Origin of the sequence: Methylocystis echinoides (assembly GCF_040687965.1) — a bacterium.
GTDB lineage: Bacteria > Pseudomonadota > Alphaproteobacteria > Rhizobiales > Beijerinckiaceae > Methylocystis > Methylocystis echinoides_A.
Map to the genome: position 1 here is coordinate 57,672 of NZ_CP156087.1, position 55,800 is coordinate 113,471.

The window sequence follows — 55,800 nt, forward strand, 5'->3', positions numbered from 1 at the left end:
TCTTTGAAGACTGGGCCAGGCCTGATCCTGCTACCTACAAGGCGAAGATCCTTGTCGGCCTATTCTAGCGACTGTCGGAACGGGACAATTGGGCGAGCAGGTTCACTGATATGACGGCTCCTGTAAAGCGGATTGCTCTCTTGCACTTGGCTCCGGTCCCCGGCGCGTTGGAACAAAATCGGCAACTCGTCGAGGCGGGAATTGCATCCGCGGCCGATGCTGGCGCAGATTGGGTGATTACGCCCGAATTGGCGACCACTGGATATGAGTTCGCTGAGCACATAGGCACTGACTGGATCGAAAGCCAACCCGACGCGTGGGTTCAGGGCGTTGTCGACCTCGCGCGCAGACGTCGCACGACCGTCTTCCTTTCTGTCCCCGAGCGGGACGGGAACAAATTGTACAACACGATGATTGCCGTCGATCCGACAGGTCGAATCGCTGGGCGTCACAGGAAGATCAACACCCTGCGTGTCGGCGCCGAGTCATGGTCTTCGCCTGGGGACGGCGTTCACGCCATCCCTGTCGATGGATTTGGGCTTGTCGGTCTGCTCATCTGCGCGGACGCCTTCACGCCGTGGATCGCCCAAGCCCTTGCAGATCAGGGCGCGCGCGCGCTTGTATCATCCGCTGCCTGGGGGCCTGGGCTACATGGTCCCAACGGCGAATGGGAAGCCGTCAGTCAGAGGACGTCGTTGCCCATTTTCGTCTGCAATCGCACCGGGCAAGAACGTCAGATTGGCTTCGTCACGGCCCAAAGCGTCGTCGCATGTGGCGGCAAAAGGATAATCAGTTTCACGGCGCCGCGGAACGCCATTTTCTTGGTGGATTGGAATTTCGAGACAAACCAGCTTGTCGGGAATTCTCAAATAGCGCCATTTCCATAGCCGCGGAGAACAGATGCGACGGAGCGCCGACTGGAAGTCGGGCGCTCCGCGTAATGCTTTAGGCTCGGTGGGGCGCCAGTGTCGTCGACACCTTGCGCCGAGACCCGGCGCTCGCGACGACAGTCTTCAAAGCCCAGAGGCCGCCGAAGGCGCAGGCGTTGATCAGAAAAACCCGCCCAGCGGTCGCGGCCGCGATGTCCTCGGCGCTCATGCCGATGGCAAGATCTATCGCGAGCACCAACCCTTCATAAACGAGGAAAGCCGCAAGAAACGCAATGGCGCCGCCAACCACTCCCTTGAAGCGCCGAGTAGCCAGCCCCGCTGCTTCGCACGAAAGCGCGGCGATCATCCCGAGCGCCCCGCCCCAAGCGAAGGTCTCGCCATCCATGGGATAGTGCATAAAGGTGAAGCCCCATGCCTGATTGGCCAGCCACACGGCGCCGATCGACGCCAACGCCTCGCGACGGCCGAAGGACATGGCCGCGATCGCCGCGAAGGCGGCGAGCGGTACCGCGCAGGCGAAGCCTACCGTCGTCAGAACGCTTGCGATCGTGAGCGCGCCGATGCCGATCGCCGTACGCGATGGAGAAGACGCGATGTGCGAAGAAGCCAAATCAATTGTGGTCATTTCAGGTCTCCCTAGGTTGGCGATGGCTGAAACTCTTCGGCCATCGGCTCCGCTCGTCTTCGGCAGTTTCCGCTCGACGAGGAGGATGAAACCTGGCGGCCGTAGCTTGAATCGGCCGCCAGGATGCGCGAAACGGTCAGGCATGCGCGAAGCGGCCTGCCGAACGATCGATCGGGTCGGGGTCGGTCAGGCCAAACCATCGCGCCCGGAGTTTGTCCCACAAGGCGAGACGGGACCAGTCGGGTTCCTTCAGGATCTTGTCGGTCTCTGGATGCAGGAACGGGTTCGGCAGCAGGACCGTGATCTGTTGCTCGTTTGCGCCATTGAAGAGCTGAACGCCCCAGGACATGGGCACGCAGGTGCGCCCCATCCGGCGGTAGATCTCCGCCCGCGCCGTGCGCCGATGGCGGGCCAGTTCCGGCGACGTCGGCCGGTTACGCGGGCCCTTGTTTTCGCCAATGCAGACGTGGAAATGCGGAACCCCGAAAGCGACAGTCAAATAGCCGTCGAGCATGCCGATGCGCGTCGGTGGGCGATCGGTCTTCATCTCCCAGGCGGCGCCCTGAATGAGAATGCCGAAGGTGATTTCTCGCCAATGGTTCTCGAAGAGGTCCCGAAGCAGCTCTTCGAGGCTCGCCGGATCGGTCGGCAGGGAAAACACGTCCAAAGGCGTTCCGTCAGGCTCCACGACTCGTGTGGGCGACGATTCAGCAGCATCTCTACTGGTCATGCGATTTCTTGTCCCTGAAAGCAGTAAGGGGAGCGCTGGTACCGTTCCCCTGAACCTGCGCCAAAGTCGCCGCGCGGGCTCAGAACGACACCTTGATCGACCCACGAAACGTACGTGGCGCGCCGATGACGTTGAAGTTTAACTGTTGCATGTTCCACCCTACGCTTTCGGGATTAGTCAGGAACGCGCCCCCGTAAGGATGATACGGGTCGAAAGCCGTCGGCCCCAAGCCGCCCGTGACGAAGTAGGTCTTGTCCAAGAGATTGCTCACATTGAGTTGGGAAATGACTTTATATTTGTCGAAATTGTACTCATAAGCGCCAAAGAGGCCGATCAGGCCATAGCGCGGCGTAGACTGGCCAACGATATAAGTCCCATCATTCGCCGTGCGAGCGAAGGGAAGGTAGCCGGTATAATCGTAGCGCGCCCCCACTCTCAGCCCTTTCAACAAGCCGTCCTTGAATTCATAGGCTGACGATAACGCTCCGACATTTCGGGGAACGAAGGGAACCGGTTGCCCGGGGGCCGGCGCCGACAATTGATTCAGCTTGGTTTTGGCGATGATTGCATCGGTGTTGGCGTAGGCGAGGTTCACGCTCCAGCCAGGCAGAAGCTCGCCCTGAATGTCGAGCTCAGGACCCTGAGAGCGCGCTTGGCCTACAACATTCACGTATTGGAAACTCGACGTAAAGCTGAAGGGAAGGGAGACGGGAATATTGGTCTTGACCAGATGGTAGTAGGCGGCCGTGGCCTGAAGTCTCCCGTCGAACAGAGAAAGCTTGACGCCTCCCTCCTCCTGCTCGCCGGCGCTCGGGGGCGCCGGGTCGTTCGTGCCGTAAACGAGCCTGCCGTTGTAATTCGGGCTGTAGGACTGGGTGTAATTCCCGTAGAAACTGATCCACTCGAGCGGTCGCCACAGAAGCCCGGCACGCGGCGTGACTCTCTGCCCGACGAGCTGTTTCGTCGTGAGGATTGCGTCATAATTGCAGGGGAAGACAAGTCCTGCAATTGGGTTGATGGCGAAGGGCCCGCAGATGTCGGAGTTGCTGGTCCCCGTTCTGCTGTTGAGATATTGCCAGCGGGCGCCAGCGAGGACGTTAAAGCCATATGGCAACTTGATCTGATCTTGAAGATAGGCACCGACATTGTCAGAGTACTGGGTCGTGGCGCTGCCGGGATAAGCGTTATATGCGGGACTATAAGGAACCGGCGCGCCGAACAGACCGATCTGTTCCGGATAGGCAGTGTACAGATAAGAGCTTCTAAAATTCAAACGATAGTAGTCGGCTCCGGAAAGCAAAGTATGCTCGAGAAACCCGGTATCGAAATGGCCAACCAGGTTGGCCTGCGTCGAATATTCCGCCTGCCTGGTGTTAAGCGGGGAAGAAGTGTTAAACAGAACGACGCTGTTTTGAAGCGGCGGATAGTAAGGCGGGTAAGGTAAATAACAGGACGAGCTTCCAGGGGTCACGCAGTCAGTGATGAAGGAAGAACCGCCGTTGTTTAGCATATTGTTTTGAAATAACTGCACAAAGGCGGTTTGCTGGAACGACCAGTCTTTATTGAAGTCGTGATGAAACGTGACTTCGGTAAAGTCCTCCTGCTGATTGTAGGGCGATCTCGGCCCCCAGTTGAAACTGCGTCCAAGCCAAAGAGGGGAGAACATCCCGAAATACGGGGTGAAGAAATTATCTTGATTCATATTGTTTCGTTGAAATTGACTGGACGCCCTGATCCAGGTGCCGCCGTCAATATCCCATCGCAGGACGGGATTTATCATAAAATTTGTGGCGTAATCGAGCGAACGGAATGACCCGTCGTTCTCATACGACATGATGACGCGGTAGAGCAGATCCTTGTTTTGAGTGACGGGTCCTGTGGCGTCGAGGACCGTGCGGTAGGCGGCGTAACTACCGAACTGTTGCTGCAATGAAAATGCTGGCTTATCCAGCGGCTGCTTTGTGTTGATGTTAACGATGCCGCCTGGCTCCACCGCGCCATAGAGGATGGCGGCTGGCCCTTTCAGGACTTCGACGCTCTCCACATTCGCCATATTGACGCTGGCGACTCCTGCGGACGTGCCGAAGCCACCCACGCCGAAGCTGTCAATCCGGAAACCATCGCGGAAATAGTTTTGTGTCGGAAAGCCGCGAAGAATGATTTGCGTGAACGCGTTCCCAACCGCCGCGTTGCCGCCCCCCGAGAACGCGACGCCACTGACGTCTTTCAGTGCTTGATCGATTGTGATGACCTGCTGATCCCGAAGCATCTGCTGGGTGACCATCTTGGTCGTGACCGGCGCGTCCATGACCGGCGTGTTGACTTTGGTCCCTAGCGACTCGATCGGCGCGGCGTAGGACGTGGGATTATTGCAGATCCCATCGGCGCAAATTTGCCCGTTGTTCCCAGGCCCGATTTGCGTGCCGTTGCCATCAGCGGCCTGTTCGATAGCCGCTGGCGCTCCCGTCGTGGCGCCGCCGCCGCTCGCGCCGCGATTGGGGCTCGGTTTCGGCGTGCCGATCTCAATCGCCGGCAGCACCTCCTGGGCGAAAGCCGGCGCCGAAAAGATCACAGAAAGGACGCAGGGTAGGAAGGGCGAGCCACGCCGCAAGACGCCGCAATTGCGGTCTTTGTGGGCTTTCGGGAATTGGGATTTCATAAGCATGAGCTCGCAGCAGACGTGGACCGTCACTGCGAAAGGTCTGAGTCCATCATGGGCGACAACTAGCCCAAGATGGAGATCGACCGCCTCGGTGCACCCCGACCGACGCTATCGCGCGTGACCACGAATGATGGCAGGTCTCCTGGCTCGCGGGTCGTCGCCTTGAGCCGCCTTCCCAGGGAAATTTCCCCAGTGGCATATTGGCTCGAAGGCTCTCCGCTCACAGTTGCGGGGGCAGCCTCGGAATAGCGCTCTCGCGCGCACCGAATTCCCGTTTTGATCCCCGAAGGGAACCATCGAGATCATAAAAGCCTGTAGCAGGCGGACTAGTCAAGCCGTATGGATAAGAGCAGCGCAAAGATTCGATGGACCGTTGCGATTCCGCATCAACCGTGAACGCGACGGCGAATGAACCCCCGGGCCTCCATGACTTGAGCGGAAGCTTTCGTCGTGACCTAGGCACAACATGACGCTGCTTCGAGTTGCTTGCGCTTTGATCGCCCCTGGCAAAACGGGAAGAGCATTAAATCAAATGCGGTGAATCCGATCTTTGCTGCCTGCCGTTGGCCGAGAGTCATTCCCCGAAACGGTCGCCCAGTCGCGCCGCGTCCATAAGCCCCACCCCGTCGGTTCGACAGGAAAAGGCAGAAATCGATACTATACTTGTGCACGCGGAACTTCGGAGATGCCGCAACCTGCCGCCCTTACCACCGAAGGCGCTCACTCGGAGTTATGGAGCAAGACGCGCAGCAAAGTCCCTACTTTTGCAACTCAACTTGCGCAAAAGCGCTTTTTACGCCAGGCCTTATGACAAGTAAGAATGACGCTCTCGATCGCGTCGCGTATCTGTTCCTTCCGGGAAAACCTCCGTGGCAATGCAAGCCGACGGACAAGTTGGCGGACCCGCTATTCGGCTGATCCGGACGTTGTCACGACGTTGTCAAGGCGCATGAGGGTTTTGTCCCATTTGTCGATAAATCCCATAGCAAGCGCGGTCGCCACGAGCGTTGCAAGATTGCTGGGCTCATAAATTCCGGAGGTGCTGGCTAGTCGATTACAATAATCCTTATACCGTTCCGTTCGTCCGGCGACAGCAATTGCGATGTGGGCCCCGTGTCGGCAGGCGATATCGGGCCAACAGGTTTGTGGCAACAAACCCCAGGACAGCTGGTCGTGAAGATGAACAAGAGCTGCAACCGCTGCTACAGTTAATGGGTCGCGGTCCAGATCGTGGTCGTTTTGCCGGGCCAGCGCCGCTAATGCAGCCGGCAAGCGTCGACTTATCTCTTCGAACAAAGTGTCCGGCTGGCAGCCGAAGCGTTCGAGCAATCGGGCGCAGGAAGATTGACGGATTGGCGTGAGACCGTTTTGCAAGGCGAGCGTGTCTTTGACGGCGCGATGGACCGTACGGCCGATTAATTCTCCGAGCTTACTGTGATGTCCTGCTGAGGTTAGCTAGAGCGGTCCATCGGCGGGCGCCATCACGGCAATCTGATCGGTGCCAGTTCCCGTGGCGATCTGTGATGATTGCCGCGAGGGCGCCGACAACTCCTGCAACAAGGCCGTTTTGGCCTCGGTTGCGGTCATCACCGCGCGAACGAGCGCGCCATCCGACACAGGCGTGTTGATGACCAGCATAACGTTGATTGTTCCATGTTGGTCGGGCCCAATAGGGCCGAAGCGCTCGAAAACTCCGCTGAACTCATAATAGGACGACGGATCGCCAGCGCGGGCCGCATTCCCGTCGACGCCGCCGGTCGCGATCGTCGCCACGGCAAGGTCGCGAAATTGCTCTTCAGCGATGCAAAGATTATTCATATTCGCCGCGGTGCCGAGCCCTGCAGCAGTGGCGGCGGCAAGATCGTGTTCGGTCAATAGGAGGGAGTCGTATATTGCGGGGTGGCGGTGAGCCTTCATGAGTTGGTGCATCTCGTGCCCCATGGCTTCACAGCATTGATGATTGAACACGATATCGAGGTCATCGGCGAGACCTCCGTTTGAGGCGGAGGTCGAGAGCACCTTGAAGGGACGGCGAAACCGTAGGCTGACAAACTTGTAATCCCGGTGCAGCTCAACGGATTCGAAAAACGTCTTCAACAGCATCACGATCTCTTACAGCTTGTCATTGATGCACCGGTTTTCTGCAACTGCGAGGAACCGCGGTCAATTGGCGCTTCGCGCGTTTGCTCGATCGAAGGCCGCCTAGACACCGGCCTCCGAGCTTCCCCGCGGGGCGCGCAGGCGCCTTTGCCCCTGAAATAGCTCGAGATGGCCGTTTTTGTCGAAATCGAACGCCGCCTGCGTCATGCGATGCTCCGCTCGCGTTGAGGACAGGACATGGGAAGCGGCTAGCGCCGTCCTGCGACTTCACGCGTGCAGAACCCGCAAGCGGCCTCCGGGCGCCCCGCCCGTGGACGACTCTGCGTTCGCGGCAGGTCTCCTGGCTTGCGGGTCGCTGCGGGATCATCCTTCCCGGCGCTTTCGCGCCAGTGGCTTTTTGATCGCGCTCGCCGCTTACAGTTGCGGGGGCAGCCCCGGATTCGCCTTGCGGCTCACCGGATTCCCTCTTAGCTCCGGACGCGAGTCCAGAGACCGTGAACGACAATATCTAGAGGTAAATGTCGGGGGAATGTCAATACCTAGGGATGTCCGTTCTCAATTAAACGACCTTTTATACGCACGCCCGCGCCTTGATCAGCAGGATCACACCTGGTCGGGGACGAGAATGTCGCCGGGTCGAAGTGAACGCCGGCGAAGCTAACGCGCAAATTGCCGTTTCCTTGCCGCGCCGCGGTTTTGCGCGGTCGTGACGCCCAGCGCTTTCACGCCGAGCGCGGCAAGCGCGCGGGAGTCGCGCACATAACCCTCGCGCGCGACGATCTGGCGACACGCTGTCCAGCCGGATCAATCATGAAACTTAAATGTCAGAAGCTTGTCGACGAGCGAAGCGAAGAAGTGCTGCACTAGGTTGTAGATGATCACCGGAATCATCACCGCCGGATGGTCGGATAGCGCGAGTGACGCCAGGACAAGGCCCGCACCGTTATTGTTCATGCCGAGCCCGAACATTAATGACGCGGCGCCGGCGCGGTCGGCGCGAAAGCTCTGCGCAATCAGATAGCCGGCTGCAAACATGGCTGCGCAAAGTAAGCCGACGATGGCTAGAATCGCTCCGAGGAAGTCCAGGTCGGGCTCGGAGATGAGTTTCGGCAGGCTCAACGCGGCGTTCGAGTAATTGAGCAAGATCAACACGATCGAGTTCGTGAGCTTCAGATAGGGCGAGATCGAGGCAGCCGCCGTCTCTCCCAACAGCCGATGACCGGCAATGCCGAGCAGGGACGGGAGGATGACCCAGGCCCAAAGGAATGCGCCCGCGCCATTGCTCGCGAGTTCGTGCAGGTCCTCAGAATAGTCTCCTGCGGCCAGAAATGCGACTGAGTGGAGGACGATCGGTGTCAACACAGGGCTGAGCAGCGTGGTCAATAGGACGAGGCCAAGACTCAAGGCAAGATTGCCGTTTGCGTTCTGCGCCCAGGCTGTCGACGCCCCAGCGATCGGCATGGCGGCAATGAGCGCGAGGCCTGTTAATATTTGCTGAACCTCCTCGGGGTTGTGCCAGAATTTCATCGTGATGCTGACCGCAGTGATGAAGGCAAGGGGAGCGAACAGGTTTCCCGCAACGCCGGCGGCCAGGAGACGCGGATACCGTGCGACTGTCCCGAGATCCTTGCTCCTGGCGCCCAAGCCGGCGTTCAGCAGGAGGAACGCTAGCATCGCGGGCGGAAGTGAAAGCGCGATCCTCGATGGACCCAGCGCGATTGATCCGAATTCGGCGCTGCGAATTGAGAGGCCGAGCCCGGGGAAAAACGCCGCGGCGAAGTAGGACAAGAGGATCAACCAGATGAAGTAAGAATGGATCGCGTGATGGATCGACGTCATGCGCTTCGCGAGTGAAACTCCCGTAGTCATCCGCGGGTTCGAGCTCAACAAACCGCTCCTTGTCTCGGTAGCAATTGCGCCTATGCATCTCAAAATACACGAGCAACCGCCAGCAGAGCTGGAGCATAGCATTTATCTTTGAATGCGTCAGGCGGGTGATTTTCTCTGCCGGAGAGTAGCCCAGCAAGCCCAGAATCCCGCCCTAACCCTTTCTGTAGGAGATCGCGTTGACAAGCCAAGATAACTCCACGCGATCGATCCGATACGAAGTAGGCGGCGAGGCATGTGAACACTTGCCGATCAGGGAGAGCAGCAAGGCTGGAGAGTTAGAGTATGGAGGGGATTTTCATGACGGGTAAGGCGGGAGAGAGGCTCCCGCGCCCGTGGTGGAGACGAACATGAATCAGGTGGAGATTTTGGGATCAGCCCGCGGCCGTGAAAGCGGCTACAAGGTGGACGCAAGCCGCGGCGAGCGTATTGGCCGCGTGTCGTCAGAGTGGTTTTCCAGGCCTTCGGATGAGCGATACCTCTCTCTATCGGATCTGTTCGCCGCCGTGCGTGGCCGGACTGACCGCAGCCGCACCAGAACAATCGAGAGCACCGCAATCCGCGTGGAAGCCAGCCGCGACGACGCCGAACGACTTTCACTTTCGCTGCCCGGTTCCGACAGTCCGGTCGCCATGACCCACTGGAGCTTCGGCCAGCTCGCGAGCCTCATCGGCGCCCCGGCGGCTTACCTTCGACAGCTCCCCGCGCCGGTCGCCGGAATCAATCTCCAATATGGCCTCACCACACACCGCGCCGAGCAGATCAAGACGCTCGAGATCGAAAGCGGTCGCGTCGAGCTGCGCGCGGTGACCGGTCCAGACTATGGGCGGATTTACGACCATGAGCTCGTCTCCGCCGTGCAGCGCATCGCCGGCGACGGCGTGGGCGACACGCGCTGGAAAGTGCCGGGCGTGCTCGACTCGTCGACCGGAATCTACAATCCCAACGTCGACGTCACGGAGGAGACGACGACGCTTTACGCCTCGGACCGGGACGTCTTCCTGTTTCTCGTCGACGACTTGAACCCGATTGAAGCTGGCCGCCTTCCCGACGGCTCGCCCGATCTCTACTTTCGCGGCTTCTACTGCTGGAATTCAGAGGTGGGTGCTAAGACGCTCGGGATCGCCAGCTTCTATTTGCGCGCCGTATGCCAAAACCGGAATCTTTGGGGCGTCGAAGATTTCGAGGAGATTACGATCCGCCACTCCAAATACGCGGCCGCACGCTTCGCGCATGAGGCCGCGCCGGCGTTGGCGCGTTTCGCCGATTCTTCGCCCCTGCCCTTCGTCAACGGAGTCAAGGCGGCGCGGCAACGGATCGTGGCCCGCAACGACGACGACCGCACGGAATTCTTGCGCAAGCGCGGGTTTTCGAAAGCCGAAACGGCGAAGATCATCGGCACAGTCTTCGCCGAGGAAGGCCGCAAACCCGAGAGCGTCTTCGATTTCGTGCAGGGCATCACGGCTGTGGCGCGCGGAAAAAGTCACCAGGACGCACGGCTGGATTTCGAGGCGCGCGCCAAGAAGCTCTTCCATCGCGCCCAGTGATATTTGTCGTTGCGGCAGCTTGCATGCAGCCTGCAGCTGTCTCGGCGGCTCTCTACCCGATTAAGTTCTTTGCGGCGTCGCTCTCAAGAGTTCGAGGGCGGCGCTGCGCTTCGTGACGAGGTGGAGTCGAGAGAGAGGCTCTCGGTCGCCCGTCGCGGAGTTAAAGACCATGACCAAGTCGGTGCAAAAAATTCAGTTGAGCGCATCGCGGGATATTCCGTTCAGCAAGCTGGTGCTATCCCAGTCGAATGTGCGACGGATCAAGGCGGGCGTCTCGATCGAAGAACTCGCGGAAGACATCGCCCGCCGCACACTGCTGCAGAGCATCACCGTGCGGCCGGTGGTCGACGACCAGGGCGCCGAGACCGGCATGTTCGAAATCCCCGCGGGCGGGCGCCGCTACCGCGCGCTTGAGCTTCTGGTGAAGCAGAAGCGTCTCGTCCGCAACGCCCTGATCCCTTGCGTCGTGCGAACAGAGGGAATCGCCGAGGAAGACAGCCTTGCCGAGAATGTCCAGCGCGCGCCGTTGCATCCGCTCGATCAGTTCCGCGCGTTCCTGACCCTGCGGGAGAAAGGGAGTAGCGAGGAGGAGATCGCCGCCGCCTTCTTCGTCAGCGTCGCCGTCGTCAAGCAACGGCTGAGGCTGGCTTCCGTGTCGCCCAAGCTCCTCGATGTCTATGCCGACGACGGCATGACCCTCGACCAGCTGATGGCCTTTACGGTCAATCCCGACCATGAGCGCCAGGAGCAGGTCTGGGAGGCGATCCAGCGCTCCTACAACAAGGAAGCGTATCAGATCCGCCGGCTTCTCACCGAGGACGCCGTCCGGGGGTCTGACAAGCGGGCGCTGTATGCGGCCGAGGATTACAAAGCCGCTGGCGGTCCCATCATGCGCGACCTCTTCCAAAGCGACGACGGCGGCTGGCTCCAGGACGTTCCGCTGCTGGAACGGCTCGTCGCGGAGAAACTCGCGCGCGACGCCGAATCCCTTCGGTCGGAGGGCTGGAAATGGGTCGAGACGGCAATCGACTTCCCTTACGGTCACAACTATGGGCTTCGCCATCTTCAGGGCGAACGCCAGCCTTTGACCGAAGAGGAAGCGGCGACCCGCGAGGCGCTTCGGAACGAAGCCGAACACTTGGAGGCGACCTATTCGGAGGCGGAAGAAATCCCGGAGGACGTCGACGCGCGTCTCGCCGAGATTGAGGCGGCGCTCGAAGCCTTCGAGAAGCGCCCGGTAATCTATGCGCCGGACGAGATCGCCCGCGCTGGCGTCTTTGTCAGCATCGACGGCGAAGGACGTCTTCGGGTCGAGCGCGGCTACGTGCGGCCGGAGGACGAGGCGCCGATCGAAGAGCCGGAGACGCCTGAGGTCGTGACCGAGGCGGGCGAAGCCTATGCGATGTGTTCGTCGCTGGCCTCCTCATTCGCACCCGACGATGGCGAAACCGGGCAATCCGGAGCCGTTGCGGACGAGGAGGATGAGGGGTTGAGGCCCCTGCCCGACAAATTGCTCGCTGAGCTGACTGCCTATCGCACGCTGGCGCTGCGCGAGGCGGTGGGTAGAGATCCGACGATCGCGTTTCTTGCCGCCCTCCACGCCATTTGCCTGCGGCTATTCTATCGCTATGCCGTGGACACCTGTCTCGAGATCGAAGCCAAGAATGTCTCCTTCGGCGCGCAGGCTCCGGGGCTCTCCGACACGCCGCTCGCGGATAAGGTCGACGCCCGCCATCTCGACTGGTCCCGGCAGTTGCCGGCGGAGCCGCAGGACCTGTGGGACGTCTTGACGACCTTCGACGTTGATACGCGCCAGCGTCTGTTCGCGCATTGCGTCTCGTTGACCCTGAACGCCGTGCACGAGCCCTGGAGCCGCCGGCCGCGGGCGATGGCCCATGCCGACCGTCTCGCCTCGACGCTCTCTCTCGACGTCGCCGCGACGGGCTGGACGCCCACGGTCGACAATTTCCTCGGCCGGGTCACCAAGGCGCGTATCATCCAGGCAGTGCGCGAGGCGAAAGGCGCCGATTTCGCCCGACGGATCGAGACGCTCAAGAAGGGCGATATGGCGCGAGAGGCGGAAACGCTTCTGACTGGCGCGGGCTGGCTGCCCGAGCCGCTGCGCACCCCGGGCCATGGGTCGCAGGCCGCATTGGAAGGGAGTTCTCTCTCGGCGCCGGAGGAAGCCGCCGCAGTCGAAGAAGGCGCGGCGGCGGAAGGCGACCCCGCCTTCGACGAAATTGTCGCGTCTGATGAGGATGCCGAGCCGGCGCCGGTCGACGACGCTCAAAGCATCGCCGCCGAGTAGACCTCCAAAAGGTCAACTGCGCATGGGCTCGCCAGAAATGGCGGGCCCTTTTCTTGTTGGAGGCGATTCCATGTCGAGTTCAGTTGCGTCGGATTTGTCGCGCCGCCTTGCGCAGGACGCCGAGGCGGTCTGTCGATACTATTTGTCAAGCGGGCGGCGTCACGGCCGTTACTGGATCGTTGGCGACGCCCGCAATAACCCGGGCCGCAGCCTGTTCGTTAGGTTGACGGGTCCAGAGACCGGCAAGGGCGCCGCGGGGCATTGGACTGATGCGGCCTCGGGAGAATATGGCGACCTCCTCGACGTCATTCGCGAGAGCGCCGGTTTGAAGGATTTTTCCGACGTTCTAGACGAAGCGCGGCGATTCCTCAGGCTGCCGAGCGCCGAACCACGGCCGAAGCAGAGGCTCGATCGCAAACAGACAGGCTCTCCGGATTCGGCGCGCCGCCTGTTCGCCCTATCACGGCCGATCGGAGGCACATTGGCGGAGCGCTATTTGCATCATCGGGGGATCGCAACGCTACGGAATCTCGAAAGCCTCCGTTTTCATCCACGCTGCTACTACCGATCCGGGGACGGGTCGGCCCCTGAAACCTGGCCCGCGATGATTGCGGCGGTCACCGACCTCGAGGGCAAGATCACCGGCGTGCATCGCACATGGCTCGACAGGTCGGGGCGCGGCAAGGCGCCGGTCGGCTCCCCACGACGCGCCATGGGGGAACTCCTCGGCAATGGCGTCCGGTTCGGCGCGCCGCTCGACGTGATGGCGGCGGGCGAAGGCATCGAAACCGTGCTCTCGGTTCGATGTCTTCTGCCCAGCATGCCGATGATCGCGGCGCTCTCCTCCGCGCATCTCGCCGCTATCCATTTCCCTGAGACCTTGCGCCGCCTTTATGTCCTGCGCGACAACGACCCCGCCGGCGAAAGGGCTTCGGCGAGCCTTATCGACCGCGCGATCGCCGAGGGGATCGAGGCGATCACCCTCACACCCGAACAGGGCGATTTCAACGACGATTTGCCCCGCGCTGGCGAACAAGGGCTGCACGCGGCGCTCAGAGGCCAACTTGCGCCTCAGGACGTTGACAGGTTCATGAGGCTGTCGCCGTGACCGGGTTTTGCGCAGGAGCAGGCGCCCAAGACCCTGCCCTCGCGCGTCGCGCCAATCGCCTTCTTTCCTTTTGTCGGAGCCCGCCGCAGTCCCGGCCTTCTGAGAGGGCGACCCTTGCGTCGGGGCGCGCCGCCTTGGCAATGGCTGCGGCCGGCTATTTTCCGTCGCGCCCTGCGGGCGCTTTACAGCGCCAGGCAAAATAGCCGGCGCTTCGCCATCCTTCGCTACGCTGCGGCCGGTCGCTGCGCGCCCCGGTGCCAGCCGGCCCCGCCCGCCGCCTTTTGTCGCCACGAAGGCCGCGAGGGTCGCGGCCGATCCGACGAAGGAGAGCGTCAATGACGACCAATCACGACGATCAAGACATCAGGACAATTCCTGCCGCTTCCTCGACCGAGCGCGTTCTCGCCGAACTTCAACTCTATGGCTATCGCCCCTTCCACGAGGAGCCCGACCCCCGGCCGCTGCCCGACGCCTCCGCGATCACCGGCGCCGTCTCCGACATCTTCGACGCCCTCCTCGCGACGTTGACTGACACGCGCCTCGAGCCCGATCTCGAGGAACTGCTCTGGTCGACGGTCAACCTCTTCCACCGAGCGGTCCTTCGCGTCGAGCGCGACCTCGACGACAATGAGCAGGCGCAGCGGCGCAGCCAAAAGGAACAGGACGGCTCGGAAATCCGCTCGGTGGAGTTGGAGCGCCTGATCTGCGAAGGGCAAACGCTGCTCGAACGCCGCGACAGTTTGGAGCTCTTCCGCGACCAGGCCGCCGACGCCTTCGAATTGCACACCGGTTCGTCCTGGCGCCCCCGCACGGGCTCCAAGGTCAACCATCGCTCCTTGACGGCCGCCATGATCGACAGCCGCGATTTTCTCGCCGCCAAGCGCCGGCTAGAGTCCGAGCCGCTCCTTCCCGCCGGCCCACGTATCGCCTTCACCGGCGGGCTCGACTTCAACGACCATCGCGCGATCTGGGATCGCCTGGACAAGGCGCGCACGAAACATCCCGACATGGTGCTGTTGCACGGCGGTTCCCCCAAAGGGGCCGAACTCATCGCTTCATGCTGGGCGAATGCTCGCAAGGTTTCGCAGATCGCGTTCAAGCCAGACTGGGGCCGCCACGCCAAGGCGGCGCCCTTCAAGCGCAACGATCAGATCCTCGAAACGCTTCCCATCGGCGTCATCGTCTTTCCCGGCTCGGGCGTCTCGGCCAATCTTGCCGACAAGGCGCGCAAGCTCGGCATCCCGGTGTGGCAGTTCGAGGACGGCGGCGCATGAGCGCCGTCCATCGTTTGGTTGCGACCTGGCGACAACTTTTGCTCGAGTCCTGCGACGCCCGATCGCGTCTTGGACGACGGATTTGAGATGGCCTTGCTCCCAGGGAGATGGAAAGCGCCTTCCGAACGTCACGATGCTATGCTAAAATATATGATATAGCATTCAGCAGCGGACGCAAGCGCCATGACCTCTCGAAATCTCTTCGTCATTTCCGGAAACGTCTCGCAAAATCCACGTCGGTTCGGCGACAACGCGCCAAAGACCGTACTCACGGTCGCAGTCGACGATATTTGGACGGATCGCGAGACTGGAGAGAGAAAGAAGCGAACGGATTTCCTGACCGCCTATACGTTCAACAAGAAAATTGGCGACTTTGTCCTGGCGCAGGTAAAGCCAGGATATGAGGTCACGATCGACGGCCGCATCCGGTCAAACTCCTACGAGAAAGGCGGCGACCGGATCTATTCGACCGACCTGGAAATCATTCGCATCGATGCGCACCCGCCGCGAGCAGAAGCTGGCAGCGGCGTTCCCGAATGACCCATCAAAGGGTGATTTCCTTGGTTGCGGTTGGCCTTAGGTTGAGCGTCGCCTGCGCTGAGGAAGCAAGCGTCTACACGCCGCAGAGCGCGCTGCAATCAACGCCCATGCGTGTCGAAGTGATCGACGCGACGTCTTTTCGCGACATAGAGACCGGAGCAAAGTACCGGCTCTATGGCGTCGACTCCTGCCTGCCGACGCAGACCGCGAATTTGAATCGCCAATCCTGGCCTTGCGGCGCCGTTGCGATCGCCTGGCTCACGAACGCGACCCTCGGCAAATGGGTGTCCTGCAACGCTTTGCGGGAAACGGCCGGCCAGCGTCTATCCCGCTGTGCGTCGTCAGAGCATCAGGATCTCGCGGCCGACATGCTGAAAGAAGGCCTCGCGATTGTCTTGCCGATTGCTGAGGGCCAGGAGGTGCGCGCCTACAGCCAGCTGCAGGATCAAGCTCGCAAGCAATATAAGGGATTATGGTCCAGTCAGTTTATGATGCCGTGGGATTTGAGGGCTAAGCAGGCTGGAGGGTCGGCCTCAAGCCGCTGAGCAAGGACGGCTTGCAGCTTGCTCTCGAGCTCTAAATCGGGTTAGGCTCTCTATCATACTATATGGTAGAGAGATGTCCGCGCGCGCTGCCCTTCTTATCGCTCCCTTGATCTTGGGCGGCCTCGCCGGCTGCGAGGCGCCAAGGGCTCAATACGCTTCTATGGCCGAGGCGCCTGCGCGCGATCGAGTTCTCGCGCCCCGGGAGGTGGTTCCCGGCCGTCTCGCATACGCCGACGCGCCGGATGCTTTCGCGCCAGTTCTGGCAAGCCGTGTCGCCTATCCCACCCAGGCCCAGGCGAATTACGCTTTTCAACGCTCCTGGGCGTCGAACGAGCAGTCCGGCGATCCCTTGGCCCTCATCGTTAGTGATCCCAAGGGCTCCGACCGCGGGCCCGTTCGCGTCCGGCTCTTTGCCTGTCGTTCGGGCGCCTTGGACGACATCACGGGACGAGTTGTAGCGGCTCGCGGACGCGTCGTGCACTGCGCGACAGATTTCCTCGACGCGCAGGAGCGTCGCCTGTTCCGCGAAACCGTGAACTTCTTCTATGAGCGCGGCGCGTGGCGTATGGCGCAAACGGCGCCGCCCCAAGCCCAGGCGCCGTGGATTGCTCCCGAATCCTCTCCGAAGGATTATTTCTCTTGGTCGCCGTGGGGACGGCGCACGACGCCCTACTGACCCGTTGCCGGGCGACTCTTCCTGGCCCAGCGACGCGATCGACGTCATCGGCGCTGGACGGGCGCGGAAGCTTTCCGGAGCCCGGGAGCGGCGCATCAAGCGTTTGGGCTCGCAACGTTGGCCTTTCGACACCGGCATTGGTGGATCAGAAAATCGACAAGTACGGCCGCGCAGGACCCAGGCTTTTCTGCGGGGGACCCAGAAGGCGCAATGCGACGACGCTGAGGCCCGTTTCCTTGTGCGCCATCACAGTGCGACGCGCGTCAGCGTCCGTTCGGCTCGGTCGCACACCCATCTCGAGAAGCACTTTGCCAGAATTTGCGCCGGCCTTGTCAGGATCGCTTCGAGCAGCAAAGCAAGAACCAAGGTTAAACCAGCCGCAATGCTCAGAACCAGGATCGCCGGCGCCAGGGAGCCAAGCGCCTCGTTGGTCCCGGACATAATCGGGAGATGCACGAGATAGATCGAGAAAGATAGCTCGCCAAGTCTTTGGAGCACGCTTCCTTCCCGAGGCTTAGGTCTTTGTTGGATGGCCGAGGCGACGACATGTCCAAATATGATCGCGACCAAGGCGATCGCCGATCCTGAGGCCAAAGCCCCAAACACCCGCGCGAGAATTGACGCAGCTACGAGCCAAAAAGTCGCGATGGCCTTGCCAAAGCACGGCAAGGGCCATCGCCTCGCCAGGCCGATTGACAGCAGGACGCCCACAGCGAAACCGTCGAGGCGGAACGTCCACCAGAAGCCGCCCCAAGGGCGTTCGCTCACCGCGCCAGCGGCGAGAGTGGTGATGCAGACCAGGGCCGTCACTTTAGGACTCAGCGCGATGAGAAATGGCGCCGCAAAATAGAATTGCATTTCGCTCGCGAGCGACCAGAAATGCGAGGTGGCCGTCGGTGCGCCACAGCCGGCCGCGCCATCAAAACAGGGAGCCCAATAGAGATTTGCGTAAAAGCCGGCGGCCGCTTTCAAATCGTCTGCTGTTTCGCCGAACGAAATTCCGTGCGCCTGAGAGAGTGCGATCAGGACGATCACGACCCAGGCCGGCAGACCGATCCGAAGAATTCGTCGGCTCCAGAACGCAAGCGCGCCTCGCCAAAAGGCGCCATCCGCCTCCAAGCGCAACCGCCTTGCGCTTTCGGAGGCCGCAAATCCCGAAATGACAAAAAACAAGTCGACCCCCACGCCGAACGCTGGAACGCTCAAGACGCGCGCTGCGGCTAGGTCGGGCCCAAAAACGAGAGCTATGTGGGACGCGACGACCGCCAGGATCGCGAGGCCGCGCAGTTCATCGAGGGCGCGTATCCGCCCCGCAACGCGATCGAAATTTGGCCCCATGAGCGACTTGCCTTTGTGCCTTCACTATATAATATACCATAGTGCCTCAGCCGCCAAATCGTTCCGCCCTGAAACGCCGACGCGCCCTGCTGGCGGCGGCGCTTTGTGTCGCGGTGACGACGGCCCAAGCGCAGGAGCTCACGCCCCATCCGGAAAATTGGCGGCCGATCGTTTATCGCGACCTGCAAATTCCGGGGCCCCAAGATCGGATTTATGCCGACCTTTGGGCCGACGTCATCCAGAGCAACAATCGCCCCTATCTCGCTGCGGGAGATCGGCGTTTTCTGCTCGGCAATGCGCCAGTGCGCGAAGCGCATGCGCTCGTGCGCGGCGGCGATAAGGTCGCGCTCCTGAGCATTCTCGATACGGCCACCCATTGCGTCGCCGTGGCGAGAGATCCGAGCAGCGACCTTTCGGTAAAGATGTGTCCGATGCGGCTTGCTGTTTGGAATGGGACCTCGACGACGCTCAGAGAGGCCAAAGGCTGCTATCTCGAACCAGGCGCTGGGGCGCGGAAAATCATGGCGAACTTGTCTTACGCCGCCTCATACACATCCTACGATGTCGTCACGAAATCGATCAGGCTTGGCGTCATCCTTGGGCGCCGTGTCGTCGAGCAGTGTTCGCAAACCGTGCCGCTCTACCCCGATTGAGGCCTCTCACGATGCATCGGATCTACGCCGTTTCCTACGCAATCTACTACTGGTCGGAATGGCTGTTTCTTCTGGCTTTTGCCAGCTTGTTCGTCATTCCGGTCACCTCGCTCGATGCGCGTTTTGCGGCCTGGTGCGTCGCGCTTGTGGTTGCGGTTGCAAGCCTCGCCGCGGGGGTCCTGTCGGAGGCGTTATGCCGAGCCCTGTTGCGCCGACGCCGCGAGAGGCGAGGATTTTCAGAGGAGGAGGAGGCGCGGCGGATCGAGTTTCTTGAAGAGGACGGACGCCTTACGCATGTCGCACAAGAGGCAAGCCGGCTCGCGGCCGAACGCCATCAACAGAGCGTCGAAGCGTGGTGGATCAACAAGCGCCGTGGCTGAGCGCGTGTCGACGACTGTCTCTGATTCTTTCAGTCGGATACGACGGCGAGGATTTCAGCCTCTCTTCTCGGCGCGGCGCCATAGCGCCCTGCCCGGCGAGAGGCCTCGCAGCCGCCGTCAAGGCTTTCGAAGAGTTCAGAATGGCCAACGTGTGGAATCGTCGAGCAACGCTTGCAATTCTCGGCGCGTCGCTTGGCTCAGCGCATTGCGTTCGCGTCGCGCGAAGACGGAGCACCAGAACAGGGCTTCGTTCGGTTCCTTTTCGTAAACAGCTTTTCCGATCAGGATGGCGATCAGCGCCAATCGGTCGCATTCGTCTGGGCCGAAATGATTATTCAGAATACTGACTGTCTCTTCGGCGGATCGCGTCTTCTCTGCGCTTTGTTCCAACATGGGAGAAGAAGCAATCATTTTTAACCTCCATTCGCCGTTAACACCGGCCCAAAGCGATTCATCACTGCAAGCCCCGAGAGAAGCGCCTCTGCGGGCGTCTGCGCTCCCGTAGTCAAAACACCCTGTCTCGTTGCGGTCTCCTCTCCTGTTGCCGACTCGACGCAGCCTCTCTCAGCCGACAAAGCTTGGCGCCGGCGACATTCGTGCAGCGAAAGGCTCAGCAAGAGTCACTTGGCTGAAGTAGCTGGCGCGACCGGAGCCATTTTCTGCGTTACTTTGTCGGAAGTTAGGCTCTCTTGCGCGACTTGGTCTTCCGTGTCGCCTTTGCCTTTGACGCCGAAGCGGGCTTGTCGGCGGCGGACGGTTTCGTCTCAGCGGGTCGTTCGACGGGTTTCGAGGCCGGCGGGGTGATTGCGAATTGATCTGCGCCAAATTTTGAGCGCGTCTGACGTCGCGCCTCGACGCTTTGCGTCAGCCGGTCGAGATCGATGTTCTGGCCGGCGAGCCAGGCGCGCATGACCTTCTCGTCAATGCCGAGCATGTCCCAAACCGTGAGGTTCAGCGCTTTGGCGGTCCGTTCGATCGTCCAAAACGTCGGATTGCCGATGCCCTTTTCCAAATTGTAGTAGGCGGCCATCGACATGCCGATCTTGTCGAGGAAGGTTTTGAGGTTGGGATATTCCTTGGCTTTTCGCTGCAAAATAATGGCGAACAAGGCGGTTGCGACAGAATCTCTGTCTTCGCCTTCTTGTTGTTTTGGCATCGCCATAACTGTTTTACCTCCCCTCCCCGAATGACGAACCGTGACGCCTTGCGCCGAGCCCGAAACGAGCGACTCACATTACCGTCAGGCTTTCGCCTAAAATATATCATATTCTTTCCTGGCAGAAGATCATTGAGTTATCCTTTATGACAAGGCAAAGCTTGGACCGCCCTTTGTCTTCCCCACCCGCCCTTTCCCGGTAAGGCCTCACAAGCTCACGGGGCGTTGTGGGAGTCGATCGAGGGCGCGCCTCGGAGGCTGTAAGCCTCTGAATTTTAAGGCTGAAGCTTCGGTCTGTCGAACAGGTTGCTCGCAGGCGGCAAAGCCGTCAATGCTCGGGCGTGGCCTAGAACCGCTTCGCTTCCGATGCCGCCTATGCAAGCAGGGTGAGCGGCTGTCGATGCTCTACTAAAGAATATAGTATAAGAAGCTTCGGTGCGCTATGCTCCGAGCCAGGCCGTTTGCGGGCAAATTTTCAGGAGGCCGATCATGTCGCGACCTTTTCTTTCGCGCGAGGGGGCGTTAGCGCCTACTCATTTCAGCGGGGTTCATCGGGGTGTATCTCGTGGCTATCTGAGCATTTGCGCGTTTTTATGCATAATATTTTCCGCGCCCTGGAACAGAGCGCTTGCCGACGATCGCGACCGTTTGGCGCCGGGGCTTTATGTCGCCGCGACCGTTGGGTGTGACGGCCTTGGCGGCGGCGGTACGATCGATTTTGACGGCAAGAATTTCTCGCCGCACTACCAGGCATGCCTCACTCAGGCGCTTGGGCAAAACGCGCGCTATCGTCAGACCTGCATTGAGGGACAGGGAGCAAACTATCCCACGATAGCGCAAATTCAGGGCGACCCTTCCAAGACGATGAAGGAAGTGACGATCGCGGTCCTCTCGCGAAACGCCTTCTCCATGAATGGTGTTCGATACGACTATTGCGGGGCGAGATGATGCGTCGGGCCGCTCTGCTTCTCCTGCCGCTCGCCTCTACGCTCGCCTTCGCGAGCGACTGTCCCAACGGCGACAATCTTCTCAAAAACAACACGCCACTCAGCCAGTTGTGTTCAAAGGGCTTCGGCCAGTTCAACCCCGGCTCGTTACAGCAGGCGATCGGCAACCAGCCGAACAATGTCGCGATGATCACCGCAGCCGCTGAGCAGCAGGGCGTGCCCGTCGATCTCGCGCTGGCGGTTTCCTATCACGAGTCGGAAGGCTTCAACTCCTGCGCCGGATCCGACACCGGCGTCAAAGGTCCGATGCAGCTCACGCAACGAACCGGAAACAGCCTCGGCTACAACCGTGACATCAACGAACAGAACATCATGGGCGGCATGAAGCTGCTCAAACAATGCGACAACAAGTGCGGCGATACGGCCTTTTCTTGTCTCTCGGCGTGCTACAACGGCTCGCCGCGGCCTGGCGAGCAGGCCGGCTGGGCGAGAGGCGTGCAGAACGCCTACGGAAAGCTCCACAGCGATCCTTCGCTTCTGGCCTCCGCCACGAGCACTTGCTCTTCCTCGGGCTCGAATTCGAGTTGCCCCGACGCCGCAGGCGGCGTGGTGGCGTCCTCGGCCACGCCGAACGCCTCGACGACGTTGCCGAGCCTCGGCGCACCGCCCGCGTTCGCCAGCAGCGACATCGTCGTGGCGCCAACGCAAATCTGAGCGGCGCTCTGGACGGTGCGGGCATCGCATCCGCGCCGTTGACCGGGGCGGCGCTGAGCTTTTGTGAGTTTGGCCAGCAGAAGTCTCGCCGACGCCTCGCCATCGATTCGTGGCCTTTGACCTTGAACGGAATGGCGGCGTTCAACCCTGCGCCACTTAGGCGCGCCGCAGTCTCCGATTTTTTCAAGCGCTTGGGATTTTCAGGATGCGGCCAGCATCGGCGCGCGCCGTTGCCACGACGATCCCCCGCCGCCAAGGGAGCTGGCGGGTGGCCTTTCTGATTCTACTAAACTATAAACTGTAGTCGCAAGAATCGCATGGAGGGAAGCAGGCCCCAAAAAAGAAAAGCCCGGCGCGAAGGCCGGACCTCTCGAACAGCTCGCTAAAAGGGACGGCAATCCCTTCACAGCCAAACACCAACCGTGTTTGGAATTTTAGCGGGCTTTTCTCATTACGCAAGAGGTTTGCGCATTTCGCGCCACGGAAATTCTTTGCCTGCTTTCCGCTCAACGCGCGGAGAGCAAAAGGATGACCCATGCCCAATTGAACGCGACAGGCCGTCGCCGCGATTGCGCGGCGAGCTGGCGTGTCGGCAAGCTTTTTGACGCGCCTCTCTTCGCGGTCTCGCGCAAGGAGCTTTTGAAAGCCGCGCGCAATGCTGTGCGTGCGCTCGCCCTCGACCGCAGCGAACGTCAGTTGGTCGAATGCCTTGCGGTTTGCTTTGGCGAGCAGCAGCTGGCGCATGGCCTGCTATGCTGGCCGTCGAACGCGCAGATCGAGAAGAAAACCGGCATGAGCGAGCGCACGATCCGTCGGACGATCGTAAAGCTTCGCGAGCGCGGTCTGATCGTGATGCGCGACAGTGCCAATGGGAAGCGCTTCCCGATCTCGAACGCCGAAGGCGAGATCGTCGACGCTCGTGGTTTCGATCTGACGCCGCTGCACGCCCGCGCCGCGGAATTTGCGGAGCGCGCTCGCGCCCTCGATATTGAAGATCGTGTGCGCCGGCAGCTCCGCGACGACCTCACGGCCGCCCACAACGCGCTGTTCGACCTGTGCGCCGAGGATCCGTCCGGCGCCTATGCGGAGATTCTGGCGCGCTCGAAGGGCGTGGCGACACCTTTGAAGGACGCCACGCCAGAGGAATTTGCCGCGGCGATCGAAGCCTATGTTGCGTTGACCGAGCAAGCTCGCGAAATCCGCTATCGGCGCGATCATTCCACTCAAACGCCCCGCTCTGCCGGCCATCCTGGCCGTCACTCAGAGCAAAATCCCAAACCCTATATCGAAGATTGCAACGCCTCTCGCCTCAACTCCGTAACGCCATTCGACCAGTCCCGCGACTCCGGCAATGAGGCTTATCGAGAAAAGAGGGGCGGCGACGTTCGGCGAAGCGAACGGACGCTGGAGGCGGCCGACCGAGCCATCCCCAAGGACCTCCCGCTCTGGCTCGCCGCCTGCCCTGAGCTATCCGAATGGGGAACAGTCACGACGATCGAGCGCGCGGCGACCCTGGGGGCTCAATTCATTCGGGCCTGCGGCCTCGCTCGCCACGCTTTTGACGCGGCCTCGACGCGTCTCGGAGTCGTCAACGCCGGCCTACTTGCCCTCTTTGTCGTTCAGCGTCATGCCGATGGGGAACAACGCGGCGGCACGCCGATACGCTCTCCGGGAGGGCTATTCGTCATGCTCGCCCGCGAGATTGAGCGTGGCCGCCATCCGCTCGAGAGGGAGCTGGTCGCCATGCGCCGCCGGCGCGAGCGCAATGGGCGCCGATGACAGCATGAGGGGTGCCTCCTCCTAGCCCGCGGCCCTTTTGCGGGCGGTCAGGCGCTTCGGTTGCCGCGTTGCGCGGATGGCTGTGACGATCCTCTTGGGAGGCCGAATCCGAGTATCGCATCGGTCGCGCTGAGCCGTGTTTGGTCCGTGCCCGCGCGGCTAAGATCATTGGTAGATTCAATCGGAGCTCACATTCGTCACGAATTTCGAAACAACGAAAGTGAAGCGTTCCAGCAGCGTCCGACCCATGCCGAGCTTCAATCCCGGCTGCATCACGCGCAGTCATATCGAGGGTCCGTCGCCGAGGCCGCCGGGGCGAACCGATGGCGACGTCGAGCGCTTTCTCCTAAGCTCCAAGACGCCTCCCCTTTCGCTTAAGTCATTTACGCATACGTCCGGCGGGCCGTGCGTCGGCCACTGCCGCCGAACATTTTCCCCTTGCCGCTTGCAGCGGCAATTCCTCGCGCTCGGGCGCAAACGCCCTTTCAAAATCTCCGTCGCCGGGCGTGGCGCGGCGCTTCGCTGGCCCCTCGCCTTCGGCTCGGGCTCTGCCCTGCCCTGTGCCGCCCGTCTTGCGCGACATAAGCGAAGGGGATGGCTCCTTCGCGAATACCAGGAGAAAGACGATGTTCGACTTCGCCCGCTTCCACATCCTCGGCCGCGTCGGCAAGATCAAGACCTTCGAGAAGAACATCCGCGTGTCGATCGCCGCCAACGCCTCCTACAAGAAGGACGGCCAATGGGTGGACGAGACCGACTGGAACGAGATCGTGATTTTCGACAAGAACACGCGTCAATATGTGACCGAAAACGTCGAATCCGGCGACTACGTCCGCGCGCAGGGTCGCCTGCGCCAGAACAGCTTCAAGCGCGACGGCGAGACCGTCTATGTGGTCGAGCTGATCTGCGACGAGTTTAGCCGCGCCCCGAAAAAGAAGGCCGCCGAATCTGCGGCCGCGTGAAATGGAGCGCCACCCTACGGGGTGGCCCTCGCCTCTCGCATCGGCGCGCCATCTCGCTTGCAAGGCCGAAAGAATCGTCGTTCGCTCTCTTTAGCGCAGCAGGTCGGTCGCGAGACACTGCGCCATCATAACCTTGGCGTTTTGCCATTCGCTTATCCAGGCCTAAGCATTTCAGACGATCGGCGGGGAAAAAGCTTTACTTTCTTCCAGACGGAGCAAGGCGGGAAACATGTTTGGATTGCTTGCGCTCGTGACGGCTGCAACCTTCTTCGGGGCTGCCTTTTATGTAAGCTTTGCCGAGCAGCCAGCAAGGCTGGGTCTCGATGACCGGGCCGCTCTGGCGCAATGGGGTCCGGCCTACAAGCGCGGCTTTGCTATGCAAGCTTCGCTTGCGATGATTTCCGGCGTGCTCGGCGCCGCCGCGTGGTGGACAACTGGGGTCATGACTTGGGTTTTCGGCGCGATTTTTATCATCGCAAATTGGCCTTATACACTGATCGTGATCATGCCCGTTAATCATCGCCTCGAAGCATCGCTTTCGACCGGGGCGTCTAGCGACACAAGGCTGCTTCTCACGCGTTGGGGCCGCCTCCATGCGGGCAGATCCGTTCTTGGGGCCGTGGCGACGTCGCTATATCTGATTGCCGCCCTGCAAGTCGGCCATAGCACCTGCTAACGAACGCGCGGCGCGAAACTGCGGCGTCTCGGGTTCGAACCGTTCAATTTCGAGAATTACCGAAGCTAAGGGTAGGCCGCTCTCTGGACTATGCTTGGCCTGCGGTTTCCTGGGTCGAAGGGGGGAACGATAGCGCCTCTAACCGGTCCCTCACCTCTTGGAAGGATAATATGAGCCGTTGTTGATGGTCCATGATCCAGAAACGAGCAGCCTCGTAGCGGAGTCGATTCCGCGCCGCTTCAAGCGCAGCCTCAATGGTCAAATATTTGTCGTCGACCCTGAAATGCGTCCCATCGGAGATCAACCGTCCTTCCAAATAAAAGCACATGTCAGACCTCCCCGCGGCATTCGAGGCGATTTTCCCGATGGTTGCCCCGATCTTTTTGTTTGTTGGATGAAGATCTTATCGTGAAGCCAACTTCGGGGAGGCTGACAAATCGCCGCAGCTGGCTGGCCCGAGCACATGAACTTTATCACCTCCCATCTTTCATAGTTCGAGCAGCCACCGCACCGAGCGTTGTCCGCCGAATTCCAAGATCACCCTCCGTATGAGAAAACCGCCGGCGACGCCGAGCGCGACCCACACGGCCGTGGGTAGGCGGTCGATCCAGCTTAGAATTGTGACCGTGCGTCGACCGGCGCTCGCTGGCGCTCCGGGCGGCGCGTCAAGCCACAGCGGCAACGCGCAAGCCCGGGCGCCTTGAACGAGATACACGCCTTTTCCACCAGCGCTGCAGTTCTCTCGCAACGACCGGGCTAAATCAGTGTTGGCGCGTATCAAGGAAACCCAGCTCTCCGCGTCGGCGCGCAGAGCCAACGCCTCGACGCCTCGCCGAATCCCAGCCTGGTCAACACGACCGGCAGCATATCCTGAAGCTACGCCGAGAGTCGCCGCAAGACACAGGCCCAGAAAATAAAGAAAGCTTCGCCTGCCGTCGCGGCGGTTGCTAATTTCCTGCAGCGCAAGCGTTGCCGCCTGCCGAACTTCGCTCTTGGTCTCTTTGACGCTTTTTGCGATCTCGTCGGCGACGGTTTGCCGCGCGGCCGCAGCCGCCGCAGTCGCCAAGGGAACTAGAGCCTCGTTCACCGCATCTTGCATCTTTTGCGGAAAGGCCGCGAGCGCTGTCGGAATATCGCTTGCAGCTTTTTCCAACACGCCGGCAACGGCCAAAAACACGACGGTGGGGTCGTCGGGAGACAATTGCAGATCGCCTATCCGCCGCCACATCGTCTCACGGACCGTGGGATCGACGTTGAGCGCCTCCGCGGCTTTATCGAAGCGGGACTTCGCGCCCGCGTCCATCAGGGGCCTTCCAGCCCAAGCAGCGGGAGGGCCGGCGCAATCATCGCCGCGAAATCACGCTGAAACTTCGCGACATGCGCCTGTTCGGTAATCGTCAGCAAGCCGACCGCTTGCGCGTGCGAGAAGCGAATGTTTTCTGCGTCTAATTTGGCGAAGGTGCCGCTCTGCAGCGAGGGGAACTCAATTTCGAACCCGCCTTCCTGCAGCAGGCGACGCCGCGTGCCGCCGCCCTTGGTCTCGCCCTTGGCGTCGCGGAACCCGAACCAGAAGGGAAAGTCGCTTGGCGGCTTGCCGTGCTTCAGATTGACGACGGCGACATGGTCGACGCTCGCGCCGGTGAGATCAAGCCAGCGGGCGACGGATTGCGCGGAACCGATGTCGGGCGAGATCACGTGGAACACCGTCAGCCGACAGCCATGCGTCGCGAAGGCGTCGAGCAGGCCGGAGAGGCCCTCGCCGTCGTCGACGATCTTCGTTAAGTCGGCGAGCAGCCCGCCGGCGAGATCGTGGATGTAAAGCGGATCGTTGGAGGCGATCGAGTCGAGCAGAACGTTGCACTCGTTGTCGCTGCGGCCATTGTAGAAGCCGATCCCGACCGCGGGATCCTGGGTCTTGGACAGGGACCCTTCCGCCTCGCGCGTCCCAAGCACGCGGATGGTTGCGCCGATCGAGCCATCCGCGTCGAAGGCAAGGACGCGCTCTCCCTGCGTTCGCAGCCAATCCACCAAAGCGCGGGTGAACACGGACTTGCCAACGCCGCCTTTTTCGTTGGCGATCAACGCCACCCGCCGCTTGCCGTTCGACGCCATTCGCTGCCTCCAGAGCCTATATTCTCCTAAACTATAAAGAAGAATCCTCCGAGCGCCTACCCCATCCGAGGCTGACCTGCCGCTTTCCACTTACACGTCTTCGTTGAAGCGGTGGCCGAGCACCTCAGCGGCCGTCTTTCCCGTTTGTCTCGGTGGCTTTGTGACAGCCTGTGAAATCGGCGCCGGAGCGTCCTGCGCGCGCAATATCGCCGGCGGCGTCACGGGCGTATCGACGCGTTGCGCCACGGGCGCATCCGGTCTCGTCGCGTCTGCTTCGCGGCTGTTTTCTGCCTTTGTTGTCTGCGCATGGCTGAAGATATCGGGGCTATGTGCATTTGATGCGCGCGCGGCTTTGCCGCTTGCCCCCGATGCTTGCTGCGCCTTCGTGCGGCGGGCCTGCCGCACATATTGGCGAAACGTATGCAGGCTCATTTGAATTCCGTTTCGTGCGAATATCGCGATGATATCGCTGTCTGTATGTCCCCTTTCTCGGCAAGACATGACGTCGTCTATCGCGGCTTGGATCGCCTGCCTGAGGCTTTTTGAGCCACGGGGTTTTGCGGGCGCCTCGCGCAAATCGGCGATGGCTTGCGCCCAGTTCGCTTCGGTGTGTCTCTGCGTCATGCGCGCGAATCCTCTGTGACATTATACTCGGACATTCGGGAGACGCATCGACGCATTGTCGTGATGCATGCGCGATACGCCTGCGCATACATTTCGGGTACGCACCGGAGCATCTATCAATATGCTAAAGTGTAAAGTGAGACAACGCGCATAAAGAAGGGAGACGCGTTGGCGGGACAAAATTGCGATAGAATGCTGATAAAGAGAGGGGTAGCGGGCGTTTTGGTTGTTTCCTGGTTTGACAAGATACCGGTTTCGTGAGTATGGTATAAAATATACAAGAAGCAAAGGCGCCCGCCCTCGTTTCCCTGCCCCAGGATCGCCGTGCCCCGTCCGCGCAAGCCCGACATCGCGAAGCATCGTGTCCAGGCGGATTTTTCGCTGGAGGATTTCGAGCGGCTCGAACAAGCCTGCGCCATCTTCGGGCTCGGGAAGTCCGATCTGCTGCGCCGGCTTGTGCGCGCGTCCATCGACGTCGGGCCCGCGCTCAGCGTCGAGAACGGCACGGAGCTCGCGGCGACAACCCGGGAACTACGCGCCTGCGGGCGCAACATCGCGCAGATCGTCAAGGGCATTAATCTCGGCTATGCGCCGCAGCTTGCCGACGACAAGGAGCTTTTCGTCGCCATCCACCGGGCGCTCTCCGAGATCACCGCGCTCGTGCACGAGATGACCGGCGCCTATAGCGCGCGGGTTCGGCGCGCCGCGGGCTTAAAGCCGCTTCCTGGGACGGAGGCGTCGTGAGCGAGGCTCGCGCGAACCTCCGCGCCTTTCTTGTGGCGGAAATGAACCGGCTCGCTCTGGCGGCGGGCGCATCTCGGCGATCTCGCGCGGCGCGGGAGAAGCGGGGACTCGAGGAGCGGCCTGATAGGGCCGGAGGGCTGGGGCCGTCAACAGCCTCCTCATTGGAGCATTCGCGGGTCTCGGCCCTGGAGCCAGCCCCGCGCGCCCTGGCCTCGGATCGCGTTCTACGCGGAATGACCATCACGGGCGGGGAGGATGAAGAGAAGCGGCGGCGGTTGCCGGACGTCTCCGCCAAGGGCGGTAAGCCGCCGCGCCTAAGCGTCCACGGCTCGTCTTCCCCCGCCGTGATCGGTCGGGGCGCGCCGCTGATCTCACGGGCGCGGGCCTTGGCGCAAGGCTATCAACCGGCCGTCGTCAAGGTCGTCTCCTATGCGCATGGCTCGGCGCGGGCCTCGGCGACCGCGAATTATGTCGACCGCGACGATGCCCTTCTCGAAACCCAGGACGGCGTCGAGTTGAAGGGGCGCGCGGCGATCAACGCCGAGATCGCTGAGTGGGCGAAGGACTTCGAACCGCGCAAGGAAAGCCAGGACGTCGCCAGCGTGCGCTTCCAGGTGATGGGCCTCAAGGATACGCCGGCCGACCGGGGAGCTTTGGAGAAGGCGATGTCGGCCGCCTTTGCCGGGCATCGCTACGCTTATCGCATCGACGCCCTGATGGATGGCGCGATCGAAGCGCGGGCCGTCGTCGCCTTCGCCGGGACGCTCCGCGAAGGCGAAACGGACGCGCGGGGACGCTTCTACGTAACCGAACGCGACGTCGCCGAGGGTTTTGAAGCTCGCGTTTTCGCGCCCAAATCCGAGGCGCGAATGAAGGCGCGCATCGAGGCGGCGATCGGGATCGGCCAGCATCGCATCGTGCTCGAGCCGGGCGCGCCCGGTAACGGCCCCACGAGCGTCGTCGATCGCCTGACGCGGCTCCAGGAGCATGACGCGGCGGCCTCAGATAGCGGCGCCCTTCTCGACAACCCAAGCGCCATCCAGGCAGAGTCGCGGGCTTGGCGGCGGGATCTGCGCTCGTTCAAGCCGCGCGACACGATGCATCTCATCGTCTCCGCCAAGGCCGGCGTCGGCGTCAACGCCTTCAGAACCGCGGTGCGCGGCTTCGTCCATGAGCAATTCGCCGAGCATAAATTTATGTTCGGCGTGCACACCGACAAGGCTGACGCTGGGCATGTCCACGCTCATGTGATCGTCGCTGTCCGGGACGCCGAGGGCGTGAAAATTCATCCTGGGCCGCAGGATTTTCGGCATTGGCGCGAGGCCTTTGCCGAGCACGCCCAGATGCAAGGGATAAAGATCGTTGCGACCTCGGCCGCAGAGCGCGCCTCGTCGCAGAGCTATGGCCCCAAGGACAAGGCGATTGTCGACGCCGCCGATTATCCTCGGCCGGGTCGAGAGGCGCGCGATCGCGCCTACGCGAGCAACCCTGCGAACAAGACGCTCATCGACAATGCGCGCCGGCGCATCGAGATCGCGCACACCAATCCAATTCGCATGCCGACCTCGGAGCGTCAGCTCGCCGTCGCGAACGACTCGGCCTCGACGTGGCGACAGCTGGCGCGGGAGGAACCGCAGAGCGCGACGGCAAGCGCTCTTGCCCAGCGGATGCAATTCTCTCAAGCCGCCGGGCAAGCTATCGCCACGCTCGTCAATCAGGCTCTCATCACCCAGACCACGAGGAGCAGCGCCATGCCGATCACCGCCGCGCAAATGGGATCCGACCTCAAGCTGCTGAACGAAGCCGTGGACAAGGTCGGTGCCGTCCTGCCGGCGGATACGAAAGCCGCGTTTTTTGAGCGCTCGGGGCGCTATCTCGAAAAGCTTGCGGCGCGCGTCGATATGCAGCGGGTATTCGAGGCCAAATCCTCGCAGGCCGCGCTTGCTCCTGTCGTGGAACAGGCCGGGGGCATCGCTCGCGTCGAACAACGCGAAGCGATCAGCGCGCAGAGGCTCGTGGAAAGCGCCGAAGCCGTCGAGCGTTGCATCGAGGCGGCAGCCAATCCGATGCCGGCCAGCGCGCGCGATATCGACACGTCTCGCCTCATCGTCCGGGAAGCCGAGAGGACGGCTGCGGATGAACAAGCCCGCGCGCACGCGGCCCGGGAGGCCCAGCGTCTGCTGGCGGCCAATGCCGCGGCGCCTCTCGCGGCTTCGCTCGCTGTCGATGCGCGGCTCGAGGCGTTGCGCCGGGAACAAATGGAAAAGCTTCGGCAAATTTCGGCGGAAAAGGAAGCTGCCGGCGAGACATCAGGCCTTGAGATCGAACGATGAGGAAATCGCAGCCGTTGATCGGCCACTCGGCAGAAGCACACGCCGTATGCGGTGAGCCAATCGACCCTCAATCATAATTGCTCGACGGTTCGGCCACCGTCTAGATCCAGCGCACAGTTGGCTTCGGCGCTTGCGGGGGGATATGCGGGGCAAAAATCGTCCAAGAGCGATCGAGCCAAAAGCCGAACCGCAACCGGACAATGAGCAGGACCGCGAAGGAAATGGCGCTGCGTTCATCCGACACCAGCTCTGTCATGGTGGCGACATCCTCAGGGCTCGGGCGGACAGAGAAAGAGGGATGGGAGTGCCATTCACCGAGATAGTTGAATCTCGAAAAGTCCCTGCCGGTGCGCTCAAAAAAGGCATTGAGAGCCTGCTCGTGCGCATGCGGATCGCGGTGGAAATTCGTATGTGATCCGGAATAGAGGTCCACGGAAAAATCCATTACGCGAAAGCGGCTCATCGCCAGTTGTTCAGCGAAAAGCATGCCCCCGATTTCGTACCGGCCCGCGGATCGCAGGGACCTGCGCAATCCGGTTTCGACGTCAGGTGTCAGTTCGATCTGCATCGACACTGTGATCCAAAAGTGAGAGGACATACTCAACGGCGGCTTCGACTTGCGCACCGCTGATTTCGATCCGCCACTCGCCCTCAGGGGAGAAGTCGAGCGGGCGTGTGTCGAACGGCTCGGCGAAAATCCACTCCGCCGAAAGGCCGATGACATAGCCGGGATGAGGAAAAGCTGATGTGTCAGGCCGTATGAGTACATCCACAGCCATGCGGCTTGCGTGTGCGGCGATCACCGCCACTTCGGCATCGTCGGCCACGAGAGGCGGTGCGTCCTCGCGCTGAGCGTCGTACCGGTCGCCTTCACCATGCCAGGGCACGCCCTGATCGCGACACCATGCGAGATATTGGCGCCTTGCCGCGTGTGGTGGTGGTTCATTTTCCGGCCGCAGGCGACCTACAAATCCGCCAATTCCGCCGGCATAGACTTCCGCCCAGATCATCGGACGGAGAAACTGGCGCGCAACCGAAGCCACGAAGTTGAACGCCTGCGGATCGGCGGTTGCATCGACGAGAAGATCGCATGTCGCGAGTTCGTCTAGAACGGACGCCGTTGTGCCCGACGATTCCTGTCCGCCGAGGACCACGCGGCGACCGCTGACATTCACGCCCGGAGCAACGGCGCGAAGTCTTGATTCAAGACCATCGACCTTGTGCGCGCCGAGGCTTCCCGCGTCCAGTTCGTGCCGCACAAGATTGCCCGGCGTCAAGATGTCGTCATCCACCAGCACAAACGAGCCGACCCCGCTTCGTGTGAGACTAGCGGCAATCTTGGAGCCCAGGGAGCCCGCACCGACGACGCCAACCTTCTTGGACGCTAGTCCGCCGTAGGTTTCTGGCAGGCGCGCGGTCGCGTTGGTGAGGTCGATGGTGCTGTAAGGTATAAGACGCCAGACGCCTTCCTGCCGGAACGAGTAGTAAAGGCGTGCACTTTGGGCATCAGCAATGACGGTGATGCGTGTCCGCGTATTCTCGTCCGCAGGCACAAACCCATCACACGGCGTGGCGGCGATCAGAGGATCAAGATCCTGCTGATCGGAGATCGGCAGATCCATAAGCGAGGCAACGCGGATCAGTAATGCTGGCTCGCCCTTATCGCTCCGTGCAGGGATGGTGTTTTCACGCCAAGTCAGGTCGGAGGGAGTCCCGACAGCTGCTACATACGCTGCCCACGTCCTGTTCGGCCCGTGGATTTCGACAATACTACACAGATGACCTGTGCCTGCCGGGAGGGTGGCGGCATACGCCTTCAATTCGTGCGTTAGCAGGAAGCGGCAGCCGGACCCACGTAACAGTTGCCCGAGGGTCTCTTGATGGGCACTCGGCACGACGGCGCGCTCCCCCACCGTGGGATGCTCTCCGGAAAGCAGCCTGTAGGCGCTTTCAATCATAATGGCGCCGGTGATCGACGGATCCCAATTGTCCGAACGGAATTCGAGGCACAGCTCGCCGCCTGCTCCGTATTGGTGGCTTGAATGGCGGCGCCCGTCCCGGGGAATCACCGAAGGCGGTGTTTCGGGAAAGAAGGCTGGATACTCGAGCGTGAAAGGCAGGGTTTCGCCATTGACGGCCAGATCAAAATCCACGCCGAACTTTAGGCTTTTGAGCATCCTATTGGTCGTGGCACCGATCCATGCATTACCATCGCGGAGAGTTTCGATACCCTCGAGCTCGGATTTCAGGCGGTCCGGGTTGCGGATGAACCACATTAGCCGAATCCGCGCGGCTTATAGTCCACCCTCGGCACGTTCGGGAAGCTGAACGCCCCCGCAGACGGCGCGACCGAAGCGACCTTCAGGAGTCCGGCCCTCGCCTGCGAGTTAGTCCCGGCGCGGTCGCTGAAGAACGTGGTGGCAAAGACCTTGTCCCAACACTTGAGCGCCTTGGCGCGCGTGCAATCCGCATCGAACAAGGGCGCAAGGTTGTCGACAGCCTCCGTGAGGCGGTTGCGCAGAAAGCGAGCGCGGGCATCGTCTGTGCCTTTGGTGATGGTTCCATCCGGCGTCACCGGGTGCGCTACAACGAGGCTCAGATTGAGGCGGTCGCGGATGCCCTTCATCGTGTCATAGAGGGCGCGATCCTCGCGGGCGGCATTCCCGCGGAAGCATTCGCTTGCGAGCTTAGTGATGCCAAATCCGCTCAGAATCTGGCTGCTCCAGCTCTCGCGACTGCGCGCATATTTCTTAATTTGCCGGATCACACGCCGCATTTGACGGCCGTTTCCGGTATCGGGGCTCTGCCGCGTGTTTTCCGTTTCAAACCAGGCAGTCACGTCGCGGGCATCGGAACGCTTCCAATCGCCGCTGGCGAGTTCGTGGTAGTAAGCGACATTCCCCCAAAAATCCTTGGCCGCAACGCGCCGATAAACCGGCACGTCTACCCAGTAACCAGCCTTGTAGTAGACCCGCACACAATTCGTACGCACCTCAGGCGGGTTCGCGAAGGATCCATCATCCAGCGCATCGCGCACCATCTGGCGCACTTGGAGAGCGGTTAGCTCGGCGCCGCGATCCCCGACCAGTGCCTCCTTGTCGAAGTAGACACCATCGTCGATGTCGTAGTCTTTGCCGGGGTGCTGCACCATCGTCTTCATGGCGTAGCTACCCTGGCTAGCGAACTCGCGGGGTGCAGGCTTATTCTTGCCCTTCAGGCCTTTTTTTAGGCGATCGCGGTTGGCATCGCGGCGAGCGCGCATGTTTGTGCGCTCCGCCTGCGGCAGAGTCACTTGCGCATCATGGTGGGCGAGCACGTCGTCGGAACGACGGCGTCGAACAGGGAGCAGATCAGAGCTGCCTCAGCGTCGCTGTTCGCGGAGGCGCACTTGCTGTTGGTCATGTCCGCATCCGTGCGGGCCTGGTTGACGAGCGCCGCGATAGCCTCAGGACGAGTTTCATCGAGTCCGAGATACGGGATCAGGGCGGCGGGCACCTTTTCGCTCGGGAAGCGGATGATAGTGCACTTACGGTCAACATGACGTGCTAGCTTCTTAGCCACGTGATCGTAGGCGAACTGCTGCGCATCGATAGAAAGGCTCGCGGCCTCGCCGCCGAATTTCCATTCGCGCAGTCCGCGATGCACGGCGGATTTCGCAATTTGCTCGCCCGCCGGCAAAGGGCATGTCCCGAGGCAGAAGATTTGGATTTCCTGTCCTGGCGCGGTCATTTCGAGAGCGTCGACGAGGCCGACGAGAACGGGATTGTTCGCCCAAAGTCCGCCGTCGACGAAGATGTTGAAGCCAGACGCCCCGTTCTCTGGATGGTTCACCGGCGCCATCGAGCGAAAGACCGGCGCGGCCGACGTGGCGAGACATACGTCAATCAGCGCATAATTATCGTCGCGGTGGTTCGTCGTATCCTTAAGGTGCGGTGTCTTGAAGACCCAGGCGCGATGCTGGCTCATTTCAACGGCGGGAATGGCGAGAGCAATGCCGCGCGTCGCATACATTTCGCCCAGCGTCGTCGTGCCGAGACGATCCTCGAGAGCCTTGCGAAGCACATCCGTGCCCTTAGCCAAAGCGGCCGAGCGCGCAGAAATGTCGAGCGCGATGCTCAACAAGCCAGTCGGCAGAGGCCGCGAAAAGATTTGCGGGCCATGCTCCTGATAGAGCCTAACCACCTCCGAGAGAGGCACGCCCTTCGCGAGCGCACAGGCAATGATGCCCCCCGTGCTGGTGCCGACAATCAGGTCGAAAGCAGCACCAATGTCGAAAGTTTCCAGCCCGCGGCGCTTAGCGAACGTAGATCCGACCCGATCGAGGTAGGTGGCAGTGTATGTGCCGCGCATGCCGCCTCCATCGAGACTCAGCACACGAAACGGCTGCGGTTGACTGATCATGAGAGCGCGACTTCCTTCAGATCTCGTTCAGTGAATCAGTTTAACGGTCTCCAAAAAAAATCTACCCGATGCGATAGTAGACGAATTCAACGCCGCCTGTATCCGCTGCGCTTTCGCGCCGGAGGAGGAAGCCTTGCTCCCAAAGCTGCTTGAACTTCATGCTCGCATTCGCAATCGACAGGTTTTTCTGCACAGCAAATTCTGAGGCCCGTGATTGCGAACGACCCATGGCGAACTGGAACGCTTCGCGCGTTCCCTCCTTCGGCTTCATACCCACTAGCTCGGCGGACTTCCCGGCCCAGACCAGCATCGGCTGTTCCTTCTTCTCGCCCGCCGCATCGATGTTTTCGACCATATCCGGGTCGGTCAGATCGATGAGACAGAACCCCTTGGTACGGCGAAACCGCCGCGCCAGCTCGATGATGGTCTCAGAGGCAAACGAGATATCGATCCGCTTCACACCCTTCATCGAAATCTGGAATATAACCGTGCCTGGATTGTCTTCCACGAACTGAAGGAGACGCTGATACACTTGCCGCCCCTGGCTGCGGCCCCATCCTTCGGGGCGATCCATATGTGCGCGAAGAGCAAGCACCCGCGTGGTCACCTCGTTCATCCCCTTCATTTAAGCAGATTCGGAGTCGCCGTCAAGGTGTCAGCCCGAAGGCGAACGCAATGTGGGTTCCCCACAGCAGCGGCAGCCCCTCATAACAGTAAGCGCGGTTGGGCTCGTAGGTGCCGCGTGCCGGTTTGAGAAGAACGCGCTGGTTGGGCAAGCGCACGTCCAGCTGGGCATCGAACTTTATGGCCTTGGCGGCGCAACCCTTCAGACCGCATCCACGGTCGGCGCCATGCCTGGAGATGCCCCGCCGGAACACTTCGACAAGGAGATCGAGATCAGAAAGATTGTGCAGTCTGGGTGATTCGATCCTGAGCGACGGGCGCAAAGTCTCCATGATCCCGAGACCGCTGTCCGACACGGCAACGGACAGGCGGTTGCCGCCGGAATAGACCTGAAGCGCCGCATAGCCATCGAGCTGCGTCGCGCTGTGCGCAAAAATGTTGTCGATCAGCTCAGCGAAGATCGTCCAGGCTGCTCCCTTGAGTTCATCCACGTCCGCGCGGCTGTTACACGCATAGGAGATCGCGTCCGTTAAACGGGTGGGCAGGTCGTCATCGCGGGCATCCTTGTTAATGCGGGCGATCTCGACCAGCATGCTGTTGCCGCCGCGATGTAGCTTGGCACTGGAGTAAAAAGGACGCTCAGGCGATACGTCCACCGCCTTTGCAAGGTGGTCGAAGAAGCCCATCCGGTTCAGATAGCCCATCGTTCCGGCTTCACCTTCCTCGAAGGTCATGTGGACGCGGCGCGCCGAGGCCACGAGTTGGTTGGCTAGCGAAAGCAGCCGGATCGCACCATCGATCATGATCTTGCAGCCGACGGGAAAATGGAACGTGACTTCGTGCGTATTCGGGTCGTGCGGGCCGTAAGAAGCCCGCAGCGCGGTCTCAAACCGATCTGCGTTGATCCAAGTGGAGGGGAAAAGCACGGTGCAGCGCACTTGGCACCCTTCGTCCGGGGTCGGCCCTTTATTCTATCTCAAGTTGCCTGCGCCTGAGCCACTCCGGCAAGCTGAGCCCGCACACGGTCGCCAGCAGGCCGGATTCGAGAAAATGCAGCTTGGCCGTTTTGACGATCCGTTTCAGCGCTTTGGTGAACCAGGGCAGCACCACTCGAACCATTCCCGAATCCCGACAATCGGGACTATTGTGCCCGGCTATTTTGAAGTCAACGGCCCGCTGATTAGAAGCGCCAGCCCCGCTATCTGAAAGCGCAAGTGAAAGCCTTCCCTTGCGGCCGAGCCAAGGTCTCGGCGGAAGCCGCTGACACGGCACAGACCTTTAGGTCGACCAATGATAAGCTCAAGTCGCTGATTTGCGAATTGTCTGAAAGGGGCGCTGGTTAACCTTCGTCGGTTCTTGCCAGAGATGTTGGCTGGCTTCTGTGGCGATGAACCACCCGCCGATTGAAGTTCGCGCGCTTGCGATATATATTCCGATCCATCGGAAGACTTATCTTGGAGGCCGGGATGGGCTCTGCTGCGGACATGCTCAAGCCAACCGAGGCCGCCATGGTCGCTCGCGTCACGCTCCGGGACGTCAACCGGGTGATCGACGAGCGCATCCTGCCGGAGGGGTTCTTCTCGCTCGACGACGGTCGGCGTGTCGCGGCGACGGCCTGCACGCTGATCGCATTCTACTTCGATAGCGCTAAACGGCTGACGTCCGAGGAGCGTCTGTTCGCCATCCGTGAGGTCGGATCGCGCCTGCGCAGGTTTCGTGCCCGTGCCCTTTCTTCTCTTATCGACGAGGATTGGATCGTGCGAGATGAGTTTCTCACCATCGACCTTGCCCCTTTTGTTCGACGCACGAAGGAGCGCATGGATCGTCTGACCGCCGCGCGTCAACTCGTCGTGTCGGACCCGGAGATCCTCGGTGGAGCGCCAATCGTCCGCGGCACGCGCGTCCCCGTCTATGACGTCGCGGCCTGTGTGGAGGCTGGCCTTCCGACAAAGCGCATCTTGGCGGCCTATCCGTCGCTCGACGAGAACCAGGTGGAGCTCGCCGCAATTTACGCCGAAGCTAACCCCCCTCGGGGTCGCCCCCGGTCGAGCGACGAGTTGCCTGAGGGCGCAGTCATCGTGGCCGAACGGAGAGTTCCTCGTCGTGGGAAGGCTGGATGAAGTTCCTGATCGACGAGTGCCTGAGTCCGGAACTGACAAAGCTTGCCCAGGCGCGAGGATATGGGGAGTCGTCCCATATCGTTTGGTTGGGGCGCGCCGGCCTGAAGGATTGGGAGCTGAAGCCTCTCATCCTGCAGAATGACTGGACCTTCGTCACGAAAAACTCCGTGGACTTCCGTGGCTCTGCCGAAAAGCCCGGCGCCAAGGGGCAATATGCCGACGTCGCGATCCATGCCGGGCTGATTTGCCTCAATGGGCCACCGGGCATGGATCTGGACATGCAGCTCGAGCTTTTTGAGCAGGCGTTGGACGAGCTTGAGTCCGACGCTGACCTCGTCAACCAGGTTCTGGAAATCACGATGGACGAGAGCGCCATAGACATCCGGCGTTATCAGCTTCCGGCGGTGGGAGCCTGACGGCGATGTTTTAGCGCCGGCGTCAGCGTTTGTCGTCGGCTGATTGGAAGTCAGCGGTCCGCAGATTGGGACCGTAGGGCCCGTTGAAAATGCGCCTGATGCGATACCTTTGAGCGCTATTGGATCGATGCGGCGCGCCAATCTTTCTGAATTTTTTCTGCAATTGCCGTCAAATCCTTCAGAGCGGAACCAATTTCGTCGCCAGGTTCTGAGGAGGGATAGCCGCTCACCCGTTGTGCCTCGGCGATTATCCCGGCGATAGCGTCCGAAATCACTACGTCGAGGGTCGTGTGTTTATTCTGAACGCTTTCGACATCTGAGTTTCCTGTCGGCACTCCGACAACTGATCCCTCGCTTGCGGGTGCGGCGGGGATCGCGCCTGATTCGACCTGCCTTGCCTTCGTGCCGAGCTCTGACTTCAAGGTGGCCTCGAGCCACGCCGCGGGCTCCAACCAGCGCTGCAAACTAGGCCGCTCGATCGCCACGATCCCAGTTTGCTCCATGAGGTGGCGCATCCGACGATCACGAAAGAAATAAGCCTTCCCAATTTCGAATGGCCGCGCATTGGCGACGAGCAGGATCGACTTGTCCTTCGGCATCCGCGTCAGCTCTTGCGGCCGACGCAGCGGCGCCGCCATGTGCCCGAGCGAGACGCGAGACTGAGACAGGCCTGATCCCACCATCTTCGTCGTATGCGTCGCCGTGTACGTCCCGAGCGCGTCCGAGACATATTTTGCGGTCTCATTGTCGTTGATCGCGACGAAGAGCTTGAGCGCCGCTCCGGCGACGAGCGTCTCGCGCATCGCCTTGCCATAGGTCTCGTCGAGCTGGGAGATGTTTTGCAACACGATCGCCATGCGGAAGCCATAGCCAGCGCTGACAGCAATCTTCGAGGCGAGAGACGACATCCTACCGAGCGCGTAGAATTCATCGAGGAGCAGAAGGACCTGATGCGGTTCGTCGGCGCCGGGGAGATCGCGCATCAGCACGTCATGGATCTGCTGAAACAGAATCCGAATGAGCGGACGATAGCTTTCGAGATCTGCGAGCGGCGAGCCGATAAAGATCGACATGCGCTTGCGGCGCAGATTACGGATGTCGAAATCCGATGTCTCCGTCACGGCGCAGATGAGCGGCGAATCCCAAGGCGCGAAAGCGTTGTTGACGTTGAACATGACCGAGCCGCGCGTGCGATCGGGAATCGCGACAAATTGATTGAAGGCGTCGAGCACCCAGGAGGGAACGGAGCCGTCATTTTCCGTCGCGACGATGGTTTTGAGCACGTCGGCGATGTCGTGCCCAGTCGAGATGACTCGCACCGCCGAGCGAATATGCCGCGCCTTCTCGAAATGGATGCTGGTCATCACATAGCCGAGCAGCGCCGCGACGGTCTTGCGCGCGGCGAGTGTCCAATCATTCTCGACCGATCCCGTCGCGACGAGGAAGCTCGCGATATTGGCGCAGTCCGTCGCCATTTCGGGGCCGGGCCGCACATAGTCGAGTGGATTGTAGCGGTGGGAGGAGGTCGAGCCCGGCGCGAAAACAAACACAGCGTCGCCCTTGGCCGCGCGCGCCGCGCCGAAGGATTTCAGATTCTCGCTCTTGATGTCGAGCGTCACCATGGAGCCCGGCCAGGCGAGACCGTTCGGGATCACAAAACTCACACCCTTACCGGTGCGGGTCGGGCCGACGATCAGCACGTGGCCTGGATCGTCCGAGACCAGCATATGGCCGTTGAGGCGGCCAACGATAATGCCGTTCTTCGCCGCCAGCCCCCCGCGGCGCGCCTCAGAGAGCGTTCCAAAGCGCGCGTCGCCATGCAGCGTCGATTTGCGGTTCGCGTAGAGAAAAACTGCAAGGGCGACAAAGAGCGCAAGAACCACGCCGGCGGCAATGGCGCCGTTTTCCAGCGCAAGTTTGGAGACACGCTCGTCCTGCGCATAGACATAGAAATGCTTATAGGCGAGCGGAAACCCGTGATCGAAGGAGAGAGGCGGAAACTGCTCGAGGTCGAAGCGGGGATTTTCCGTCACGACGCTCTTGAGAAGCGCCCATTTCTGCGCAGGCCTGGAGAAGCCGGAGCGAAGGCCGGTCACAATCGCATAGGGCACGACCCAGAGCAGCGCCGCGGCGAGGGACAAGAATAGCCCAATGACCAGCCGCTCGAGATGTTCCCGCGTCATCAGCGGCCGACCTTTCAGCGCGCCCGCGCTGCGGCGTCCTGCTTCCAGGCCGCCATGCGCGAGAAATAAATCTCAGACGTCCCGCGCCAGCCGCCCAGCCGGCTTTGTTGGAGCACGATCGGCAGGACCGTCTTCACATAGGAAATGATCTCGTCCTTCCGCAGGCCGAGCCCGCTCTGCATGACCATCAGCGCGAGCTGCTCGAAGGCGCCCGCGGGACTGTCGGCGTGAATGGTCGTGATCGAACCCGGGTGGCCAGTGTTGACCGCCCGCAGGAAGGAATAGGCCTCGGAACCCCGGATCTCGCCGAGAAAAATCCGGTCCGGGCGCAGGCGCATGGCGGCCTGAAGCAGGCTTTCGATCGTCACCCGCGCCTGGCCCTGGTCGCCCTTGGAGGCGACGAGCGGCAGGAAGTTTTTCTGCAGCGGCTTCACCTCGCGGGTGTCTTCGATCGTGACGATCCGCTCCTCGACAGACACCTCCTTCAAAATGGCGTTGAGGAAGGTGGTTTTGCCCGACGACGTGCCGCCGGAAAGCAAGATGGAATAGCGATTACAGACAGCGAGCCGGATAAAGGTCTCGATGCGCCCCGCGTCCAAATGCTCGCAGAGCGCGCGGTCGATCTCGGACAGTTCATCGCCGGCAGAGACCTTGACCCGCTCGAAGGAGCCCATCCGCCGATAATCTTCGAGGGCCAGCTCCTTGATCACCTGCTTGCGGATTGCGAAGGCTCCGCCGTTGGTCGTCGCCGGCGGTAGCACCCCTTGAAAGCGTTCCCCGGTGGCGAGCGCGGCCGAGAGCAGCGGATGCTCGCTGTTGACGCTTTGGTGCGAAAAGCCCGCGACGCGCTCGCAGAGATGCCTTATCCAATCGCTCGTGACCGCAGGCGCCTCGATGCGCCGCATCGACGACTCGCCCATAATCTCGACGAAGAGCTCGCCGGGGCCATTGGAGACGATTTCGACGACGGTCTCGTCGTTCAGCCACTGCCGCAGCGGCCCGAGCGCGTCCTCGAGGAAGACCGTATGGGCGTCGGCGTCCCTATCGACGAGCCTTGGCTTCACGGCGTAGCTCCCTCAGTTCCTCTTTGACGGGGTCGGGATAAAATAGAGAGAAGTCCAGATCCTTCTTGATGAAGACGACGATGCGCGCGCCCTGGTCGACATAGACGGTCGGCGGGATGTTGATCGAATCCCGGAGCGCCTCTTGCGAGAGACGGGTCAAGGATTGCGAAACCTGCTGCGCGCCGATCTGCCGGGCGTTGATCAGATTTTGATTGGGCAGCGTCGTGACCGCCGTGAGCTGGCCGGTGAGGGGATCGAGCACATATTGGCTTTGTTGCTGATAGCTGTTGACGTTCTGGCCAAGCGTCGCGACGAATTGCGAGACGCCGCCGATGACGCTGAGCGCCACTGCCGCCCCGAAACGCTCGACATAGTGATTATCGAGGAAGCCGGAGTTACCCGCGCGGCCAAGGTCGTCGGTCCCCGGGGAGCCCAGCTGAACGGAGACGCCGTCGGGGCGCAACAGCCGCGTCCAGACCACGAAAACCCGCGTCTGCCCGCGGGCGAGCCCGGAGCGATATTCGCCGATCAGCGTCGATCCCGAGGGGATGAGCACGCGGCGACCGTCGAAGGACCAGACGTCTTCGCGGGTGATGGCTTTCACGGAGCCTGGGAGGTCGCTCTGGATCGCGGTCAGCAACTCGCCGCGGACCATCGTGCCTTGCGGCACGAGGGCGTCGATCCGCTCATTTTTCGTCGCGATGGATCGATCGACGCCGGCGGAACCGGCGCGGGCGAGAAAGCGCCGGTTGGGATCGTCGTCCGCGATTTCCGAGGCGCTGCCCGCTGCCTGCTCATTGTTCCCAGCCGCCGCGCCGAGTGCGCCATCCGCGACGAGCTGGGGCGCGCGCAGCCTCTCCCATCGCCGCCGCTCCTCTTCCGCGGCGAGACGCCGGGCCTCGGCGTCGTCGACTTTCGGTTCGCTCTCCGTCTCGAAGGCCGGCGGCGCGACAAGAGGCGTTGGAGGGGCGACCGGCGGCGGGGGAACCTCGGCGGCTGGGGGTGGCGGCGGAGCCGTCATCTTGCCGAGATCCAGATTCGGGCGCTGGTCGATCGCGGGCGCCGGAAAAGCGGTGGTGTGGAATTCCTCTTTCTCCGGCGCGGTCATCGGCCGCGTCTCCTTATGCTGGGAGGCGTAAACCATCCAGCCGACAAAGAGCGCCGCGACGCTGGGGACGCCGATTTTGACGAAATTCCCCATCACGTGCGACGAGCGCTGGACCGAGCTTCTCGCCGCGTCTTCGAGCTCGAGCGAACGATAATGTTCGGGCGACGGCATGTTCGCTCCTTACCAAAATTGAAGGCCGTTAAAGCCCACGCGCTCGGGCGCATAGGGCTCGAGGCCGTCAGGTTCGTGGAGATTGTTCAGCCGCCGATTGAAGACGCAGGTCGTTTCCGCGCCGTTGCGCAGCGTCCATTGGAAATTGACCTTGTCGACGATGATGTAGGGACCTTCTTTGTGGAAATTGACGACGCTCTCCTTGCGGTCGCGGTCGACAACGAAGATCGCCGGCGTCTCCTGATCGGGCGCAAAGCGGAACCAGGTCTTGACGCCATCGTCGAAGACCGCGGTCGGCTTTGAGAGCGAGGAGCCCTTATAGGCGTAATCGCTGTTGGCGTTGGCGACGTTGAAATTCTTCGTGTTGGGATAGCTTGCGCGCTCCTTGGCGAGGGCGATGAGCCTGGCGTCGGCCTCGTCGTCGGGGAAGCGAAAGCGCACCTTGAACACTTGCGCCCTGCCCTGCCGGAAATCCGCTCGGAGAAGGAATGAATAGATCCGCTTTGACGTGACGACGTTCAGATTGGAAAACGCGTTTTTATCCACCGGCTTGACGAAGATGATGTTGCCGCGCTTGTTGGGCTCGACCTTCCAGGCGACCGAATCGCCGAGCGCCAACGTCTCGATCTTCTCGTCCTCGCCCAGCACGATCATCGTGGAGACGCCATAGGAGCCGTTGATGGCGACGACCTCGTCAGGGCGGAAACTGACCTCCCGCACCCGAGCGTCGTAGCGCCCGGCCCAGGGCGACTCCTCTGCCTGCGCGAGGCTCGGAGCGCCGATCGCGAGCAAGCCGAGAAGGAGGGGGAAGCCGAGACGCCGGGTCACTTCTCGGCTCCCGTCGCGGTCGGGACCGTTTCCTGGTCGCGGCGGTATTCGGTCGTCTGGAAGCCGAGCGGATTGTCGAAACGCATCTGGTTCGACATGGGCGAGCCGGAATAGCGGAAACGAACGAGCGCCACCCAATCGCGATGGACAATGTTGGAGGCGGATTTTTCATCCGTGCCGAAACGCACGAGCGCCGTGCGTTGGTTTGGGAACGTCACCGATTTGACGGAGACCGCGACCTCCGTCGTCGAACCGAAAGTTTTGACCGGGTTCTTCGGATTGACCGGACTGAAAATCTCGGTGAGATCGCGCGCGGCGTCGCCGGTCGAGAGCAGCTGCGCGAGATCGAAATTGTCCTTGAGCGCCTTGGGATCGTAAGTCTCGCGCGCCTTCACATAGCGCACGACATTGAACATGGTGACGGCTTCGTCTTGACTGAGCGCTCCCTCGGCCATCGGCCGCTTGACCTCGACGAAGCCTGAGGATTTGTCGACGACGATCATATAAGGCTCAAAGGTCTTGAGCGGTGCGAGGCTTGTGAGCGAGACGATGGCGCCAAGCGCGATGACGGTCATCACGGCGGCGATGATCCAGGCAATCGAGAGCGACGAATTCTTCCAGAGCGTCCGGTCCTCTTCCCAAGTCCCGCCCTCCTGGTAGTAGCGCGCGCCCTCCCTTGCCGCGGAAGCTCCATGGTCCGGCGCAATGGGGGCGAACTCTTCTCGCAGGGCCCTGCGGGAGAGGTGGCGAAACGGCAATTCCCACATCATCAAATCCGGTCCATTTTCTTGGCGAGCACATCGGCCGCGCGCTGGCCGTAGATGCGCTCGTAGCGGGCCCGTGTGAGGCGATCCTGCAGCGACCGATCGACGCCGAAGCGCGCGCCGTAGCCGAAAGGCACGCGGGCGCGATAGGCGCCCGAGGCGACCAACGCGCCATTCGCCGTAACCGAGCGCCAGAGCCCGCCGATCGTCGTTGCGTAAAGCGGAATGCCGCCGGCGATCGCCGCGGCCATGCCGGGGAGTTGGCTCAAAAGGAAGAGGCCGGTGAGGCCGACGAGAAAGAAAGGCGCGAGCGCGCCCCAATCGACCTGGCCGCTGTTGATGGCGGCGCCAAGACCCGCGAAGATCGGCTGCGTGACGGTGAGGTAGAAGGCGAGAAAGGCGTAAACCAGCACCTGCAGCATCGCATACATGACGGCGGCGGAGAGCCAGCCGGAAAAGAAGCGCGAGGAGGCGTCGAAAAGCAGCAGCAGGATCGTCAAGGGCGCGATGCCGAGGATCAGCCACAGAAAGACCTTCGAGAGGATGATCGTGAAGGTGGCGACCGCCAGAAACAGCGCAATGATGATCACGCAGGCGAGCCCGACGAGGGCCGAGGCGAAGGATTGCAGGCTGAACGCGAAATGCAGCTGAAAGCCTTGCGCGACCTGGTTCCAGATCGCTTCCAACGCAGAGACCACGGCGTTTGGCGATGTGTAAGTGTTATTGTTGCCGACGCTGAGCAGCCGATTGCCGATCGCCGCCGGCCCGTCGTTGAAGAGCGTGTAGGCAAAGCTCATGAAGTCGCTCCAGGAGGTTGCGAGCGCGTAGATCACAAAGGCGCGAAACAGCCGGAAAGCGGCGTCGGTGGCAGTTCCCGTAGCGGTCCCGGACCAGACGCCAAAACCCCAAAAAATCACGTAGGAGATGAGGAGGAGCGAGGCGATCGAAGCCCCTGCCCCGCCCGCCGTCACATCTCGGGCGAGTTCCTGAAAGGCGCCCTGGACATAGGTGCAGCCAGTCTGGTCGACGCCGGAGAGGATCTGCGGAATGATTCCGGACCCGTAATTCTGCGCCGGGCAGTTCTGCAGGACGGTCACTTGAGCCGCTCCGCGTTGATCGGGCGCAAGGGACCGCAGTCGCCGGCGGCGGAGCTGAAGGGCGCGGGCGCGCGCGCCGCCTCTGGCTCCGCATAGAACAAGGCTTGCACGGCGTTCTGTTGCGGGCCCGCCGGCTCGGGCATGGGTTGTTCCGCCGTCGGTATGCCGCCTTCGGACATGGCGCAAGGCGCCTCTAAGGGCTTGTAGCCGCAGCCAGAAAGAGCGGCCGCGATCAGCGCGGCGCTCGCCATAAAGAGAAGCCGCATTGCGCTATTGTCCGTAGGGTCGAAACTGCATGGCGCGGGCCGCGGCAGAAAGCCCGGCGATGCGGTCGAGATTGGCCTGGTTGGCCGCCGCCGCTGCGGTGTTGACCGCGCCATTGAGCTGAACGATCGATTGGCCATTCTGCGCCTGGATCTGCGAATTCTGATCGATCGAGCCTTTCACGTCGGGGGAGCTTCCGATCTGCTGCCCGCCGGATGTGTAGGCGTTGCTGGCGCTCTTGACCGTCCCTTGCGTCGAGTTGATGAGGCCGAGGATGAGTTGGGCTGTGTTCGAGGAATTGAGATAGGCCTTGTCGCTCGGGAGCGCGCCTTGCAGCCCCGACAGTGTTTTGACGAGATTCAGCCCATTGATCAGCGACGAGATGATTTGCTGAGAATCGCCGCCAAGCCCTGCGAAAGACAGCGGGCCCCCTGAAATCACCGAGCCGAGCGACGGCGCGCTCCCCATCGAAAAGCCGCCGCCAAGCGCCATTTGCGCGAGCGGCCCCTGCGCCAGCGACGAGCGGTCGCCGGTCACGGCCTGCAGGGTCTTTTGCACATTGGAAAGGATGTCCTGGTCGGTCGAGAGGATTTGCTTGGTGTTCGTCGCCGTCTGCTGTGACTGGGAGAGATTGGCGGCGTCGATCACCGGAACCTGGGCATGCGCGCCGCGAACGAGCAAAAGATTCGCAAGGCAGAAAGCCAACATCGCCTGTTTCATGCAAAGCCCTTTTTCTAATGCGACGATGCGCGTTCGAGATAAACGATGACGTTTCCGAGTGAATCGGTGACGCGGCGCTCCACGCAGCCGCCGTCGAGCAGCGACTGGCAGAACTGGCTTGAGGCCAGGATGCAGGGACTATTCGCAGTGCCGCCGCCGCGGTAGCCAGCGCCGCAAATCGCATTGGTGGCGAGAAGCCCGCTTCCCGAGGAGAAGGACGTAAAACTCATGCCGCGCGCGGCCTGGCTCGCCTGCGACACGCGCATCATATTGATCGCGTGATAGGCGCTGGCGAGCAGATTGGCCGTTGCGAGCACCTGGTTCCAGCTGACGCCGTTCTGCGTCCCGCCAGAGGAATTCTGGTCATAGCCGGCCATGATCGTCGGCGACCCGCCGATGAGGCCGGAGGCGCTCTGGTAGGTCGGCCCGTTGCTGACGATCGTCGCCTGCGTCGCCGTATTGCCCGCGACGACGTCCCCCGCGGCCGACCCGAAATTTTGCGTCGCCAACGTCGCCCCCGTGGCGTTCGTCGCGGGCGCAGCCGGGCTTTGCGGGTCGTAGTTCTGGACGGCGGCGGCGCCCGCGGACGCACTGGGCGTCGCAGTGTTGTTCTGCACCGCGCCCCTTTGGCCGGTGTGGATCGCGCAATCGATCCCCTTCTGTCCATCGCGCTGCTTTTGTTGCACCGGAACCAGGGTGGTCGTCAGCGCCGAGGTCTGAATCTTCTGCGTGAGTTGCTCGGCGTCCTCAACCGGAATATCGGCGAGGGCGGCGGTCGCTGAGCCGAGAAGAAAAGCTGACGTGAGGAGAAGGCGCATCAGGCCGGCCTTCCCATGAAAACCGGCAGCCAGGCCTCGGGCGCGCTCCCGACCTTCCCCATTAACGAATAGAGCTCGGAAACCGTCTCGGTGCGCCCGGAGAGCACCTTGATGAACTCCGGCATGCCGCCGAGGTCCAATCTGGCGATGACCGAATCCTGCCCGTGTTTGATCAGAAAGGACCGCGCCTCGGGGGCCGTTTCCCTGATCCAGCGCATTTCCCGGTCGGAAAGCTGGAAGGCCCTGCGGTAGCTATCGTCATCCGCCTTGGCGTTGGCGAAGAACACATTGGTCGCGGTCTGCTCAATCAAAGTGTTTGCGGCCTTGGAGCGCACGATGTCGGCGGCGCTTTGGGTGCCAAAGCCAATGACGCCGTTCTGCTTGCGCAGGGTCTTGAGCTTGTCCTTGATAAAGTACGAGAAAATCTCGTCGTCGAGCAGCCGCCAGCCCTCGTCGAGGAAGATCATGATCGGCGTCCCGTCGATCAGCTCCTCGATGCGATGAAAAATATAGAGCAGCGCCGCCGTGCGGATTGTCGGATTGTCGAGGACGCGCGTCATGTCGAAGCCGAAAACCGCGTTAAGCGAAAAGCGGTCCTCGGGGTTATTCAACAGCCAGCCATTCTGGTCCTTGCGGATCCACGGCTCCAGTCGCGAGGCCAAATCGCCCTCGCTCGCCTGAATGCGTCCCCGCAGCAGCGATTGGAAAGCCGGAAGGTTGCGCCCCTCCCGCGGGCCGGAGACGACGGTCTTGATCGCGTTGCGGATGACCTGCTCTTCCGTGGCCGAGAGATCCGTGTCCGCGCCGCCCTTGGGCCGCAACAGGAAGGAGAAGAGACGGTAGAGAAATTCCCGCGTCTCCCCGCCGTCGGGCAACATGAGCGGGTTGAAGCCCGTGGCGGTTCCAGGCTCGAGCGCCTCATATTGGCCGCCGAGCGCCCGGATGAAAATTTCCGCGCCGCGGTCCTTGTCGACGAAGACGAGCTTGGGCCGCGGCGTTAGCCGCTGGGCTTGCGCCGCGATGAAGGAAAGCCACACGGTCTTCCCAGAGCCAGAGGGGCCGACGACCGTGAAATTCCCGAGATCCGCGACATGGAAATTGTAGAAATAGGCCGTTTGCGAGGCCGTCTGGAACACCGAGATCGCCGGACCCCAGTGGTTCCCGGCGGGCGAGCCGCTCGGGAAATTGTGCAAGGAGACGAAGCCTGCGAGATTCTTCGAGCTGATGATGGAGTTCCGGGCGATATAGGGAAAGTTTCCGGGCCACTGCGCCCAGAAGGCCGGCTCCATATTGAGGTCTTCGCGCACCCAGATCACGGAGCGGTCGGTGAGCGCGGCGCCTGCCGCCGTGACCGTCGCGTCGACCTCCTGCATGCTCTGGCCCAACGCCAGCACCGTCATATGGTGCTCGCCATAAAGGGCCTCGGAGGCGAGCAGCTCGTCCCGCGCGTCGTTCAAATGCTCGGCGACAATGGAGCCCGCCTCGTCCGACATATCGACCTGGCGCGCGACGCGGTCGATATGCGATTGGGCGACGGGCCGGTCGATGATTGCGAAGGATTGCGTGACGATCAATTCGTGCGGGATGGTGAGGAGGTTGTCGAGAAAGCCTGGCCCCGTTTGCGCCGGATATTCCCTGACCGACAGCACCGCGCCAAAACGGGTCTCGCTCGCCGATGCGCCGCGGATCTCGAGCGCGTTCTTGCCAAAGAACACGCGCTTCGTCGCCAGCGCCTGATCGAGCGACATTCTGGGAAGGTGCATCGGCCTCGGGATGGCGCCATTGCCGAGCTGCACCAGGAATTCGAGTGGCTCAGAGCACCAGACCCCTGCCCGCTTGACGACCTTGAGAAGGCGCGGACGATAGGCGGACATGGCGGAGAGGACCGCCGTCGTAACGTCCCGCAGTTCAGCTTGCGCTTCTTGCCGGTCGAAGGAGCCGCCGTCGCCGGTCTTCTTGCCCAGGACCGTCTGCATCAGCGATTCAAAGGTTCCGGCGTGGCCTTGCAGGGGCCTGCGGATGATCGTGAGGTACAGGTCGTTGACGAACATCCGTCGCGTCGAAAGCGCCCTGTGATAGCGCTCGTCGAGCTCCCGGCAGAAGGCGTTATCGAAACTCGACGGGATTGTCGGTTCGATCTCCCGCCGGATGATATGCGAATACAGCGCGAAGCGACTGTTGCCCAGCGTGCGCACGAGATCGTTGCGGCCGAGCATGCGGACGTTAATGCTGGACCAGTCCGCCGTCTGGAACGAGAAGCCTTCCAGCTTGATGAAGTTCATCAAGAGGCCGGACTTGGATTTGACGATAAAGTCGTCGACGTGGCGCAGATACGGCAGGTGTGACGAGACCGGGCGTTCCCGCCGCGACACCGCGCCAAAGCTCATCTGGTCCTGCAGCGCCCGCAGCATCAAGCCCCTCAAATCTTATAGGAGTCGCAACCCCAAAATTCTCGGGAACGCGGCGGGCACTTGGAAGATCTCACGAACAGGACCTCGAAGATCCGGTCGTCTCTCAAGGTCATGACGTAGCCGAAGAGATGGAAGGGGATGATCCAGAGGAGGTTGAGCAGGTTGTGGGTGGCGAGGAAGATCACCGAGGTCACCACCATCTCGAACATGAAATACATGTAGGGGACGCCGACGATGGTCGGGGCCCGGGTGAGCGCCTTGACGAGCGGGACGATCATCGGCTTCTCGAGATCGGCGTTGCTCATCGTCAGCCACCGACGGAGGACTGGAAGAACTGGACGATTTGCGTCGAGCCGAAGACCAGCACGATGCCGAAGATGATCGACCCTGCGATGCCCCAGGTCATGCGCCCCGCCCAAGCCAGGAAGCCCGCAGCGATGACGGCGAGAATGGCGAGTGACGTCGAGATCGGCCCCGTGAGGGTCTGCACCAGCGTTTGCAGCGTCGACTGCACGGGGGAAAGCGTGCCGCCCGTAGCAAAGGCCGGAGAGCTCATGTGGAGCAACGCCAGCGCGCCAAGCAGGTAAATTCGGCGCGGGCCAATGTTCTTAAAATGCCTCATTCCTGTTCACCATTCTGTTCGACGTTCCAAACGAAGCCCGAGCGCCAATTTTTGTCCTTGGCGCTTTCCTGCTGCCGTGCCGTGGCCGGAGGGCCGCGCTCATCACCTGTCCTTCCGCTGATCTTGGGCCAGTCGTAGAAGTCATTCACGACCGCGGCGACGAAGCTCACCGTTTCCGGATACGGCGGGACGCCGCCATGCGCGAGAAGCGCCTTCTCGCCAGCGTTGTAAGCGGCGAGGATGAACAGCGGATTCCGATAGCGGCTGTGCAAGTCGCGCAGAAACCGGACCCCGCCTCTGACGTTGTCGGCGGGGTCGCAGATATTGACACCGATATGTTTGGCTGTCTCGGGCTCGAGCTGCATGAGTCCGATCGCGCCGCGAGGCGAAACTGCGTCGCTCTGAAAGTGAGACTCGGCGCGCGCCACAGCCAGCACGAAGTCAGGGTAGAAATTCTCCTCGCGGGCGATTTTCTCGACGAGGTCGCGCGCGGCGCTGGCCGGCATTGGCCCGGGTCCCGGGCAACTCTCGGTCTTCTTCGCGCCGCCTTCAGTCGCGCGCTCGACCTCTGAGCCCGCGACGGGCGCTGGAACCACCTTTCCAGACGGCGAGACCATCGCTTCCAGGGCGTGCCCGCGCGCGATCAGCGCCGCTTCGCCCGCGAGAACTTGCGATGCAGCGCCTAAAGCGAAGATAATTCCGAGAGCGGCGCCGCGCATCTTGCCTCTGTGTTCTAGTAAAATATATACTAAACAAACTCGGGCCCGCGGCGCAAGCGCCTCGAGACGTAATTTTTCACCGACGCCGGGAGCTTCCGGCGGGATCCCGGCTATGGAATGCTGGCTGTGCCTACGGGCTCCGAGGAACCAATGGTTGAAACTGGCATTTTAGACAGTGCCTTAGAGCGCACCAGGAATTCGTGTGGCGGTTCGATCGAGATTGATCCGTTTTGGCGCCGGCGCGCAGTGCCCCTGTCTGTCAAGCGGGCGGCGGTTCTACGCTAAAATATATTCTAGAGCGTCTCTGGGGGCTCCCTCTTTAAAGCGACGAGCGTTCTTGGCTCTACGCGTCACGCCTTCCATCGCGCTTGCTTTCATTCCTCGGGGGCCAGGATAGTTGTGAGGATGCTGGTTTTGCGACATTCTTGCATGAGTACGAGTTCTGAGAGGTCGCCCATGACGAACGACGCCATTGCTCAACTCTCAATCGTCACGGAAGCGTTGACGGAGATTGTCGACTTGGCGACAGCTCGATCGAGCTCGGTCGCTCTGTCGAATGATCTGCTCGATCGAATGGGGGAAATCGCTGCGGGAGCGCTCACAGCCGCCGCAACCTACGGGCAGTTGCCGCCGTTTCCGATGGAGGTCGGTTTTCGCGGGGAGACGCTAAATTAGCGTCGCTTGATCGCTGAAGCGCGCTTCTAGCTTTCTTCGATTAGCGCAGTTGAGGAGGCGCCGAGTTGGGCGTTAACATGCACCGCTAGCCAAACCGTCGGCTCGGTCGCATCGGTCCATTCGATCCGATGCCGAAGACGCGCGGGTATTTCGACATAGTCCCCCGGACGCAAAATGCATGGAGCATCCTCCCCCTCGAACAGCAGTCCTGCTGAGCCGCTCAGCAGGATGACCCATTCGGTCTGCTCTTGGTCGTACCAATAGCCAGCCGGGCTTGCTTGGCCAGTCGAGACGATGCGTTCGATCCGCGCGCCCGGCAGCTCGGCCAAGGCGGTAAATTCCACCTCGGTCAGATGCTCGGGGATGTTGGCAAACAGATTACCGGCTGCGAGCATCGCGTCCCTCCCTGTGGCGGCATTCCTTACATCTTCATGCACCCCGTGGCCCGCTAAATGGAAGTAGTCACGCCTTCCGGTGAGCATCAGCGCAAGCCCGTCGATCGCTGCGACGACGGTCGACGATGAGTGATACAAAGGGCCGCAGATCTCCATGCGCGACTGTTCGCGCGTGATTTTCTCCCGGCACGCGCCGATCGCCGACAAGAGACGCTCGCGATCGACGAAGCGATCCGACCGGCGGTTCGGTTTTCGGGGCATGGACAGGGCCTCTGTTGTTCTGTATTTGTTCTTATACGAGCGCGGCGGCGTGGAGAAGGCCGAAAATGGGGTGGAGGGCTTGGAAACGAATTGGCGGCGGCGTGGTCCTGGCGTTTGCGGCGCTCGGTCTCCTCCCCGTGTTCGCGCCGCCAGCCAGCGGCGGGGAGGTGGAAATCCACTATGCGCCTTCCGAGAACCTCGAACACGTGGATGTCGGTCTGCTGCGCTCGGCGCATGCGAAGATTGACATGGCGGCTTATTCCCTGACCGATTGGCCGGTCATCGACGCCCTAATTGACGCCCGCAGGCGTGGCGTCGCCGTCCGCATCGTTCTCGATCCGAGCCAGCAGCATGCCTTCGACCGACTCCGCGAAATCGCAGGGGCCATCCGCATGAAGGCGCAGGGCCCTATATGCATCTCAAGTCCTATGCGATCGACGGCCGGATCCTGCGCTCGGGGTCGGCAAACTTGTCAGCCTCGGGCCTGAAACAGCAGGACAATGATATCGTTGTCGTTCGTGAGCCTTCTGCAGCCAACGCCTTCGAGGCTCGCTTCGAGCAAATATGGGCGGGCGCCAATCCGCTGCCGCCTCCCGGCAATCAATTTGCGAATCCTGCCCCCTCCCCCGCGCTAAAGTCGGAAATGGCGGGAACTGAGAGCTGCCTGATCAAGGGCAATATCAGCCGCAGCGGCGAGCGTATCTATCATGTGCCTGGGGACCACACATATGCTCGCGTGCGGATGGACAAGGGGCGTGACAAGCGCTGGTTCTGCACCGAGGAGCAGGCCGTCGCAGCGGGCTGGCGGAAAGCTTCAACCTGGTAGTCTTATCAAAATAGGGGCGCGACTCTGTACCTTGCCCCCACGCGCACAGGCGGCTTATTTCGGAGACCGCTCGTTTAGCATGCGCTCCTGGAGAAACGTTGAACGACCGCATTCTCGCCGTCGATTTTCTCAATAATGAAGCGGTTGTCAAAAACGTCAGTTAGGCTGCGGCATTGCCGACCTTGGTTTGCGGAATTTCAGGGCTTGTTGAAGAGATAGAACACCTAAGCACACCTATTCTCGACCGTCTACGACGCCGCAGAGATTGGATGTGTCTCGCGATTTCGAACGCCTCGACTACCGGCAGCAGCCCAGATCTCTGTATGGTATTGTAAAGATGGCTTATGCGAAGCGATGCAATCTTACATGAGGGCATACCTTCTGCGCGATCGCGCATAGATGCTCATGGTGGGTCAGATAAATCACCTGACCGACCTCGGCCATCTTCGCCAGGAGTCCGAATGCCTCTTCGGCGCGCTCGTCATCGAAAGTCTCCATAATGTCGTCTGCGACGAAAGGAACGCCTGACGGCGGCTGTCGGCAATTGACGTATTCCTGATAGCCGGCGACGCGAAGAGCCAGGTAAAGCTGGAACCGCGTCCCCTTGGACATCTCTCTTGCTAGGCGTGAGCCGCCGCCATTCGCGACAACCCCAACCAGCGTTTCACTCGCGCCGTCGGGCACCGTAGCCAGCTTGCTGTAGGCGCGGCGGCTTATCGTTGCAAAGGCCTCAGACGCGTTGGCGAGCATCGAGCTGCGGTGCTTCTCGCGATAGATCCGCAATGCTTGCTCAGCCGCAACTATACCGGCGCGCATGCGGAGCCACCGCTTTGCTTTATCTTCGATCTCGAGACAAACTGTGCGACGCTTCTCTTCGATCAAAGCCACGGCGTCGTCGCCGCCAATTGCAGCAAGCTGCTCCTCGTATTTTGCCTTCTCGGAAAAATGTTGCATCTGCCTGCCATCAGCGTCTTTGAATCGGTTTTCAGCAGCCGCTTTCTCAGTGGACAGCGCAGCCAGGTCGATCTTTTCCAAGACAGCCTCCGCGTCTTCGAGCGTAGCGACGCCCAGCGCTTTCAACATGTGACCTTCTTCCTCAGCCTTGCGCGCCAGAAGGTCCGCCTTGGTTTTCGCCTCATCAAGCCGAACAGCAGCCTCGGCAAGCGTCTTGACGTCCAGCTGCTCTAGGACGCCCTGACGTCCTTTTCGATGATCTTCGATAAGGTCGATATGGGTAATTTGCTTGACCTTCGAAGTTTCAAGGTCGGTTTTTTTCTCGCTTAAAATCAGATTGTGCTCCTTAGCCAGCTTGACACGCGCCTCAAGCTCTTCAAACAAGGCCAAGGTCGGGCGGTTCTTGCTATCTTCGCCCATATCGACCGCAAGCGACTGAACATCCGTTTCAAAAGCCTTCTTGTCGCGCTCCATCTTGTCGATACGTCCTTCGAGCGTCGTGCGATCGGAAAGCGCCGACTTCAGTTCGACCAATTTGGACAGGATTTCGCTCACCAACGAGGTTGTCGGATTTTTATGGGTTTCGCCAATCCAGCACGAGCCGACAGCCTGGATCCATTGTCCTTTCCAGCGATCGATCTCCCGCTGCGCCTCGTCGCGCTCCGCCACGCGTTTCGCCAGCGCGCGTTTGGCAGAATCGACTGCCTCCACGCGCATCTGCAGTGACTTAGCCTCGTCTATTGCCGCCTCTGAGAGGAGCAGCATCGCATCAAGGCCTGCGCTTCGATCCTGCGAAACGCCAGCTTTCTCCATCGTTGTCGCGAGTTTTTCGACGGCCAAAGTGAGGTCGTCTTCAGCCTCGCCAAGCGCTCGCTCGGCCTTCATGACCTCATCCCGGGCTCCCGCGGCATCCCTGAATTGCAACGCCCATCCGGCAAATTCAGCAGGCGTCATCGTCCCAAGAAAGTCAGATGAGACGGCCCTGATCGACGCTGCAACCTCGTTACGAGCGTCTTCGAGGCCGTGATTAGCTTCCTCCAGAAGCTCCT

General features: G+C 61.4%; 57 protein-coding genes and 2 riboswitches (1 of these 59 cut by a window edge). Of the genes, 22 read left to right on the forward strand and 35 right to left on the reverse strand.

Going from position 1 to position 55,800, the window contains the following annotated elements:
* Positions 1-110: 110 nt before the first annotated feature.
* Entirely contained in the window at positions 111-887 is a 777-nt protein-coding gene (locus RVU70_RS21180) for a carbon-nitrogen hydrolase family protein (RefSeq protein ID WP_363352460.1), read from the forward strand.
* A gap of 58 nt (positions 888-945) precedes the next feature.
* On the opposite strand, the gene RVU70_RS21185 is transcribed toward RVU70_RS21180, so the two are convergent.
* The 6 genes from RVU70_RS21185 to RVU70_RS21210 form a co-directional block, all read right to left on the reverse strand.
* Entirely contained in the window at positions 946-1,515 is a 570-nt protein-coding gene (locus RVU70_RS21185; RefSeq protein WP_363352462.1) for a hypothetical protein, read from the reverse strand.
* A gap of 136 nt (positions 1,516-1,651) precedes the next feature.
* Positions 1,652-2,245: a hypothetical protein gene (locus RVU70_RS21190; protein ID WP_363352464.1), complete on the reverse strand. Its 594-nt coding sequence runs from the start codon at positions 2,243-2,245 to the stop codon at positions 1,652-1,654.
* 79 nt (positions 2,246-2,324) lie between these two features.
* The gene (locus RVU70_RS21195) at positions 2,325-4,904 is read right to left on the reverse strand and encodes a TonB-dependent receptor (protein ID WP_363352466.1); all 2,580 of its coding nucleotides are present in this window, start codon (positions 4,902-4,904) and stop codon (positions 2,325-2,327) included.
* Positions 4,905-5,021: 117 nt separating this feature from the next.
* Positions 5,022-5,220, reverse strand: a riboswitch (cobalamin riboswitch).
* 593 nt (positions 5,221-5,813) lie between these two features.
* Positions 5,814-6,281 carry a hypothetical protein gene (locus tag RVU70_RS21200; RefSeq protein ID WP_363352468.1) on the reverse strand — a complete coding sequence of 156 codons (468 nt, stop codon included), beginning with the start codon at positions 6,279-6,281 and terminating at the stop codon, positions 5,814-5,816.
* A gap of 81 nt (positions 6,282-6,362) precedes the next feature.
* Positions 6,363-7,010, reverse strand: a complete 648-nt coding sequence (locus RVU70_RS21205; protein ID WP_363352470.1) for an adenosylcobinamide amidohydrolase — start codon at positions 7,008-7,010, stop codon at positions 6,363-6,365.
* Positions 7,011-7,319: 309 nt separating this feature from the next.
* Positions 7,320-7,519, reverse strand: a riboswitch (cobalamin riboswitch).
* A 292-nt stretch (positions 7,520-7,811) separates the two neighbouring features.
* A complete protein-coding gene (locus tag RVU70_RS21210; RefSeq protein ID WP_363352472.1) occupies positions 7,812-8,846 on the reverse strand; it encodes a bile acid:sodium symporter in 1,035 nt (344 codons plus the stop codon).
* Positions 8,847-9,244: 398 nt separating this feature from the next.
* On the opposite strand from RVU70_RS21210, the gene RVU70_RS21215 reads away from it, so the two are divergent.
* From RVU70_RS21215 to RVU70_RS21245, 7 genes are all read left to right on the forward strand, one after another.
* A complete protein-coding gene (locus RVU70_RS21215; protein WP_363352474.1) occupies positions 9,245-10,441 on the forward strand; it encodes a DUF932 domain-containing protein in 1,197 nt (398 codons plus the stop codon).
* Between the two features lie 169 nt (positions 10,442-10,610).
* A complete protein-coding gene (locus tag RVU70_RS21220) occupies positions 10,611-12,749 on the forward strand; it encodes a ParB/RepB/Spo0J family partition protein (RefSeq protein WP_363352476.1) in 2,139 nt (712 codons plus the stop codon).
* 70 nt (positions 12,750-12,819) lie between these two features.
* Positions 12,820-13,857 (forward strand): toprim domain-containing protein, encoded by a 1,038-nt coding sequence (locus tag RVU70_RS21225; protein WP_363352260.1) that lies wholly within the window; start codon positions 12,820-12,822, stop codon positions 13,855-13,857.
* 335 nt (positions 13,858-14,192) lie between these two features.
* Positions 14,193-15,131, forward strand: coding sequence for a DUF2493 domain-containing protein (locus RVU70_RS21230; RefSeq protein WP_363352262.1), 939 nt, complete (start codon positions 14,193-14,195; stop codon positions 15,129-15,131).
* 183 nt (positions 15,132-15,314) lie between these two features.
* Entirely contained in the window at positions 15,315-15,671 is a 357-nt protein-coding gene (locus RVU70_RS21235) for a single-stranded DNA-binding protein (protein ID WP_363352264.1), read from the forward strand.
* A gap of 119 nt (positions 15,672-15,790) precedes the next feature.
* Entirely contained in the window at positions 15,791-16,216 is a 426-nt protein-coding gene (locus RVU70_RS21240) for a thermonuclease family protein (RefSeq protein WP_363352266.1), read from the forward strand.
* A gap of 160 nt (positions 16,217-16,376) precedes the next feature.
* On the forward strand, positions 16,377-16,892 hold the full coding sequence (locus RVU70_RS21245; RefSeq protein WP_363352268.1) for a hypothetical protein: 516 nt from the start codon (positions 16,377-16,379) through the stop codon (positions 16,890-16,892).
* 246 nt (positions 16,893-17,138) lie between these two features.
* On the opposite strand, the gene RVU70_RS21250 is transcribed toward RVU70_RS21245, so the two are convergent.
* Complete coding sequence (locus tag RVU70_RS21250) at positions 17,139-18,230, reverse strand: acyltransferase (protein ID WP_363352270.1); 1,092 nt, start codon at positions 18,228-18,230, stop codon at positions 17,139-17,141.
* 113 nt (positions 18,231-18,343) lie between these two features.
* On the opposite strand from RVU70_RS21250, the gene RVU70_RS21255 reads away from it, so the two are divergent.
* The gene (locus tag RVU70_RS21255; RefSeq protein ID WP_363352272.1) at positions 18,344-18,883 is read left to right on the forward strand and encodes a hypothetical protein; all 540 of its coding nucleotides are present in this window, start codon (positions 18,344-18,346) and stop codon (positions 18,881-18,883) included.
* A gap of 11 nt (positions 18,884-18,894) precedes the next feature.
* Positions 18,895-19,263, forward strand: a complete 369-nt coding sequence (locus tag RVU70_RS21260; RefSeq protein ID WP_363352274.1) for a hypothetical protein — start codon at positions 18,895-18,897, stop codon at positions 19,261-19,263.
* Positions 19,264-19,398: 135 nt separating this feature from the next.
* On the opposite strand, the gene RVU70_RS21265 is transcribed toward RVU70_RS21260, so the two are convergent.
* Both RVU70_RS21265 and RVU70_RS21270 read right to left on the reverse strand, forming a co-directional pair.
* On the reverse strand, positions 19,399-19,674 hold the full coding sequence (locus tag RVU70_RS21265; protein ID WP_363352276.1) for a hypothetical protein: 276 nt from the start codon (positions 19,672-19,674) through the stop codon (positions 19,399-19,401).
* 268 nt (positions 19,675-19,942) lie between these two features.
* The gene (locus RVU70_RS21270; protein WP_363352278.1) at positions 19,943-20,425 is read right to left on the reverse strand and encodes a helix-turn-helix transcriptional regulator; all 483 of its coding nucleotides are present in this window, start codon (positions 20,423-20,425) and stop codon (positions 19,943-19,945) included.
* Between the two features lie 483 nt (positions 20,426-20,908).
* On the opposite strand from RVU70_RS21270, the gene RVU70_RS21275 reads away from it, so the two are divergent.
* Together RVU70_RS21275 and RVU70_RS21280 are read left to right on the forward strand one after the other, a co-directional pair.
* Positions 20,909-21,367: a hypothetical protein gene (locus tag RVU70_RS21275; protein WP_363352280.1), complete on the forward strand. Its 459-nt coding sequence runs from the start codon at positions 20,909-20,911 to the stop codon at positions 21,365-21,367.
* Complete coding sequence (locus tag RVU70_RS21280) at positions 21,367-22,080, forward strand: transglycosylase SLT domain-containing protein (RefSeq protein WP_363352282.1); 714 nt, start codon at positions 21,367-21,369, stop codon at positions 22,078-22,080. Before RVU70_RS21275 ends, RVU70_RS21280 begins: the two co-directional genes overlap by 1 nt.
* Before the next feature lie 291 nt (positions 22,081-22,371).
* Here the strand turns inward: RVU70_RS21280 and RVU70_RS21285 are convergent, their stop codons facing one another.
* Complete coding sequence (locus RVU70_RS21285) at positions 22,372-22,824, reverse strand: hypothetical protein (RefSeq protein WP_363352503.1); 453 nt, start codon at positions 22,822-22,824, stop codon at positions 22,372-22,374.
* On the opposite strand from RVU70_RS21285, the gene RVU70_RS21290 reads away from it, so the two are divergent.
* The 3 genes from RVU70_RS21290 to RVU70_RS21300 all read left to right on the forward strand — a co-directional run bounded on the left by RVU70_RS21290 (position 22,741) and on the right by RVU70_RS21300 (position 25,497).
* Positions 22,741-23,859, forward strand: a complete 1,119-nt coding sequence (locus tag RVU70_RS21290; protein WP_363352478.1) for a helix-turn-helix domain-containing protein — start codon at positions 22,741-22,743, stop codon at positions 23,857-23,859. The two genes, RVU70_RS21285 and RVU70_RS21290, sit on opposite strands and share 84 nt — an antisense overlap.
* A gap of 626 nt (positions 23,860-24,485) precedes the next feature.
* Complete coding sequence (locus tag RVU70_RS21295) at positions 24,486-24,821, forward strand: single-stranded DNA-binding protein (protein ID WP_363352284.1); 336 nt, start codon at positions 24,486-24,488, stop codon at positions 24,819-24,821.
* A gap of 229 nt (positions 24,822-25,050) precedes the next feature.
* Complete coding sequence (locus RVU70_RS21300) at positions 25,051-25,497, forward strand: DUF1772 domain-containing protein (RefSeq protein WP_363352286.1); 447 nt, start codon at positions 25,051-25,053, stop codon at positions 25,495-25,497.
* A gap of 487 nt (positions 25,498-25,984) precedes the next feature.
* On the opposite strand, the gene RVU70_RS21305 is transcribed toward RVU70_RS21300, so the two are convergent.
* The 3 genes from RVU70_RS21305 to RVU70_RS21315 form a co-directional block, all read right to left on the reverse strand.
* Positions 25,985-26,800, reverse strand: coding sequence for a hypothetical protein (locus RVU70_RS21305; RefSeq protein ID WP_363352288.1), 816 nt, complete (start codon positions 26,798-26,800; stop codon positions 25,985-25,987).
* On the reverse strand, positions 26,800-27,609 hold the full coding sequence (locus RVU70_RS21310) for an AAA family ATPase (RefSeq protein ID WP_363352290.1): 810 nt from the start codon (positions 27,607-27,609) through the stop codon (positions 26,800-26,802). The genes RVU70_RS21305 and RVU70_RS21310 overlap by 1 nt, the downstream gene beginning before the upstream one ends.
* 90 nt (positions 27,610-27,699) lie before the next feature.
* Entirely contained in the window at positions 27,700-28,233 is a 534-nt protein-coding gene (locus tag RVU70_RS21315) for a hypothetical protein (protein WP_363352292.1), read from the reverse strand.
* A 324-nt stretch (positions 28,234-28,557) separates the two neighbouring features.
* On the opposite strand from RVU70_RS21315, the gene RVU70_RS21320 reads away from it, so the two are divergent.
* Entirely contained in the window at positions 28,558-28,977 is a 420-nt protein-coding gene (locus tag RVU70_RS21320) for a hypothetical protein (protein WP_363352294.1), read from the forward strand.
* Between the two features lie 233 nt (positions 28,978-29,210).
* On the forward strand, positions 29,211-31,310 hold the full coding sequence (locus RVU70_RS21325) for a relaxase/mobilization nuclease domain-containing protein (RefSeq protein ID WP_363352296.1): 2,100 nt from the start codon (positions 29,211-29,213) through the stop codon (positions 31,308-31,310).
* 100 nt (positions 31,311-31,410) lie between these two features.
* Here RVU70_RS21325 and RVU70_RS21330 read toward each other — a convergent pair whose 3' ends face one another.
* The 7 genes from RVU70_RS21330 to RVU70_RS21360 form a co-directional block, all read right to left on the reverse strand.
* Positions 31,411-31,878 carry a Mov34/MPN/PAD-1 family protein gene (locus RVU70_RS21330; RefSeq protein ID WP_363352298.1) on the reverse strand — a complete coding sequence of 156 codons (468 nt, stop codon included), beginning with the start codon at positions 31,876-31,878 and terminating at the stop codon, positions 31,411-31,413.
* Positions 31,856-33,586, reverse strand: a complete 1,731-nt coding sequence (locus tag RVU70_RS21335; protein ID WP_363352300.1) for a ThiF family adenylyltransferase — start codon at positions 33,584-33,586, stop codon at positions 31,856-31,858. The genes RVU70_RS21330 and RVU70_RS21335 overlap by 23 nt, the downstream gene beginning before the upstream one ends.
* Complete coding sequence (locus RVU70_RS21340) at positions 33,586-34,572, reverse strand: cyclic GMP-AMP synthase DncV-like nucleotidyltransferase (protein ID WP_363352302.1); 987 nt, start codon at positions 34,570-34,572, stop codon at positions 33,586-33,588. The genes RVU70_RS21335 and RVU70_RS21340 overlap by 1 nt, the downstream gene beginning before the upstream one ends.
* A 26-nt stretch (positions 34,573-34,598) precedes the next feature.
* Positions 34,599-35,711 carry a CBASS cGAMP-activated phospholipase gene (locus RVU70_RS21345; protein WP_363352304.1) on the reverse strand — a complete coding sequence of 371 codons (1,113 nt, stop codon included), beginning with the start codon at positions 35,709-35,711 and terminating at the stop codon, positions 34,599-34,601.
* 61 nt (positions 35,712-35,772) lie between these two features.
* On the reverse strand, positions 35,773-36,327 hold the full coding sequence (locus tag RVU70_RS21350; protein WP_363352306.1) for a hypothetical protein: 555 nt from the start codon (positions 36,325-36,327) through the stop codon (positions 35,773-35,775).
* Between the two features lie 31 nt (positions 36,328-36,358).
* On the reverse strand, positions 36,359-37,273 hold the full coding sequence (locus RVU70_RS21355; protein WP_363352308.1) for an ATP-binding protein: 915 nt from the start codon (positions 37,271-37,273) through the stop codon (positions 36,359-36,361).
* A gap of 28 nt (positions 37,274-37,301) precedes the next feature.
* Positions 37,302-37,454: a hypothetical protein gene (locus tag RVU70_RS21360; RefSeq protein WP_363352505.1), complete on the reverse strand. Its 153-nt coding sequence runs from the start codon at positions 37,452-37,454 to the stop codon at positions 37,302-37,304.
* A gap of 347 nt (positions 37,455-37,801) precedes the next feature.
* Here RVU70_RS21360 and RVU70_RS21365 point away from each other — a divergent pair, with 347 nt between their 5' ends.
* The gene (locus RVU70_RS21365) at positions 37,802-38,455 is read left to right on the forward strand and encodes a DUF433 domain-containing protein (RefSeq protein WP_363352310.1); all 654 of its coding nucleotides are present in this window, start codon (positions 37,802-37,804) and stop codon (positions 38,453-38,455) included.
* Positions 38,452-38,871, forward strand: a complete 420-nt coding sequence (locus tag RVU70_RS21370; protein WP_363352312.1) for a DUF5615 family PIN-like protein — start codon at positions 38,452-38,454, stop codon at positions 38,869-38,871. Before RVU70_RS21365 ends, RVU70_RS21370 begins: the two co-directional genes overlap by 4 nt.
* Before the next feature lie 116 nt (positions 38,872-38,987).
* On the opposite strand, the gene RVU70_RS21375 is transcribed toward RVU70_RS21370, so the two are convergent.
* From RVU70_RS21375 to RVU70_RS21435, 13 genes are read right to left on the reverse strand one after another with little or no spacing between them, the layout of a single operon-like run.
* Entirely contained in the window at positions 38,988-41,054 is a 2,067-nt protein-coding gene (locus RVU70_RS21375) for a type IV secretory system conjugative DNA transfer family protein (protein WP_363352314.1), read from the reverse strand.
* Positions 41,055-41,068: 14 nt separating this feature from the next.
* Positions 41,069-42,118, reverse strand: a complete 1,050-nt coding sequence (virB11, locus tag RVU70_RS21380) for a P-type DNA transfer ATPase VirB11 (RefSeq protein ID WP_363352316.1) — start codon at positions 42,116-42,118, stop codon at positions 41,069-41,071.
* Entirely contained in the window at positions 42,096-43,397 is a 1,302-nt protein-coding gene (gene virB10 / locus RVU70_RS21385; protein ID WP_363352318.1) for a type IV secretion system protein VirB10, read from the reverse strand. The genes virB11 and virB10 overlap by 23 nt, the downstream gene beginning before the upstream one ends.
* 9 nt (positions 43,398-43,406) lie before the next feature.
* Positions 43,407-44,225, reverse strand: coding sequence for a P-type conjugative transfer protein VirB9 (gene virB9, locus RVU70_RS21390; RefSeq protein ID WP_363352320.1), 819 nt, complete (start codon positions 44,223-44,225; stop codon positions 43,407-43,409).
* Complete coding sequence (locus RVU70_RS21395; RefSeq protein WP_363352322.1) at positions 44,222-44,995, reverse strand: virB8 family protein; 774 nt, start codon at positions 44,993-44,995, stop codon at positions 44,222-44,224. The genes virB9 and RVU70_RS21395 overlap by 4 nt, the downstream gene beginning before the upstream one ends.
* Positions 44,995-46,086 (reverse strand): type IV secretion system protein, encoded by a 1,092-nt coding sequence (locus tag RVU70_RS21400; protein WP_363352324.1) that lies wholly within the window; start codon positions 46,084-46,086, stop codon positions 44,995-44,997. The genes RVU70_RS21395 and RVU70_RS21400 overlap by 1 nt, the downstream gene beginning before the upstream one ends.
* On the reverse strand, positions 46,083-46,352 hold the full coding sequence (locus RVU70_RS21405; RefSeq protein WP_363352326.1) for a hypothetical protein: 270 nt from the start codon (positions 46,350-46,352) through the stop codon (positions 46,083-46,085). The genes RVU70_RS21400 and RVU70_RS21405 overlap by 4 nt, the downstream gene beginning before the upstream one ends.
* Before the next feature lie 4 nt (positions 46,353-46,356).
* Positions 46,357-47,070: a conjugal transfer protein gene (locus tag RVU70_RS21410; protein WP_363352328.1), complete on the reverse strand. Its 714-nt coding sequence runs from the start codon at positions 47,068-47,070 to the stop codon at positions 46,357-46,359.
* 14 nt (positions 47,071-47,084) lie between these two features.
* Entirely contained in the window at positions 47,085-47,888 is an 804-nt protein-coding gene (locus RVU70_RS21415; protein ID WP_363352330.1) for a hypothetical protein, read from the reverse strand.
* On the reverse strand, positions 47,888-50,302 hold the full coding sequence (locus RVU70_RS21420; protein WP_363352332.1) for a VirB4 family type IV secretion system protein: 2,415 nt from the start codon (positions 50,300-50,302) through the stop codon (positions 47,888-47,890). Before RVU70_RS21420 ends, RVU70_RS21415 begins: the two co-directional genes overlap by 1 nt.
* A 5-nt stretch (positions 50,303-50,307) precedes the next feature.
* Positions 50,308-50,604 (reverse strand): VirB3 family type IV secretion system protein, encoded by a 297-nt coding sequence (locus RVU70_RS21425; protein WP_363352334.1) that lies wholly within the window; start codon positions 50,602-50,604, stop codon positions 50,308-50,310.
* A 2-nt stretch (positions 50,605-50,606) separates the two neighbouring features.
* A complete protein-coding gene (locus tag RVU70_RS21430; protein WP_363352336.1) occupies positions 50,607-50,921 on the reverse strand; it encodes a TrbC/VirB2 family protein in 315 nt (104 codons plus the stop codon).
* Positions 50,918-51,640 carry a lytic transglycosylase domain-containing protein gene (locus RVU70_RS21435; RefSeq protein WP_363352338.1) on the reverse strand — a complete coding sequence of 241 codons (723 nt, stop codon included), beginning with the start codon at positions 51,638-51,640 and terminating at the stop codon, positions 50,918-50,920. The genes RVU70_RS21430 and RVU70_RS21435 overlap by 4 nt, the downstream gene beginning before the upstream one ends.
* Positions 51,641-52,096: 456 nt before the next feature.
* On the opposite strand from RVU70_RS21435, the gene RVU70_RS21440 reads away from it, so the two are divergent.
* Entirely contained in the window at positions 52,097-52,315 is a 219-nt protein-coding gene (locus RVU70_RS21440) for a hypothetical protein (RefSeq protein ID WP_363352340.1), read from the forward strand.
* Between the two features lie 26 nt (positions 52,316-52,341).
* Here RVU70_RS21440 and RVU70_RS21445 read toward each other — a convergent pair whose 3' ends face one another.
* Complete coding sequence (locus RVU70_RS21445) at positions 52,342-52,971, reverse strand: cupin domain-containing protein (RefSeq protein ID WP_363352342.1); 630 nt, start codon at positions 52,969-52,971, stop codon at positions 52,342-52,344.
* A 248-nt stretch (positions 52,972-53,219) separates the two neighbouring features.
* Here RVU70_RS21445 and RVU70_RS21450 point away from each other — a divergent pair, with 248 nt between their 5' ends.
* Both RVU70_RS21450 and RVU70_RS21455 read left to right on the forward strand, forming a co-directional pair.
* The gene (locus tag RVU70_RS21450; RefSeq protein ID WP_363352480.1) at positions 53,220-53,459 is read left to right on the forward strand and encodes a phospholipase D-like domain-containing protein; all 240 of its coding nucleotides are present in this window, start codon (positions 53,220-53,222) and stop codon (positions 53,457-53,459) included.
* Positions 53,384-53,797: a phospholipase D-like domain-containing protein gene (locus tag RVU70_RS21455; RefSeq protein ID WP_363352344.1), complete on the forward strand. Its 414-nt coding sequence runs from the start codon at positions 53,384-53,386 to the stop codon at positions 53,795-53,797. The genes RVU70_RS21450 and RVU70_RS21455 overlap by 76 nt, the downstream gene beginning before the upstream one ends.
* A gap of 342 nt (positions 53,798-54,139) precedes the next feature.
* On the opposite strand, the gene RVU70_RS21460 is transcribed toward RVU70_RS21455, so the two are convergent.
* Positions 54,140-55,800, reverse strand: partial view of an AAA family ATPase gene (locus RVU70_RS21460; RefSeq protein WP_363352346.1) — the end only. 1,816 nt of this gene lie beyond the right edge of the window; 1,661 of the gene's 3,477 nt are visible here — the last part of the coding sequence; its start codon lies beyond the right edge, outside the window; its stop codon occupies positions 54,140-54,142.

Coding starts and splice junctions, on each gene's coding strand:
- RVU70_RS21285 (WP_363352503.1), bottom strand. CDS start 22,824: ATGCGCCAGCTGCTGCTCGCCAAAGCAAACCGCAAGGCATTCGACCAA.
- RVU70_RS21375 (WP_363352314.1), bottom strand. CDS start 41,054: ATGACGCGGGAACATCTCGAGCGGCTGGTCATTGGGCTATTCTTGTCC.
- RVU70_RS21315 (WP_363352292.1), bottom strand. CDS start 28,233: ATGACGCAGAGACACACCGAAGCGAACTGGGCGCAAGCCATCGCCGAT.
- RVU70_RS21370 (WP_363352312.1), top strand. CDS start 38,452: ATGAAGTTCCTGATCGACGAGTGCCTGAGTCCGGAACTGACAAAGCTT.
- RVU70_RS21190 (WP_363352464.1), bottom strand. CDS start 2,245: ATGACCAGTAGAGATGCTGCTGAATCGTCGCCCACACGAGTCGTGGAG.
- RVU70_RS21300 (WP_363352286.1), top strand. CDS start 25,051: ATGTTTGGATTGCTTGCGCTCGTGACGGCTGCAACCTTCTTCGGGGCT.
- RVU70_RS21455 (WP_363352344.1), top strand. CDS start 53,384: ATGCATCTCAAGTCCTATGCGATCGACGGCCGGATCCTGCGCTCGGGG.
- RVU70_RS21225 (WP_363352260.1), top strand. CDS start 12,820: ATGTCGAGTTCAGTTGCGTCGGATTTGTCGCGCCGCCTTGCGCAGGAC.
- RVU70_RS21430 (WP_363352336.1), bottom strand. CDS start 50,921: ATGAGGCATTTTAAGAACATTGGCCCGCGCCGAATTTACCTGCTTGGC.
- RVU70_RS21280 (WP_363352282.1), top strand. CDS start 21,367: ATGCGTCGGGCCGCTCTGCTTCTCCTGCCGCTCGCCTCTACGCTCGCC.
- RVU70_RS21360 (WP_363352505.1), bottom strand. CDS start 37,454: ATGGTTCGAGTGGTGCTGCCCTGGTTCACCAAAGCGCTGAAACGGATC.
- RVU70_RS21350 (WP_363352306.1), bottom strand. CDS start 36,327: ATGAACGAGGTGACCACGCGGGTGCTTGCTCTTCGCGCACATATGGAT.
- RVU70_RS21365 (WP_363352310.1), top strand. CDS start 37,802: ATGGGCTCTGCTGCGGACATGCTCAAGCCAACCGAGGCCGCCATGGTC.
- RVU70_RS21180 (WP_363352460.1), top strand. CDS start 111: ATGACGGCTCCTGTAAAGCGGATTGCTCTCTTGCACTTGGCTCCGGTC.
- RVU70_RS21250 (WP_363352270.1), bottom strand. CDS start 18,230: ATGGGGCCAAATTTCGATCGCGTTGCGGGGCGGATACGCGCCCTCGAT.
- RVU70_RS21340 (WP_363352302.1), bottom strand. CDS start 34,572: ATGCGCGCTCGCCGCGATGCCAACCGCGATCGCCTAAAAAAAGGCCTG.
- RVU70_RS21405 (WP_363352326.1), bottom strand. CDS start 46,352: ATGCGGCTTCTCTTTATGGCGAGCGCCGCGCTGATCGCGGCCGCTCTT.
- RVU70_RS21335 (WP_363352300.1), bottom strand. CDS start 33,586: ATGTGGTTCATCCGCAACCCGGACCGCCTGAAATCCGAGCTCGAGGGT.
- RVU70_RS21330 (WP_363352298.1), bottom strand. CDS start 31,878: ATGCAGATCGAACTGACACCTGACGTCGAAACCGGATTGCGCAGGTCC.
- RVU70_RS21195 (WP_363352466.1), bottom strand. CDS start 4,904: ATGAAATCCCAATTCCCGAAAGCCCACAAAGACCGCAATTGCGGCGTC.
- RVU70_RS21425 (WP_363352334.1), bottom strand. CDS start 50,604: ATGAGCAACGCCGATCTCGAGAAGCCGATGATCGTCCCGCTCGTCAAG.
- RVU70_RS21435 (WP_363352338.1), bottom strand. CDS start 51,640: ATGCGCGGCGCCGCTCTCGGAATTATCTTCGCTTTAGGCGCTGCATCG.
- RVU70_RS21305 (WP_363352288.1), bottom strand. CDS start 26,800: ATGGACGCGGGCGCGAAGTCCCGCTTCGATAAAGCCGCGGAGGCGCTC.
- RVU70_RS21265 (WP_363352276.1), bottom strand. CDS start 19,674: ATGATTGCTTCTTCTCCCATGTTGGAACAAAGCGCAGAGAAGACGCGA.
- RVU70_RS21410 (WP_363352328.1), bottom strand. CDS start 47,070: ATGAAACAGGCGATGTTGGCTTTCTGCCTTGCGAATCTTTTGCTCGTT.
- RVU70_RS21205 (WP_363352470.1), bottom strand. CDS start 7,010: ATGCTGTTGAAGACGTTTTTCGAATCCGTTGAGCTGCACCGGGATTAC.
- RVU70_RS21395 (WP_363352322.1), bottom strand. CDS start 44,995: ATGATGTGGGAATTGCCGTTTCGCCACCTCTCCCGCAGGGCCCTGCGA.
- RVU70_RS21235 (WP_363352264.1), top strand. CDS start 15,315: ATGACCTCTCGAAATCTCTTCGTCATTTCCGGAAACGTCTCGCAAAAT.
- RVU70_RS21215 (WP_363352474.1), top strand. CDS start 9,245: ATGAATCAGGTGGAGATTTTGGGATCAGCCCGCGGCCGTGAAAGCGGC.
- virB10 (WP_363352318.1), bottom strand. CDS start 43,397: ATGCCGTCGCCCGAACATTATCGTTCGCTCGAGCTCGAAGACGCGGCG.
- RVU70_RS21210 (WP_363352472.1), bottom strand. CDS start 8,846: ATGACGTCGATCCATCACGCGATCCATTCTTACTTCATCTGGTTGATC.
- RVU70_RS21275 (WP_363352280.1), top strand. CDS start 20,909: ATGTCGCGACCTTTTCTTTCGCGCGAGGGGGCGTTAGCGCCTACTCAT.
- RVU70_RS21345 (WP_363352304.1), bottom strand. CDS start 35,711: ATGATCAGTCAACCGCAGCCGTTTCGTGTGCTGAGTCTCGATGGAGGC.
- RVU70_RS21310 (WP_363352290.1), bottom strand. CDS start 27,609: ATGGCGTCGAACGGCAAGCGGCGGGTGGCGTTGATCGCCAACGAAAAA.
- RVU70_RS21295 (WP_363352284.1), top strand. CDS start 24,486: ATGTTCGACTTCGCCCGCTTCCACATCCTCGGCCGCGTCGGCAAGATC.
- RVU70_RS21245 (WP_363352268.1), top strand. CDS start 16,377: ATGGCCGAGGCGCCTGCGCGCGATCGAGTTCTCGCGCCCCGGGAGGTG.
- RVU70_RS21450 (WP_363352480.1), top strand. CDS start 53,220: ATGGCGGCTTATTCCCTGACCGATTGGCCGGTCATCGACGCCCTAATT.
- RVU70_RS21260 (WP_363352274.1), top strand. CDS start 18,895: ATGCATCGGATCTACGCCGTTTCCTACGCAATCTACTACTGGTCGGAA.
- RVU70_RS21325 (WP_363352296.1), top strand. CDS start 29,211: ATGACCATCACGGGCGGGGAGGATGAAGAGAAGCGGCGGCGGTTGCCG.
- RVU70_RS21270 (WP_363352278.1), bottom strand. CDS start 20,425: ATGGCGATGCCAAAACAACAAGAAGGCGAAGACAGAGATTCTGTCGCA.
- RVU70_RS21230 (WP_363352262.1), top strand. CDS start 14,193: ATGACGACCAATCACGACGATCAAGACATCAGGACAATTCCTGCCGCT.
- RVU70_RS21220 (WP_363352476.1), top strand. CDS start 10,611: ATGACCAAGTCGGTGCAAAAAATTCAGTTGAGCGCATCGCGGGATATT.
- RVU70_RS21440 (WP_363352340.1), top strand. CDS start 52,097: ATGACGAACGACGCCATTGCTCAACTCTCAATCGTCACGGAAGCGTTG.
- RVU70_RS21185 (WP_363352462.1), bottom strand. CDS start 1,515: ATGACCACAATTGATTTGGCTTCTTCGCACATCGCGTCTTCTCCATCG.
- RVU70_RS21445 (WP_363352342.1), bottom strand. CDS start 52,971: ATGCCCCGAAAACCGAACCGCCGGTCGGATCGCTTCGTCGATCGCGAG.
- RVU70_RS21415 (WP_363352330.1), bottom strand. CDS start 47,888: ATGCGCCTTCTCCTCACGTCAGCTTTTCTTCTCGGCTCAGCGACCGCC.